Source organism: Desulfurivibrio nitratireducens, from assembly GCF_044068515.1.
Lineage (GTDB): Bacteria > Desulfobacterota > Desulfobulbia > Desulfobulbales > Desulfurivibrionaceae > Desulfurivibrio.
This window is the reverse complement of sequence record NZ_JBIPKI010000003.1, coordinates 1-54,038: the sequence shown is the minus strand read 5'-3', so window position 1 is coordinate 54,038 and position 54,038 is coordinate 1. Positions and strand designations below refer to the sequence as shown.

Genomic DNA, 54,038 nt, shown 5'->3' with positions numbered 1-54,038 from the left:
TGCTGCAGGATGAATGGCTCAACGCCCGGGGAGCCATCGCCCGATTCGACCGCAACGCCATTGAAATCAGGATTATCGACGTCCAGGAATGCCCGGCGGCGGACCTGGCCATCGCCGCCCTGCTGGTGGCAACCCTGCGGGAGTTGGTGGAGGGAAGCTGGTCGACCAGCCAGGTCCAGCGGCAATGGGCCACCGCCGATCTGGCCGCCATTCTCAACCGGGTTATCCGCACGGCCAATACGGCCCTGATCGAGGAGGGTGATTATCTCGCCCTTTTCGGCCTGGCAAAATCGGGACCCATGAGCGCCGGCCAATGCTGGCGCGAAATCCTGGCCCACCACCGGCGCCGCCGGGCCATCGCCCCCGAATACCTGCCCATCCTGGAAACCATAACCCGGCAGGGCTGTCTGGCCCGGCGCATGCTGGCCTTTCTCGGCGGCGACACCGGCCGACAGCGGCTCGCCGCCATGGCCCGGCGCTTGTGCCATTGCCTGGAACAGGGTATATTGTTCCGCTAGACCTTCAGCAGAATCGCAACTGCACGAAAGCGGCCGGGGCGCATAACTGGTGTATTGCTCCCCGGCCGCTTTCGTGCAGCTGCAATCCTGCTGAGCCTTACCGGTTCAGGTTTGGAGAGATAAATTTCCGTAGCATCATTTTTGTTTGACCACTGCCACAATGTGCACTTTCCAGGGAACATTTTCTGTTTTGATCCTGTCGTAAACCTGTCGCCTCATTTGGTTAGCATTTTGACGAATTAAAGGCGAAAGCCGCATTCGCACGCCGGCCCAACCGGCAGGGGAACAAACCATCAAACTTCAAGATCGGAGACCAAACGCATGAAATCACTGCCGAAGCCGGCCAAACTGCTGCTGCCCCTGGCCCTGCTGTTCAGCGTCCTGCTGCTCAGTGCCTGCGGCAAGGAAAAATATGGAACCGGTATCGATCCCACCGCCCCCCAAGTGGCCGTGCAGGATATTTTCCTCCAACCCCAGCTGATGGGCCAGAAAGTCACGGTTCAGGGCACGGTTTTCACCCAGTGCGAGTCCAACGGCTGCTGGTTCGTCCTCCAGGATGACACCGCCCAGATCTATATCGATCTTTCCACCAACAACTTCGAACTGCCGCCGATGCCGGGCCGCAAAGTCAAGGCCACCGGCACCGTGACCGCCTTCCAGAGCAACCTCCTCCTGATTGCCCAGGGGGTTGAAACCATATGAGCGGCATGTTCAAACTTTCGGTCCAGAACCTGCTGCGCCACCGGACCCGGAGCTTTCTCACCATGCTCGGGATTGCCGCCGCCGTCGGGGTTCTTTTTTCGGTCTTCTCCTTCAACCGCGGTTTTGAGCACGGCTTGGCCCGGGAAATGCAAGCCACCGGCCTCCATTTCATGGTGGTCCCCTCGGGCTGCGCCCATGAAGTGGCGGCCCTGGTCCTGCACGGGGCGGTGATTCCCAAATATCTCGATACCGGAGTCATGGAAGCCATCCGGGCAGCCGACGGCATCAGCCTGGCCACTCCCATTCTGGTAGCTCAGCTGCCCAACCCGGACCGCCAGCGGATCGACCTGATCTACGGGGTGGAGACCGACCTGCTGCCGGAAATCAAGCCGGAGTGGCAAATCACCGGGACAATTCCCGGCGACCCCCACGAAATCCTGCTGGGCTACAACGTGGCCGAACATGCCGGCATCCAACCGGGGGCCCAGTTCCGCTATCCCAACGTGGATACCGTTTTTACCGTCAGCGGGATCGTCGGCCAGACCAACAGCCAGGATGACGCCTTTGTCTACATGCCCATCGCCACCGCCCAGCGCCTGCTGGACAACCCCACCGGGGCCACGGCCATCGGGGCCAAGGTGGACAGCCCGGAACGGATGGGAACCATCATCAACGAATTGGAGGCCGTCATTCCCGGCATCCAGATCGTCACCATGGGCCAGGTGATGAACTCGGTGGCCAACGTGGCCGCCTCGGCCAAATCCCTGAGCCTGGCCATCGCCCTGGTGGCGGTGGTGATCGGGGCGGTGGGGGTGATGAACTCCATCCTGATGGCGGTCTTCGAGCGCTCCCAGGAAATCGGGATGATGCGGGCCATCGGGGCCTCGCGCTGGAACGTATTCCAGATTATCCTTAAAGAGACCACCATTCTGACCATCGTCGGCGGGGTGACCGGGATTGGCGTCGCCATGCTCGGGGCCCGCCTGATCGAAACTTTCGTTCGCCGAATCATGCCCTATGTCCCCAGCGGCGACATGCTGCGCTTCGACCCCGGCCTGGCCCTGGCCTGCGTGGCCTTTGCCATGGCGGTGGGCCTCATGGCCGGCCTCTACCCGGCCTGGAAAGCCTCCCGGATCAACCCCATCGAAGCGATCAGGGGCTGAGCGGCGGGAATCGTGCCGGCCCTGGGCCGGCGCCGATCACTTTCCAAATGCCCACTCCCCGACCAAACCCCAACCATGCAGGCATCTTCAAGATGATTCGATTACGACAAGTGGAAAAAAATTATCGCCGGGGGGCCGAGGAAGTCCGAGCCCTGCGCGGCATCGACCTCGATATCAAGGCCGGCGAATTCGCCGCGGTGGTCGGCCCTTCCGGGGCCGGCAAGACCACCCTGCTGCATATTCTCGGCTGCCTGGATCTGCCCAGCCGGGGGGAATTGCATTTCGACGGCATCCGGGTCGACAAAATGCGGGAATCGGAGCTGGTTGCCTTGCGCCGCAAGAAAATCGGTTTTATATTTCAACAGTTCTACCTGATTCCGGGCCTGAGCGTGCTTGACAATATCGCTCTGCCCCTGCTATTCAGTAAAACCCCGACCGACCAAGGCCGGATCGAGGAGTTGGCTCGGATGGTGGGGCTGGGAGAGCGGTTGCATCACGTCCCGGCTCAACTGAGCGGTGGTGAAATGCAGCGCACCGCCATCGCCCGGGCCCTGGTCAACAACCCGGAGGTCATTCTGGCCGACGAACCCACCGGCAACCTGGACTCGGCCAACAGTGAAAAAATCTTTGCCATTTTGGACAAACTGCACCAAAAGGGACTGACGGTGATCATGATCACCCACAACCCCGAACTGGCCGGCCGCGCCGGCCGGACCATTCAGATCAAGGACGGGATGGTCAGCGAACTGAACGACAAGAAAGTTAAACCACTGGCTTAACAAAAGTTTGACGAGATCCAAGCTGGAGGAGCAACCATGTTAAAAAGAGTAGGCCTGTTCATCATCACCAACCTGGCGATTGTGCTGGTGCTCAGCATTGTCCTCAGCCTGTTGGGAGTAGGCCGGATCCTGGACGAGTCCGGGGTCGGGCTCGACATGCGCAACCTGATTATTTTCGCGGCCGTCTTCGGTTTCGGCGGTTCGTTCATTTCCCTGGCCATTTCCAAGTGGACGGCCAAGCGACTCACCGGCGCCAAGGTGATCACTTCGCCCCGCAATGAGGCCGAGGCCTGGCTGATCGAAACCGTCAAAAATCAGGCCAGGGTCGCCGGGATCGGCATGCCGGAAGTGGCGATCTACGATGCCCCCGATGTCAACGCCTTTGCCACCGGGGCCCGCCGCAACCGTGCCCTGGTGGCGGTAAGCACCGGGCTGCTGCGATCGATGAGTCGTGATGAGGCCGAAGCCGTACTGGCCCATGAGGTCAGCCACGTGGCCAACGGCGACATGATCACCCTGGCCCTGATCCAGGGGGTGGTCAACACCTTTGTCATCGTGCTTTCCCGGGTGGTGGGCCATTTCGTCGACCGGGTGATCTTCAAGACCGAGCAGGGTCACGGTCCGGGCTTTTACATCGTTTCAATCCTGGCCCAAATCGTTTTCGGGATCCTGGCCAGCACCATTGTCTTCTGGTTCAGCCGCCAGCGCGAGTTCCGGGCCGATGCCGGCGGGGCCCGGCTGGCCGGACGGGAAAAGATGGTGGCGGCCCTGGAAAAACTGCAGCGCAGCGTGAACCAGCCCCATCTGCCCGATCAGATGGCAGCCTTCGGGATTTCCGGCGGGATCGGGCACGGCATCAAGCGTTTGTTCATGACCCATCCCCCTTTGGAGGAGCGGATTGCGGCCCTGAAAAGGGCTTAGCTCTCACCGGGACGGCGGTTCTTGGTTGCCGGGCCGCCGTCCTCCTCCGGGCAATTTTCCCCATCATCCCGGCCCGGGCCGCCGCAAGCGGCGGCCTTGTCGGCCGGACAGGAACTAGCGCACGAGCATCCCCCCTGGCGCCGGCCCCAACGGCGCCCCAGGTAGTAAACCGCCCAGCCCAGAATCAGAATCAGAACCAGATATTCCCACCACATTTCTTGATTCTCCATCCAAGTTTTACGATCAGCGGCAAGGAGGCCGGGCAACGATCCGGTTTTCCTGACCCCGGCCATCAACACATTTCTAAATTAGAATAACCTAATCTTATTTCAATATCATTAAAAATTGTTGACTATGAAACTGCTCTCCGTTATAGAGCAGATCATGATCAACCGGCACAACCCGGGGATCCCAGCTTAACCCTCTTAATGCGCCAGCCCGACCTGGCGGTCTGAAGTACGGAGAACGAGCATGACGAGAATCAACCTGCGCCGGATGGCTAGAAATCAGAGCGGAGTCATTGTCGCAATCAAGGTGGCGGGAGAACTGGGCCAGCGGATCCGGGAAATGGGTCTGGTGCCCGGCACCCGGATAACCGTCCAGGGACGGGCCCCGCTCAATGATCCCGTGGCGCTGCGGGTCATGGGCGGTGTTCTGACTCTGCGCAACAACGAAGCGGATTATATCGACGTGGAACTGGAAAGCGCCGATGGCGCAGCAAGGGAGCGGATGTAGCATGCAAGCCCCCCGCCTCACCATCGCCCTGGCCGGCAACCCCAATGCCGGCAAGACCACCCTCTTCAACGCCCTGACCGGAGCCCGCCAGCATGTGGGCAACTATCCCGGGGTCACGGTGGAAAAAAAGGAGGGCTTTTACAGCCTGGCCGACGGCACCGCCAGCAAGATTGTCGACCTGCCCGGAACCTATTCACTCACCGCTTACTCCATCGAGGAGGTGGTGGCCCGCGATTTTCTGGTCCAGGATCGGCCGAACGTGGTGATCAACATCGTCGATGCCTCCAACCTGGAACGCAACCTGTACCTGACCATTCAGTTGCTGGAACTGGGAGTGCCCCTGGTCATCGCCCTCAACATGATGGACGTGGCCCGGGATCGCGGCATCGAGGTCGACAGCGACCGGCTGGCCGCTCTGCTCGGGGTGCCGGTGGTCCCCATCGTAGCCCGCGGCGGCCAGGGGCTGGCCGCCCTGATGGAGGAGACCCGTCGTCTGGGGCAGCGGACCAAGGAGTGGCGACCCCTGCGGGTTTCCTACGGCGAAGACCTTGACAGCATGCTGCTGCAGATGGAAGCGGTGATCGAGGAGCATGGACCTTTGCTGGAGGCCGTTTACCCGCCCCGCTGGCTGGCCATGAAGTACCTGGAAAGCGACCGTCAGATCCGGGAAAAAGTTGAGCGGCGCCACCGGCAGGCCGCCGAAGCCCTGGACCGGATGGCCGCCGAAGCCAGCCGGCATGCCCAGACCACCCTCGATACCCTGCCGGAAGCTCTGATCGCCGACCAGCGCTACGGCTTCATCAAGTCGGTCCTGCGCCAGGGCGTGCTCAGCCTGCGGCATGATCCCGACCGGCTTTACACCTCGGACCGGATCGACCAGGTCGTGACCAACCGCCTGCTGGGGCCGGTAATTATGTTGGCGGTCCTGTTCGGCCTCTACACCTTCACCTTCACCTACAGTGAACTGCCGGTGGCCTGGCTGGGGAGCCTGTTCGGCTGGCTGGGCGATACGGCGGAGGTCATGCTGCCGGACGGCCTGCTCAAGTCCCTGATCATCTCGGGCATCATTGACGGAGTCGGGGGGGTGCTGGGTTTCGTGCCGTTGATCATGTTCATGTTCTTCGGCATCGCGGTCCTGGAGGATTCGGGCTATCTGGCCCGGGTGGCCTTCATGATGGACCGGGTCTTTTACACCTTCGGCCTGCACGGCAGTTCGGTGATGGCCTATATCGTCTCCGGCGGCATTGCCGGCGGATGCGCGGTGCCGGGGGTCATGGCCACCCGGACCCTCAAATCGCGCCGGGAGCGGTTGGCCACCCTGCTCACCGTTTCCTTCATGAACTGCGGCGCCAAGCTGCCGGTGCTGGCCCTGCTCACCGCGGTCTTTTTTGCCGGCCGCCAGGCCATGGTGATGTTTCTGCTGACCCTGCTGGCCTGGGCGGTGGCCATGCTGGTGGCCAAGTTTTACCGGCTTACGGTGCTGCGGGGACCATCAACCCCCTTTGTCATGGAACTGCCGCCCTACCGCCTTCCCACCTTGCGCGGCCTGCTGATCCATACCTGGGAACGCACCTGGCACTATATCAAAAAAGCGGGCACCGTTATTCTGGCCATCTCCATCCTGCTCTGGGCGATGATGACCTTCCCCGGCCTGCCGGCCGAGGAGGAAGCCCGTTTCGCGGCCCAAAGGACCGCGGTGCTGGCTCAGTTCGCCGACTTCCCGGCGGCCGTTGAACTGGAGGACCGCTTGGCGCTCATCGATCACCAGGAAGCCCAGCAACGCCTGCAGTTGTCGCTGGCCGGCCGGATCGGCCGCAGCCTGGAAGGAATCAGCCAGCTGGCCGGTTTTGACTGGCGGACCAATATTGCCCTGGTCGGCGGCTTTGCCGCCAAGGAGGTGGTGATTTCAACCCTGGGCACCGCTTATTCCCTGGGCACGGTGGACCCGGAAGCGAGCGGTTCGCTGGCCGACACCCTGGCTAAGGATCCGGCCTGGAATCCGGTCAAGGCCCTGGCGATGATGGTCTTCGTGATGTTTTATGCCCCCTGTTTCGTAACGGTGGTATGTATCGCCAGGGAAGCGGGCTCCTGGAAATGGGGGGCTTTAGCCATGGGCTGCAACACCGTCTTCGCCTTTGCCATGGCGGTGCTGATCTACCAGGTCGGAATGGCTCTGGGGCTGGGTTAGCCGCCACATTACCACTTCTCCGCTTTGGGCGGGCCGGCGGGCTTAAGGTCCACCGGAACCATGCCCGGCCGGCCGGTCGCCGCCCTAATCGTTGGCGGCATAACCCCACCAGTTGAGGGGCCCAGACCCGGGGTTGACCCGGGTTGTCTGCTTATCCCCGGGCGGCCAGAATTTGCTTGAGCTCCCGGATTTCGTTCCGCAGTTTGTCGATATCCCGGTGCAGTTCCGATTCCTTTTCCGTGGCGATGGCTTCGATTTCCTCCAACTGGTGGGCCTGGGCGTCCCGGGCCTGACTCTGCATGGCCTCGACGATCACCGCGATGAAGAGATTGAGCATGGTAAAGGTGGCCACCATAATGAAGGGTACGAAAAAGAGCCAGGCATAGGGAAATTCCTCCAGCACCGGCCGGACAATGCCCATGGACCAGCTTTCCAGGGTCATGATCTGAAAGAGGGTATACATTGAAGCGCCGATGGAGCCGAACCAGTCGGGGAAGTGGGCTCCGAAGAGCTTGGTACTCATCACCGCCGCCACGTAGAAGAGCAACAGCAAAAGGGCGGCGATCGAACTCAGGCCCGGCAGGGCGGCCAGCAGGGCCGAAACCACCTTCCGCATCCGGGGCGAAGCCGAGGCCAGCCGCAGAACCCGGAGGACCCGCAGGCTGCGCAGGACCGAAAAGGCCCCGGTGGCCGGCACCAGGGCTATGCCAACCACGATGAAATCAAAAACCCGCCAGGGGTCACGAAAAAAACGGGCGGGCCCCATGGCGATTATGGCCAGGCTCAACTCGATGACGAAAATCGTCAAACAGATGCGGTCCAGCTGATAGAGCAGGCCGCCGTATGGGTCGTTGATCCGGGGCACCGTTTCCAGCCCCAGGATCACGGCGTTGAGCACGATGACCGCAATCACCGCCCGCTGTATCGAACGCTTCTCAATCCAATGATAAAGCTGGTCTCGCCAGCCCCGGCCAAATTCCTGCGTCATCTCGCCACCTCTTGCCAGCCATATCGGGAAAAAACTGAGGGCCCATATTCAATAAGCGCTGCACTTTAAGTCAATTGGCGCAAGCTAGCAAGAAACACTAGACTTGGTGACGGTAAAACAAAACTACAAACCAAACACCTTGAACCGTCGGCGACAGCCGACCATTGGCGCAAGCTAGCAATATGCACCTGAGCTTGGCGACGGTTTAAAATAGCAACGAACTATTATCTCGAACCGTCGGCGTTAGCCGACCATTGGCGCAAGCTAGCAAGAAGCACTAGACTTGGTGACGGTAAAACAAAACTACAAACCAAACACCTCGAACCGTCGGCGTTAGCCGACCCATTGGCGCAAGCTAGCAAGAAGCACTAGACTCGGTGACGGTAAAACAAAACAACAATCCAGACATCTTGAACCCTCGGCGACAGCCGACCATTTTGCCTTGCATGGCGGCGAGAATTGATGATATGCCAAAAGAAACAGTTGGTTCACCCCGCCCACCAAACCAAAGACCGGAATCACCAGGCCGATGATCAAGCTCAGCAAACTGGACCTTCCCGGTATTTCCCGGGCCGCCGGCACCATCTCCCGCATTCTTGGCGACACCTCGATCAAGGCCGGACTGCCCCCGGGCACGCCGGTCCATGTCGGAGAACGCAAGACCGAAAAGGTCACGATCAGCATCGTCAATTACGACCGGGACGGCTGCAAATTCCACCAGACCGCCGCCCCGGAGGATTGCCTGGCCTATCGTGACCAGCCCGGGGTCACCTGGGTCAGCATCGACGGCCTCCACCAGGTGGATCTCATCGAAAAAATCGGAGCCTGCTTCAACATCCACCCCCTCACCATTGAAGATATCTGCAACACCACCCAGCGGCCCAAGCTGGACCTGTTCGAGGACTATCTCTTCCTGGTGGTCAAAATGCAGACCTACAACCGGGAAAGCCGCAGCATCGAGACGGACCAGGTCAGTCTGGTACTCGGGCGTAAATTCCTCCTCAGTTTCCAGGAAAGACCTTCCGCAATCTTCGCCGGGGTCCGGACCCGGATTGAAAACGGCAAGGGCCGGCTACGTTCCCTGGGTCCGGATTATCTGGCCTATGCCCTGATCGACGCGGTGGTCGATCACTATTTCAGCGTCCTGGAAGATCTCGGCGAGGATATCGAAAACCTGGAAGAGGAGGTGATCGGTCGCCCGCGCCGCGAGAGCATCGAAAAAATCCATTTGCTCAAGCGGGAGTTGATTCTGCTGCGCAAGTCGATCTGGCCCCTGCGCGAAGTCCTCAACACTCTGCTGCGCCATGACGAAAGCGATCTGATCGGCTCCGCCATGGCCATTTACCTGAAGGATCTTTACGACCACACCATCCAGGTCATCGACATCATCGAGGCCTACCGCGACGTGACCGCCGGCCTGATGGATATCTATCTGAGCAGCCTCAGCAACCGGATGAACGAGATTATGAAGGTGTTGACCATGTTCGCCACGATCTTCATTCCCCTGACCTTCATCGCCGGCGTCTACGGGATGAATTTCAATCCGGATCTGAGTCCCTGGAACATGCCCGAACTCAACTGGCGCTGGGGCTATCCCTTCGCCCTGGCTTTGATGGGCGCGGTGGTGGTGGGGATGCTGATCTATTTCAAGCGGAAAAGCTGGTTGTAGATCTGCTCCGCCCCAGTACTTTTGCCGCCAAGCCCCAGGCAAACCGGACCTGGCGGCAATCTCCGGATTTGCTTGCCTAATTCTGCGGCACTGAACAGCATTTTCCGTTAAAATCGGTGGTGCTTTAATAACCCGGGCCAAAACGGAAAACCAAGGAGTGACCCCATGACCTCAAGCCATCTTTACGATCTGATTATTGTCGGAGCCGGCCCCAGCGGCCTGACCGCCGGCATCTATGCCATGCGGGCGGCCCTCGATACCCTGCTCATCGACAAGGGTTTGCCCGGCGGCCAGATGAACAACACCGACACCGTCGAAAACTGGCCCGGCAGCGAGACCATCAGCGGCAGTGAGCTGGGTGCCGCCATGGCCTCCCACGCCAAGGCTTACGGCCTGGAAATCCGCCAGCAGGAAGTGCGGGAGATCGAGCCGGGCATCGATTGTCACCTGGTCCGCCTGGATGAGGGCGAGGAACTGCGGACCCTGAGCCTGATCATCGCCGCCGGCGGCAGCCCCCGCAAACTGGAGGTGCCGGGCGAAGCGGAAAACTACGGCAAGGGAGTTTCCTACTGCGCGGTCTGTGACGGTTTTTTCTTCCGCAACAAGACCGTGGTGGTGGTGGGGGGCGGCGATTCCGCCCTGGAAGAATCGCTCTACCTGGCAAAAATCGCCACCAAGGTTTACCTGGTGCACCGGCGCGACGCCTTCCGAGGCGGCATGATCCTGCAGAAACGGGTCCTGGCCGAGAAAAAGATCGAAATACGCTGGAATACGGTGATAAGCGCCATCAACTCCGATCAGGGGGGGATAACCGGAGTCAGCACCGAAGACACCCAAAGCGGGGCAAAGGGTCAACTGGCCTGTGACGGGGTTTTCATCTTCATCGGCTTTGATCCGGACAATTCCCTGATTCCGGCCGGCACCAGGATGAACGCCGATGGCTATGTGGTCACCGACAGCAAGTGCGAGACCAACCATCCCGGCATCTTCGTGGCCGGGGATTTGCGGGAAAAATACGTCAAGCAGATCATCACCGCCGCCGCCGACGGCTGCGTGGCCGCCCAGGCCGCCGCCCGCTATGTCGAGAACCGCAAGGACAACCAGCCGTGATGAGCCCCGAAAACCGCCTCCCCCGAGCCGACCCCAGCCGGCTGATCAGCGCCATCGAGGTGGAGGAACCCTGCCTGGAGTTGCCGTTGACCCGGCGGATCATAGAGCGGTCCGGGAATCTACCAATCACCGTGGTGGCCGAAGGGGCCGCACCGGGAGCCGAACTGCCCCCCTATCCCAGGGGCTTGAGCCAGGGCAAGCGCTTGCTCCACCTGGGCCGCAACCGGGGCCGTTTCCTCAAGCCCTGCCCCGCCACCCGCAATTATCGCTGCTGTGATTACCAGGTACTCAATATCGGGGCCAACTGCCCGATGGATTGCGTCTACTGCATTCTCCAAGCCTACCTGAACAATCCCTGGCTCTCCTTTTACGTCAATGTGGACGATCTCTTCCGGGAACTCGACCAGGCCCTGGACACCACGGCCGGCGGGGACGCGTCAGCCGAACCGGCCGGGCCCTCCAGCCAGGGTGAGTACGAAAACGGCGAGGAACAGGAGGCGGTCTCGGGGGGACGCAAATTCTGGCGTATCGGCACCGGCGAGTTCACCGACAGCATGGCCCTGGACCGCCTCACCGGCCTGAGCGCCCAGCTCATCGAATACATGGCCGGCCGAAAAAACGCGGTGCTGGAATTGAAATCCAAGGCGGTGGTGCTGGATCATCTGCCGGAGCTCAAGCATAACGGGCGAACCATCATGGCCTGGTCGCTCAACAGCGCCGAAGTGATGGGCAAACTGGAATTGCACTGCGCCGATCTTGAAACCCGCCTGGAGGCCGCCGCCCTCTGCGCCTCCTGGGGTTATCCCCTGGCCTTCCATTTTGACCCGATCATCCATCATCCCGGCTGGGAGCAGAGCTACGCCGCCACCATCCGCCGCCTGTTCAGCGTGGTTCCGGCCCGGAGCATCGCCTGGATCAGTCTCGGAGCCTTCCGTTTTCTGCCGGCCCTGCGCGGGGTGATCAACAGCCGGTTTCCCAACGCCAATTTCATCCACGAGGAATTCGTGCCCGGCCTGGACAACAAGTTTCGCTATTTTCGGACCCTACGGGTCGGCATGTATCAGGTTCTGGTCGATGAGCTGGCCCGCCATGCCGCTCCCAATACCTGCCTTTATCTCTGCATGGAAAACGACCCGGTCTGGCGCGAGGTGTTCGGCTACACCCCGGCAGAAAAAGGGGGGTTGCCGGCCATGCTCGATGCCGCGACGCAGCGCAGCTAAGCCTCGGCTGCCGGCGCGGGCAGGCGATTGACCGGGGCTTCCCGGAGATCGTCGAACCAGGAGAAATAATTTGCCGCCCCCTGGATGCCCTGCTCGATCAATTCCCCTTTACGCTGGTCGGAAAGGGCAAAGTCGGTGGTTTTGACGTCCAGGGTATCGATATAGACCGTGCGCTGCCAGTCATCGCTATGGAGGTGCTGGTTCTCCTGAACCTGCATGATCGCGGTAAGCAGGGCCCGGGCGTAATCGCTGAAGCGGTCGATGGCCTGGCCCCGGGGAGGTTCATTGTAGCGAAAGCGGGCGATTTCCTCCCGGGTGTCGAGCCGCAGGCCCAGGGTCTGGCGGTTGTAAACGTAGGGGCTGTGGCCGGGCCGGGCCAGGGCGAAGCGAGCGTTCTCCCGGTCGTAATAACTGGTGGCCCGGGCCGCCTGCGGCTCGGCGGCCAGATCGATATAGCGCTGGCGATCGAAGAGCTTGACCGGGTAGTTGAGCTGAACGCCCCCGTCCACGTAAACCTCCCGGTTCTCCCCCCGGCGCACCGCGGCAAAAAACAGGGGAATCGACATGCTGATCCGCAAGGCCTCGGCCAGGGGCATGGCCGGGTGGCGCTCGGCGGAAAAAACCTCGGCAAAGCCGGTGGAAAGGTTGGTCCCGATTACGTAAAGCTCTGGCCGGCCGGCCTTTTGCAGGTCAGCGAAGGTGGCCCGCGCGTCGCCGAGCCGGGCCTTGATCAGCTCCCCGATCCAGCCTCCGAAAAAATCCCCCTTGTACCAGCCAAAATCGCGGGCCAGCCGGCGGATATCGCGGATGATCCCAAAGGAATCATCCATGAACCTGGCAAAATCGGTTGACTCGAGGATCTGCTTCTGTTCCTGCAGATCGTAGCCCAGGGCCACGATCAGGGCGTTGATCGCCCCGGCGCTGGTCCCCCCCACCCGCCGGATCTCCGCCAGTATTTCCCGTTGCGCGAGGATCTGCATCGCCCCCACATAGGCGATGCCCTTGACCCCGCCGCCCTCGAAAATAAGGTTGCGAAATTGCGCCGTCATCTTGCCTCCTCCCCGGTGCTGATTGATTCCTGCCTATCACACTATAGTGGCAGAAAAGATCAAAAAGTCAAGCAGCCGCTCCGCTGAACCCCGCTGCTCGGGACGGCTGGCGGATCAGGTTGATGGACCAGGTTCAGTGGGGGCGGAGGCGGCGAGTTCCCGGGCCCGGGCCAGGATGCTGCGGGCAAGATCGCCGAACACCAGGGCATGCAAGGGCAGAACCGTATACCAGTAGAGGCGGCCCCAGACGCCGTTGGGGTAAAAGTGGGCGGTCTGGATCAGTTGCCCTTTCTGGATGTCGAATTCCAGCCAGGCCTTGCCCGGCACCTTCATCTGGGCCGCCAGCAGCAGGCGTTTGCCGGGCTTGAGGTCCGCTACCTTCCAGAAATCTAAAGCGTCACCGATCCGCAGTTCAGTGGGATGGCGGCGGCCGCGGTTAAGGCCGTAGCCCCCCGCCGCCTTGTCGATAAAACCCCGCATGCGCCAGAGAAAATTGTAGGTGAACCAGCCCCGCTCGCCGCCGATGGAACTGGCGGCGGCAAAAACCGCCGCCGGCGGCAGATCGCCGCAGTCCACCACCCGGCGATCGCGCAGAAAAGCGGAGCTCATCTCTTCCTCACCCCCGATATCACAGATCACCCCGGCGCTGCTGTCGCACCAGCGGCTCAAGACCTGCTGCCGTTCGATCTCCGCCAGGGCTTGCTTGACCGCCTCCTCGTAAGAGATCGGCTGGATCTGGGGGAAAAATCGGCGGGCGTGATCATTCTGAACCAGGGTTTCCGAGCGCAGCCCTTCGACCAGGGCGGCGGCGATGGCATAAGGGACCGGGGTAAAGAGCACCAGCCAGTAAGAGGAAAGCCGCGGCGAGAGTACCGGCACCGGAATGATAAAACGCCTGAGCCCCATGATTTCGGCCGCTTTGAGCAGCATGGCCCGGAAATCACTGGACTCACTGCCGATGTCCACCACCAGGTTGCCGGGATAATCAAGGTTGAGCGCCGCCACCAGGTAGGCCAACACGTCATCCACCGCGATGGGCTGGGTCCGGGTCTTGATCCAGCGGGGGGTCACCATCAGCGGCAGCTTCTGGGCCAGGTGGCGAATGATCTCAAAGCTGGCGCTGCCCGAACCGATAATAACCCCGGCCCGGAACCAGATGGTCTGGATTTCCCCGGGCCGGGCCGAGAGAATCTCCCCGGTCTCGATGCGGCTCAACAGATGTTTGCTGGCCGACTCCTTAACCCCCAGGCCCCCGAGATAGATGATCCGCTTAACTCCCTGGCGAATGGCGGCATCCCGAAAATTGACCGCGCTTTGCCGGTCCAGCCGATCGTAATCCGCCCCGGCTCCCATGGAATGAATCAGGTAATAGGCCGTTTCGACCCCGGCCAGAGCCCGGTCGAGCCCGGCCGGATCGAAGGTATCGCCCTCGACTATCTCCACCTGATTTCTGACCCCGCCCCCCACCTTGTGACGATTGCGCACCAGCAGGCGAACGGCGCAGTCGCCCCGGGCCAGCAATCTTTCCTGCAGGCGGCGGCCGATATAGCCGGTGGCGCCGGTTATCATCACCAGGGGTTGGGGGTTCATCGAGGATCCTTTGGGTTGGCGTTGCGAGGCATTTACCCATCCCCATCAGGGAGGGGACCGTTCAAGCGCCAGTCTAAGCGATCGGGCGGCGCGAAAGAAGCAAAAAACGGCGCCGCGATCCCATGGCGGTCACTTACGGCCAGGAAGGGCCGACGGCGCTGGGCCAAGAGTTAATCCCAGTTGAAAATGATCAGCTTTTCCGTCGCGAACCCCTGTTCCCGGGCCTGGGCCAGCAGGGCGGCGAAGGTTGGGTCATCCACGGTCGGGGTTCGGGCCATAAGCCAGAGAAACTTGCGATCCGGGGTTCCGACCACCACGGTCTGATAGGCGGGATCCAGGACCAGAATCCAATAGTCCCCGCTGGTCAACCGGGGAAACCGCCGGGAGAACCAGTTATCGAAAGTGACGCTGAGTTTGGCGTTGGATTGGGGGTCGACAACCGAGGCAATCCCCGTAGCTTGCTTGAAGCCCCCGCTCTTGGTGGGACAGGAGTTGACCACCGCCAGCCGGTTATCCGGCAGCAGCTGGTAATCGGCCCGGGACTGCAGGCAGTCACGCTGGAACCACATGGGCAGCCGGGCCAGCTCATACCAGGTCCCACTGTAGCGCTCGAGTTCGACCGAGGAGACCGGGACCGGCGGGCTGACGGCCGGTCCCCGGCAACCCCCGTTAAAAAGCAGCAGGGCAAGCAGCAGGGCAAGATAAATGGGGCGATGGACCATGGCTTCCGGCCTTCTTTTCAAGGATTTGTCGGTCGCAGTCGGCAGAGGCAGGCAACAAAAAAGGCGACCCGCAGGCCGCCTCGTGGATGGTTTATTCTTTTAACGGATCAACCCCCGAAGTCATACGCGAAAGCCTCTTTCTCAATGGACTCCACCTTGCTGCCCAGATCTTCGATTTTGGCCCGCATGGGCTCATTATCCGGCTTCCAGTCGGTGGGGCAAGAGGTCCGCAACTGATCAATCCGATCCTCAAGCTCGGTAACCAGCATGTTGAGATCACCGACGCTGCCCAGCATTTTTTCTTTGTCTCCGGTGGGCAACTTGTCGATTTTACGGATCACATCATACAGTTTGGCTTTCCAGGTAGTCAGTTCAATTTCGGCGCTGCGGCAAAAATCTTTAGCTTTCATGACAACCTCCCTAATTCCTGTTTTGGAATTAAAATAATTTTTGCCAGTTTCGATTAACCTGGCTCCATTATTACCTTAATAAAAATTATCATCATATTACGCCCCATTGTCAAGTATTCCCTCTGCAATTAATATTCACCCAAATTCGACAATATAAAAACATGCGGCACTTCTGTCGATCTGTTATGCGAAAAAACCGGGCGGCCGGGGTCTCCCCCGGTTTACCGCAGTCCCGCGAAGCTGCGAGTTTCATCCACCAAAGAGCATTGCGGGCCGGCGGCCGCCAATCAGCGGCCTGCTCGGCGGGTCAGGCTTCATGACGCAACAATCGATTGGAGTTGACATCCCCGCCACACCTTTCTAGAATGGCACAAATTTTCGCCAATCGGACCAATAACCGTTCATCCCGTCAGCCAGCGAGGTCCTTTATGATCAACAAAGTAATTCTTATCGGCAACCTGGGCGCGGACCCGGAGGTGCGTTACTCCCAGAGCGGTGACGCCATCACCACCTTCCGCCTCGCCACCACCGAAGTCTGGAAAAAACAGGACGGCGGCAAGGAAGAGCAGACCGAGTGGCACCGGATCGTCGCCTTCAAGCGACTGGGGGAAATCTGCGGGGAATACCTGTCCAAGGGCTCCAAGGTCTACATCGAGGGCCGGATCCAGACCAGAAAGTGGCAGGATAAGGACGGCAATGACCGGTTCATTACCGAGATTGTCGCCCGCGAGATGAAGATGCTCTCGCCCCGGGGCGGCGGCGGCTCCGCCGGCGGCCAAAGCAAGGATGATGAGCCCTACCCCGACGTTCCCATCGGCGATGACGTTCCTTTCTAACCACCATTCCTGAACTTGCCAGGCGGGCAACCAACCGGCCGCTCCGAGCCGGATCCCCGGCCTCAGCCGGCTCCGGCCTCAGCCCTCCCGGAACCCACTGCGGCTCCCTGGGGGCTGAGGCCTCCGGCTTTTTTGCTGTCCTTAATGCTCTGCTTGGGGTGCCGAACCCAAGCGAGCAGACTTGCGGAATCCTGTTGGGTGTCTGCCTCCCGGCCTCTTTCCGTTCAACGCCGCTCCCGGTCAGCCGGGTTGGTTGTCATTGTTGTAAGCAGGGGTAGGAGCAAGGTTTGAGGCTTGAGGCTCGAACCATGGCTTTTGGCAGCTTGCAATTTGATCCTGGCCGGAACCGCCTTTGCAAAGAGAGTCTCCCATGCCCCGTCATCCCGCCCAAGCTCCCTGCCTGGTCTATGCCAATGCCCGCGGGGAAATCAAGGACCTGCCCGATCTCCTGATGGCGGGGCGCAGTGGCCAGGACTTCAAGCCCCCGCCCTTGAAGGCCCTGATTCCCCTGCCGCCGGGCAGCGAGCTTTTTGTCCTGCCCGGACGCCAGCCGGTGGGAATTGACCCGACCAGCGGGGAGGCTTTGCTCCTGGCGGAAGATCCCGAGGAGCCGGGAACCCCGGCTCAGGCGGTGGCCGCCTTTATGGCCCCGGCCCATACCGCCATTCTCTGGGCCGCATTCCAGAACAAGGATCCCCAGGCCCCGCCGCTGCCTCTTTTCGCCTACACCGCGGTGGGCTGGTACCAGGACGACTTCTGGGTCTGCGGCTTTCGCAGTGATGACGACCGCCGCCAGGAATTCGGGCGCTATCGCCCCGCGGCCATTCAACGGCGTACCAAAGAGCGCCTGGCCGCCCTGCCCGCCAACCGGCTGGTCCAGCACCTGGGCAAATGTTGCCTGACCTACGGTTGTCCGGCGGCGGTCAACTATTTCATGGACAAATTTGAAGCGCCCCTGCCCAGTTCCCCCCATTGCAACGCGCGCTGCCTGGGTTGCATTTCCCTGCAGCCCGCGGGCTGCTGCCCCGCCACCCAGGAAAGAATCAAGTTCGTCCCCTCCCCGGCGGAGATCGCCGAAATAGCCGCCGGGCACCTGGAAAAAACCGGCCATGTGGTCAGCTTCGGCCAGGGCTGCGAAGGGGAACCCCTGCTCCAGGACACAACCTTGGCCGCCGCCGTCAAACTTATTCGCCAGCGCACCAGCCGGGGCCGGATCAACTGCAACACCAACGCCGGCCGGCCGGAAGCGGTGGCAACCCTGAGTGCCGCCGGTCTGGATGCCCTCCGGGTCAGCCTCAACAGCGCCCAGGCCAGCTATCATCGGCGCTATTACCGTCCCCTGGATTTCAGCCTGGAAGAAGTCCGGGAGTCGATCCGGATCATGAAGAACGCCGGCAAATTCGTATCCCTCAACTATTTCATCCTGCCGGGCTTCACCGACGATCCGGCCGAATTCACCGCCCTGGGCCGCCTGATCGCCGATTGCCGGCCGGATTTTATCCAGTTGCGCAACCTCAATATGGATCCGGACTGGTACCTGCGGGGAATTGATTTCAAGCCGACGGGGCCGGCAATGGGGATCCCGGCCTGGCGCGCCGCTTTAGCCCGGGAATTTCCCCACCTGGGTTTTGGTTATTTCAATCCGCCGGCGGGACCCGAAAGCGGGCGGGCGGTCAAACCGGCCGGCGCCGGCAACACCACGCCCCGAGGCACCGGCAGCCCCGGCAACCAGCGGAGCAAAACCCGCGGCCCTGCATCAGGACGGCACCGCAAATGAACTCGCCAGTTACCGCCGCCAACGCCCGCCTGCTGCGCCTGGCCGCCCTGGCCTCGGTGAGCGTGGCCACGACCCTGATCGCCATCAAGCTGTTTGCCTGGCACCTCACCGGTTCAGCCTCGCTGCTGGCCTCATTGGTGGATTCGCTGATGGACCTGGCCGCTTCGGCGATCAACTTCATGGCGATCCGCTATTCCCTCAAAAGCGCCGACCACGAGCACCGTTTCGGCCACGGCAAGGCCGAGTCCCTGGCCGGCCTGGCCCAGGCCTCGTTCATCGCCGGCAGTGCCGTTTTTCTGATAGTGTACACCAGCAGCCGCCTGCTGGCTCCCCGGCCCCTGGAAAATATCGATATCGGCCTGGCGGTGATGCTTTTTTCCCTGGTGCTCACCGTGGGCCTGGTCGGCTTTCAACGCCATGTCATTCGCAAGACCGGCTCCGTGGCCATCCGGGCCGATTCCCTCCACTATCTCACCGATATCCTCACGATCCTGGTAACCATCGCCGCCCTGGTCCTGGTCCGCCTGGACCTGCTCTGGGCCGATCCCCTGCTGGCCCTGGCCATCGCCCTTTACATCCTCTATTCCGCCGGCCTGATTATCCGTGAAGCCCTCCGCCACCTGATGGACCAGGAGTTGCCCGCCAAAATCAAAGGGCGGATCCGGGAGATCGCTTTGGCCGATGAGCGGGTGCTGGGGATTCACGATCTGCGCACCCGCCAGTCCGGCCAGACCAAATTCATTCAGTTCCATCTTGATCTGACGGCCGATCTTACCCTCAACGAGGCCCACGCCATCGGCAAGGAAATAGAAAGAAGCCTGCAGCAGGCCTTTCCCGGGGCCGATATCACCATCCACCAGGATCCGATCACCGATCATTCGCCGCTGGGGTAATCCGAGGCAGGATTATAACCGGCCCCAAGCACCAAGCAACCGCCGGGGACCGCCAGGAAAACCGGCCGCCGCCCCGACCTGACCGGGCCCCTAATCCTCCCGGTTGACTGCGAAAAAGGCCAGGGCCCGTTGCCGGGCCTGGCCAAGATCGCAACTGGACTGTACCGCCGCAGCCAGATGGTGGCCGAAAGGGTAATTGCGAGCATAGTAGTGGGTAAACTCCTTGAGCCGGCCCAGGCGGCGCTCCGGAGCAAAGCTCTCCTCCAAAAAGGCGATAAAGCGTAGATAGATCTCGACTTTGTCAGGAGTTCCATCCTCTCGCCAAAGGATTCCACCCATCGGCCGGCCAGTGGCTTGGCCGGGATTATCCTGCCTGGCGCTCCAGCCGATTTCCGCGGCGATTTCCTGGAAAAGCCACGGGGTGGCGGCGGCGGCCCGGCCGATCATCAGGCCGTCGGCCCCCGTTTGGGCCAGGCACCTGACCGCATCGGCCGGGGCAAAGATGCCGCCGTTGGCCACCACCGGAATTTGCAGCCAGGACTTTACCCGGCCCACCCAGTCCCAGCGCGGCTTGCGACCGAAAGGTTCCCCCCTTAGGCGGGCATGCACGGTGAGCAGGTCGAGGCCGGCGTCCTCGAGCATCCGGCAGAAATCCCGCAAGCGGTCGGCATCCAGGGTTTCTCCCAGGCGGATCTTGGCGCTCAGGGGCAAAGTGGTGCGCCGGCGCACCTCCGTCACCAGAAGCCGAACCAGGGCCGGATCTTCCATCAGGCGGCTGCCCCCGCCCAGGCGGCGAATATCCGGGGCCGGACAACCCAGGTTGAGATCAAGGGCCTCGGCACCCAGGGTTTCCACCGCCGCCACCGCCGCGGCCGCATCTTCCAACCGGGTTAAAAGCAATTGGTAGGAAAGCGGACGCTCCATGCCATGCCGGACCAAACAGGGCGAAACGGTGGGATTTTCATGGGGCAGGCGGCGGGCCGCCAGCATTTCGGTGGCCAGCAGCCCCACTCCGCCCAACTCCACCAACAACCGGCGTAAAGCCGAATGAGTCACTCCCGCCATCGGCGCCAGCAAGAGGGGAGGGCTGATCCGCAATCCCCCAAACGCCAAGCTGTTTTGCGACCCGACCAAGTTAGACATGTCCATCTCCATCCATTGCCTTGCCCTTAATTCCCGCCGGTACATGCCCCGGGGGCTTGATGAGGGCGCCGCGACAAGGGCAAACAGCCTCGTCAGCCCCGAGTTGTGATCCTTTATAACGGGCTGGAGTTGACTTTGCCACTCCGGCGGTGATATACCATTAACTAGATGACGTTTTCTGAATTACTCCTCATTTCTGTCAATTTAGCTTTATCGGCGAGTTTGCGACTTAAACGCTGATTCACGACCAAAAAAATTTACCGCATGTTAACCACATTTTTACAGTAAACCCGCTAAGATGTGGAAAACGGGAATGGTATTGCGCCGCGGCCATTCTTTTCAACGGAAACGGTAATCGACTTTTTCTGGTCCAAGGAGGTGATGATTGACAGGCAACGCAGCGATCCGGTTTTTTGACAGAGCTTTTTGAGAAGCAAAAAATGAAGGAGGAGGAAAAAGATGGGCAAAAGTCATAAATCAATTTTAGCGGCGCTGGTAGCCTTCGCCGTGGTCGGCGGACTCAGCCTCTTCGGCGCCGCCGGCGCCCAGGCGGCGCTGAAGACGGTGGACATCAACACCTGTTACCAGTGCCATGACAACATCAAGCAGTTTCACACCGGCGGCAAGCATGCCGGCATCAACTGCGGATATTGCCACAGCGAAACCGATCAGCATCTCCGCAGCCCGATGAACAAGCCGGTCACTTCGGTGGACCAGCGGACTTGCGGCCAGTGCCACGCCGAGCAGTTCAACTCCATGCTCCAGGTCAACTGGGATCGCGAGGCCAAGCACGAAAAGGCCTCCCCCACCGGGCGCACTTCCCGTTACGACTACCTGATGAAGCCCCACGGCTTCACCAAGGAGCATGCCGAACCCCGCAGCCACGTTTTCATGCTGGTTGACCATCTCTTGGTCGATCGGGGCTATGGCGGCCGCTTCCAGCTCAAGAGCTGGGAATTGATCGGCGACGCCGCCGCCGCCCAGCGCAGCGCCTGGGAAGTACTCTACGATGTCGAACCCCAGACCAACAACCAGAAGGCCTTCCAGCAGCAAACCGCCACCGCGGCCAACCCGGTCTGCATGTTCTGCAAATCCCAGGATAACATCCTCAACTGGGCCTACATGGGTGATCCCCATCCCAAGGCCAAGTGGGACCGGACCTCCAACGTGGTGGACTTTGCCCGCAGCCTGACCCATGCCCTCAACTGCTTCACCTGCCACGATCCCCACTCGACCCAGCCGCGGATCACCCGCGACGCCCAGATCCAGGCTATCGTTGACCGCGGTGAAGGGACCTATCCTTACGATCCGGAAAAAAGCAAGCGGATCACGGTGGAAAAGGTCGAGTTCCGCGACGGCTACCGGGCCATCGGGCTGCTCAGCCAGCCGGATTCCACCATGATGTGCGCCCAGTGCCACGTCGAGTACAACTGCAACCCGGGCATCGATGCCGCCACCGGGGAACGGGTAACCATGGCCGACCAGCGCACCAACCTGATGCAGTGGTCCAACGTTTTTGACTACAACCGCCGGATGTACGAAGACTTCAAGTTCATCGACTTCCGCAACGCCGTCACCGGGGCCGATCAGATGAAGCTGCAGCATCCGGAAGCGGAAACGTTCTGGGGCTCCAAGCATGAAAGGGCCGGAGTCGAGTGCAAGGACTGCCATATGCCGCAAATGGTTTCCAAGGCCGGCGTCAAATACACCTCGCACCTCCAGACCAGTCCTCGCTACCATGGTATGGAGAATACCTGTCTGCGCTGCCATACCGACTGGAGCGCCGACCGCGCCCTTTACACCATCGGCTCAGTCAAGGCTTACATCCGGGGCAAGATCAACAAGACCGAGTTCTGGCTCGCCGAACTGATCGACACCTTTGTCCGGGCCAAGGACATGGGCGTTCCGGAGAGCGTGCTGGCCGAGGCCCGCAAGCACCACACCGAAGCCAATACCCATTGGGAATGGTGGGTGGCCGAGAACTCCGATGGCTTCCATAACCCGGAGGCGGCTCGCAAGTCGCTGACCCACTCGATGACCGAATCCCAGAAGGGGATTAAGTTGCTCAACGACGCCATCGAGGAACGGAGAAAAGCTGTTGCCAAGCTGCGCTAAGGACTTGTGCTGATAGCCGGCTAGTTGTATAGACAGGCAAAAGGCGGGATAGAATTATTCCCGCCTTTTGCCTGTTCATTTTGCGCTGGTCGCTTGCCGACCCGACGACACGATGCCGGCGCGGCAAGAATTCCCCCGCCCTCAGCCGGCAGATCCCGGACAACAACTACCACCGACCCAGCCAAGATCCTTTCAATCACAACCACTCAACAAGGCTGCTTCCCAAGGCGGCCAGCAAGGAACGGATATAAGATGAAGAGATTTATCGCGATTTTATTGGTCATGATCCTGGCCGCCGCCTGTGGGCGAGAGCAGCAGGAAATAATCGGTGCCGAGGCCGGGCCGGCCCCCGCCGAGGGCTACATCGTTCAGGTGGGCGAAAGCTATATCACCGCCCGGCACTTGGAACAGGAAATGGCAAGCATGCCGGAAAGCCGCAGAATGGCCTATAGCATGGCCGGCGGCCAGGAGCGCCTGCTCGACGAGATGATCAAGCGGGAGATGTTCCGCCAGGAAGCGGTCCGGGCCGGCCTGGACCAAAGCGATGAGTACCGCCAGCGGGTTGAATACTTGAGCCGGCTGGCCCTGGTGGAGATGTTCCTGGAAGACAAAATCCAGGCCGAAGTGACGGTCAGCGACCGGGAAGTCAGCGATTATTACGAGCAGCACAAGGAAAACGAGTTTACCAATCCCCTCAGTGGCGAGACTCAACCCTTTCTCAGTGTGCGGGATAATATTCGCCGCTACCTGCTGATGGAAAAACAGCGCCAGGTTTTTGACGATTACATGGCAGAAATGCTGGAAAGATATGTGGTGAGAATGGCCCAGGATCCGGCCTTTGAGATTCCGCCGACCCCGGCCGCCCAGGAGTAGAGCTCGGCCGCCGTCTTCCAGCGCCCCGCCCTGAAATCCCAGTTAAAAAAAAGCCGCCGTCTTCCCTGCTGGAAAACGGCGGCTTTTTTTAGCGGCCGGTTTTAACCTTACGGCTAATCTCCTTGCCGGGCGGCTTTGGTAAAGGTCAACCCGGCGGCGCCCTCGGGCCGGTCGACCAGAATGGTGTCCCCCTCGGCGAAGGCCCCTTCAAGGATCTTCATGGCCAGGGCATCCTGGATGTGCCGCTGGATCGCCCTTTTAAGGGGACGGGCGCCAAAGTTGGGATCGTAGCCGACCTCGATGAGAAATTCCTTGGCGGCTCCGCTGAGTTCAATCCGGTAATGTTGATCACTCAACCGCCGGGTCAGCAACTCGATCTGGATCTCGACAATTCGCCCAAGATCTTCCCGACTCAAGGCGTGGAAGATGATGATCTCATCGATCCGGTTGAGAAATTCCGGCCGGAACTGGGCGTGGAGAATTTCGTCGACCCGGGCTTTCATCTCCTCGCGGCGTTCCTCACCCAGGTCCATAATCAACTGGCTGCCCAGGTTGGAGGTCATGATCAGGATGGTATTCTTGAAATCCACCGTCCGGCCCTGGCCGTCGGTCATCCGGCCATCGTCGAGGATCTGGAGCAGGACGTTGAAGACATCGGGGTGGGCCTTTTCGATTTCATCGAACAAAATCACCGAATAGGGCCGGCGCCGCACCGCCTCGGTGAGATAGCCGCCTTCCTCGTAGCCCACGTAGCCGGGAGGAGCCCCGATCAGCCGGGCCACCGAGTGCTTTTCCATGAACTCGGACATATCCAGGCGGATCATGGCCTTCTCGGTGTCGAAGAGAAAGCTGGCTAAAGCCCGGGCCAACTCGGTTTTGCCCACCCCGGTGGGGCCCAGAAAGATGAAGGAGCCCAAGGGCCGGTTGGGGTCCTGGAGACCCGCCCGGGCCCGGCGCACCGCATTGGCGATGGCCGCGATGGCCTCTTGCTGGCCCACCACCCGCCGGCTCAGCACCCGGTCGGCGGCCACCAGCTTTTCCTTTTCTCCTTCCAGCAGCCGGTCGGTGGGAATGCCGGTCCACTTGGCGACCACGGCGGCGACATCCTCTTCGTCCACCTCTTCCTTGAGCATCTTGCGGTCTTGCTGGATTTCCGCCAGGCGCTGGTTTTTGGCGGTCAGTTCCTTTTCCAGGGCCACAATCCGGCCATAGCGGATTTCCGCGACTTTGCTCAGATCGCCCTGGCGCTCGGCCTGCTGCTCCTCGATCCGGGCCTCATCGATCCGGGCCTTGACGGCCCTGATTTCCTGAATGACCTCCTTTTCCAGGTTCCAGTGGCCCTTCATGGCGTTGAGACTTTCGTGGCAGTCGGCCAGTTCGGCTTCAACCTTGGCCAGCCGTTCCCGCGATGATTTGTCGCTTTCCTGCTTCAGGGCCTCCCGCTCGATTTCGAGCATGATCTTCTTGCGTTCGATCTCGTCGATCTCGGTGGGCATCGAATCGATTTCGATCCGCAGCCTCGAGGCCGCCTCGTCAATGAGGTCTATGGCCTTGTCGGGCAGGAAACGGTCGGTGATATAGCGGTTGGAAAGGACGGCGGCGGCCACGGTGGCCGAATCCTTGATCCGGACCCCGTGATGGACCTCGTATTTCTCCTTGATCCCCCGCAGGATGGCAATGGTGTCCTCGATGCTCGGCTCCTGGACCAGAACCTGCTGGAAGCGCCGTTCCAGGGCCGCGTCCTTCTCGATATACTTGCGGTATTCCTTGAGGGTGGTGGCCCCGACGCAGTGCAACTCGCCCCGGGCCAGGGCGGGCTTGAGCATGTTGGAGGCATCCATGGAGCCCTCGGCGGCCCCGGCGCCCACCAGGGTATGGATTTCATCAATGAAAAGAATGGTCTCTCCCTGGCGCTTCTGCAACTCCTTGAGCACCGCCTTGAGCCGGTCCTCGAACTCGCCCCGATACTTGGCCCCAGCCACCAGGGCCCCCAGGTCAAGAGCAATCACCTGCTTGTTGCGCAGCGTGTCCGGCACGTCCCCGTTGACGATGCGCTGGGCCAGCCCTTCGACGATGGCGGTCTTGCCCACCCCCGGCTCCCCGATGAGCACCGGGTTGTTCTTGGTTCGCCGCGACAGGACCTGAATCACCCGCCGCACCTCGTCATCCCGGCCGATCACCGGATCGAGCTTGCCCTGGCGGGCCACATCGGTGAGGTTGCGGGCGTATTTTTCCAGGGCCTGGTATTTGCCCTCGGGATTGGGATCGGTGACCCGCTGGCTGCCGCGCACTGCCACCAGGGCCTGGAGAAAGGACTCGCGATTGACCCCGTGCTTGATCAAAACCTTGGCGGCGGCGGTATCCTTGTCGTCGAGCAGGGCCAGGACCAGGTGTTCCTGGCTGACATACTCGTCCTGCATTTCGGCGGCCACCTTGAAGGCCCGGTCCAGCAGGCGCTGGAAAGACGGCGAGGCGTAAAGCTGGCCGGAGCCGCCCCCGCTGACCTTGGGCAGCCGCTCGAGCAGGGTATCCATCTCGGCGGCCAGTTTTTCCCGGCCGACCCCTAGCTTCTGCAATACCGGGGCAATGACCCCTTCGGCCTGCTCCAGCATCCCCTTGAGCAGATGTTCCGGCTGCAACTCCTGGTGGTGCAGGTTCATGGCCAGGCTCTGGGCCTCCTGCACCGCTTCCTGTGACTTCATCGTAAACTTGTCGAATTTCATAACTTTCCGTCTCCCGACTAAAAAACGCCAGCGGCAATCCGCCGCCGTTTGAAGCAAATAAAAAGTTGCCTTACAGTTGCTGACAATGGTCAAAACGGTAAGAACGCCGACCGGCGCTGTCAAGGGAGGCTTAACGAAGAGAGGGGGCGATCAGGACCAGGAAGATGCTGGGAAAGAGTTTGCCCAGGCAAAACAGGGCGGCACAGAGAGGACGCGGCCGTAAAAGCAGGTCGCCAGGCGGTGGCCGGCTCAAGATCGGGCCGGGCAGGGTAAATCGGGTGGTGGGCGGAAAACGACCGGTTATTCCGGTCCGCTCAACTCCAGGGGCTGGCTCCCCCCGGAGCCGCGGCGGCCGCTGAGGCTTAGGGATATGAGAATCCCGATGGCAATTCCCACCAGCAGGGTGATCGCCAGCAGGGCGGCACGGGGCATGGTGACGGTGATGAAGAGCAACCGCACCGCAACCGGTTCGACATTCTGGGCGATCACGATGATCGCCAGCAGGGCCAGCGACAGGGCCAGCACCAGTTTAAACTTAAGCCTGGAAACAGGTTTCATCCCTGGACCTCCCCTGGCGAGTTCGTAAACGGAAAAGGCTCCCGGAACCTTGGGACTCCGCGGCCAGGCAGATGCCGACCAAGGCCCCCGCCACGATCAATATCGCAACCCGACTCGCTGGCGCGCCAGCTCCAGGGTGGGGGTCGCCTTGGCCCGGGCCTTGACAGCCCCCTGGCGGAGAATCTCCCGGACCTGGCCGGGGTCGGACCGCAACTGTTCCCGGCGTTCCCGCGCCTGTCGAAAATATTCCCACAAAATTTCCAACAGTTCCAGTTTTATTTTACCGTACATGGCCCCGCCGTTGACATAGAGTTCGTGGACGGCGGCCAGGCGCTCGGCTGGAGCAAACAGCTTGAAGATATTATAGAGATTGCACTGATCCGGGTCCTTGGGCTGATCAACCGGGGTGGAATCGGTGACAATGGCCATGACCTGTTTTTTCAGCTCCTTTTCCCCGGCGAAGATCGGGATGGTATTGCCGTAAGATTTGGACATCTTCTGGCCATCAATCCCCGGCACGGTGGCTAGATCGGCATCGATCACCGGTTCGGGCAGGACAAAGGTCTCGCCAAAGGTGTGATTGAACTTGATGGCGATATCCCGGGCCACCTCCAGGTGCTGTTTCTGGTCCTTGCCCACCGGCACCCGCTCGGCCTGGTAGAGGAGGATGTCGGCCGCCATCAGCACCGGATAAGCGAAAAGCCCGTGGCTGGGTGCAATGCCCTTGGCGGTTTTATCCTTGTAGGAATGGCAGCGCTCCAACAGCCCCATGGGGGTGACGGTGGAAAGAATCCAGGTCAGCTCGGTCACTTCCGGCACATCGGACTGCACCCAGAAGATGCAGCGTTCGGGATCCAGCCCCAGGGCAAGAAAGTCGATGGCCGCCTCCATGGTTCCCGCCGCCAGCCGTTCCCGGTCATGGACCGAGGTCAGGGCGTGAAAATCAACGATGAAGGCGTAGAGTTCATTGGTCGCCATGCTGGCGATCATCGGCCGCATCATGCCGAAATAATTGCCGATATGCAACTGGCCGGAAGGCTGAATGCCGGAAAGAATACGCATCTTTTAAACCATCAAGGTTAGCCCCGCCCCAAGACGGGAACATTAGACCAAAATTCAAAAATGATCCGCTCGGATCAGTGGGGGCAAAGGTAAAAAAAAATGGAGACACAGGCAATGGTTTTCTGTGTCTCCATTATAAACAACCAGCCGGGCCCCAACTTGCGCCCGGCTGGTTGTTTAACGCTAATCCAGGCCTGTTGCAGACGTATTAGCTATTTTACTTCTTCGTAGTCGGCATCGACCACATCATCGTCGTCCTTCTTGGCACCGCCGGAGGAGGCTTGCTCGCCGCCGCCGGCGCCGCCGGTGGTCCCGGGGCCGCCGGGGCCACCCTGCTGACCGGCCTGGGAGTACATCATCTCGGCCAGCTTGTGCGAGGCCTGGGTCAGGGATTCGGTGCCCTTCTTGATCGCCTCGCTGTCATCGCCTTCCATCAGTTTGCGGAGGCTGGTGATCTCGCTCTCCACCTTACCCTTGGTTTCGGCGTCAACCTTGTCGCCCAGATCCTTGAGGCTCTTTTCGGTGGCATAGATCAGCGAATCGGCCTGGTTGCGCGCTTCCACCAAGGCTTTGCGCTTGCGGTCCTCATCGGCGTGGGCATCGGCGTCCTTCTTCATCCGCTCGATTTCTTCCTGCGAAAGTCCGCTGGAGGCCTGAATCTTTATGGACTGCTCCTTGCCGGTCCCCAGATCCTTGGCCGAAACATGGAGAATGCCGTTGGCGTCGAGATCGAAGGTAACCTCGACCTGGGGTACTCCCCGGGGAGCCGGCGGAATATCAGCCAGATCGAAACGACCAATGGTTTTGTTGTCGGAGGCCATCTCCCGTTCGCCCTGGAGCACGTGAATGGAGACCGCCGGCTGGTTGTCCGCCGCCGTCGAAAAGACCTGGCTTTTCTTGGTGGGGATGGTGGTGTTCTTTTCAATCAGCTTGGTCATCACCCCGCCCAGAGTTTCAATGCCCAGGGAAAGGGGGGTCACATCCAGCAGCAGGACGTCCTTGACGTCACCCTTGAGCACCCCGCCCTGGATGGCGGCGCCGATGGCCACCACCTCGTCGGGATTCACCCCCTTGTGGGGATCCTTGCCGAAGATCTCCTTGACCTTCTGCTGGACCCTGGGCATCCGGGTCATCCCGCCCACCAGAATAACCTCGTCGATATCGCCGGGATTCAAGCCGGCGTCCTTAAGAGCGGTGCGACAGGGCCCCACGGTGCGCTCGATCAGGTCTTCCACCAGGGATTCCAGCTTGGAGCGGCTCAGCTTGATGTTGAGATGCTTGGGGCCCGAAGCATCGGCGGTAATGAAGGGCAGGTTGATGGCGGTTTCCATGGTGGTGGAAAGCTCCATCTTGGCTTTTTCCGCCTCTTCCTTGAGGCGCTGGAGGGCCATCTTGTCCTGGCGGATATCAATGCCCTGGTCGCGCTTGAATTCGTCGGCCAGCCAGTTGACGATCCGCATATCGAAATCCTCACCGCCGAGGAAGGTGTCCCCGTTGGTGGACTTAACCTCAAAAACCCCGTCGCCGATCTCAAGAATCGAGACATCGAAGGTGCCGCCGCCGAGGTCGAAGACGGCGATTTTTTCTTCGGTCTTCTTATCCAGCCCGTAGGCCAGGGAAGCGGCGGTGGGCTCGTTGATGATTCGCTGGACGTTGAGGCCCGCGATTTTGCCGGCGTCCTTGGTGGCCTGGCGCTGGGAGTCGTTGAAGTAGGCCGGTACGGTGATCACCGCGTCGGTGACCTTTTCGCCCAGGTACTCCTCGGCGGTCTGCTTCATTTTGGTCAGCACCATGGCGGCGATTTCCGCCGGGGCGTATTTCTTGCCGTCCACCTCGACGGCGGCATCGCCACCCGTCCCTTCCACGATTTTGAAAGGGCTGATTTCGATGCTCTTGCGCACTTCTGCATCGGTGAATTTGCGCCCGATCAGGCGCTTGATGGCGTAAAGGGTCCGGGTCGGATTGGTTACCGCCTGGCGCTTGGCCACCTGTCCCACCAGGCGCTCCCCGGCATCATTGAAGGCCACCACCGACGGGGTGGTCCGGTTTCCTTCCACGTTGGTGAGTACTTTGGGTTCGCCGCCCTCCATAATCGCCACGCAGGAATTGGTTGTTCCCAAATCAATACCGATGATCTTTCCCATGATCAGTTCTCCTTGTCAAAAAATATCCAGGCCGTTAAAGCCGTTCATTATTCACGGTGTTCCGTGTAATTAAACTTGTAAATCAAGTGCAGGGGCCGCGCGAAACCACGACCTTGGCGGCCCGCAACAAGCGGTCCTTGTATAGATAACCCCGCTGAAACTCGCTGATGATGGTGTTGGCGGGAATCTCTTCGCTGCTCTCCATGGCCAGGGCCTCGTGGTAATTGGGGTCAAAAACCTTGCCCAGGCCATCCAGGGCTTGGAGGCCGAACTTTTCCAGGGTGCCCATCAGGCCCTGGTAGGTCATCTCCACCCCCTGCAGGAGGGCCGAGGCGCTGTCGCTATTACGGCCCTGCTCCATGGCCCGCTCCAGGTTGTCCAGGGTGGGCAGCAGTTCCTTGAGCAGATTTTCCTCGGCGTATTTAAGGGATATTTCCCGCTCCCGCTGCATCCGCTTCTTATAGTTTTCAAACTCGGCGGCCAGCCGCAACATCCGGTCTTCCAGATCATGGGCCTCGCGGAGGGCCGTACTCAACTGGGTCAGCAGGTCATCGCCTTCCGCGCCGCCGGCCTGCTCCGCGGGCTGTAACGGGCGGTCGCCGTCTTTATCCAAAGGGGTTTCCTGGCCGGCACCCTTTTGCTTTTCCTCCATGTTCACAACAACCTCCTCGGACCTGAAATACGGGTCAGCGCCGGCAAAGGCGCAAATCGCGATTTTTCCTTTAATATTATTGCGTATTCCACAATCAGGCTGAACATTAAGTACGTACCCAGGCCTTGTCAAGGCGGCGACCAGCTTATTTAGCCGGAAAAACCTCGACCATTGCCCAGGGGCTCCGAGGCCTTGGCCAAGCTCACCCGCTTTGAGATTATAATCAGGAGGGGACCATCTAAGCCTTTGGCCGCCCGGCGGGCACCCTACTCGCTCCAATAAGGAGTTCAACCTAAAGATGAAATCAGGAGCGGCCAAGGGGCGCTGCCGGGCACCCCTTGTTGTCTGAAGGGAAAATGGTTATTTTCGGTCCACCATGATTAATAAACCAAGGATGATCAGTGAACAGCGACGGGGAGAGTTTTATCTGCTGGCCGAAGAGTTTCTCTGGGGCTGGTTTCCCATCGTTACCCTGCTGAGCTACCAGTTTCTCGAGCCCCTCTGGACCATGGCCCTGACCCTGGCCGTGGCCAGTCTGTTTTTCGGGCTGTTGATGACGGGTTGGCGGCGGAACAGGAGCTTGTGGCGGGAATTGGGGCGGCGGCGGGCCTGGTGGGACCTGGCCTGGGCCTCTTTCTACATCATGCTGCTTTTTGTCCTGCTTTTTGTCGGGCTTTCCTTCACCACGGCCGGCAATGCGGCCCTGATTCTCTTCCTGCAGGTTTTTTTCGCCTTTCTCTATTTCAACCTGCTGAAGGGGGAAGTTCTCAGCCCGGCACACCTGGCCGGGGCGGCCCTGATGACCATCGGCGCCTTTCTGGTCCTGTTCCCCGACGACATGGTACTCAACAAGGGCGATCTGCTGGTCTTGCTGGCGGCGATGATCGCTCCGGTGGGCAACCGCTACCAGCAGCGGGCCCGGCGCCATGTCCACGCCACCACCCTGCTCTTTGTCCGCACCGTTGCCAGTCTGCCCGTGGTTCTAGCGCTGGCTTGGCTTTACCAACCGCTGCCGACGGCGGGGAACCTGGCCGGCGCCTGGTGGCTGCTGCTGATCAACGGGATTTTCCTGATGGGACTGTCGAAAATCTACTGGATTGAGGGCCTGCACCGCCTTAATATCACCAAGGTCAGCGCCATGACCGCCCTCTCCCCTCTTTTCACCATGCTTTTTGCCTTCTTCATCCTTAACGAAATCCCGGGCAACTGGCAGTTGGTCGGGATTTTACCGATCCTGGCCGGCGGGATCCTGATCACCCGGCCGGCCATAGAACGCGGCACCGTCAGTAGTTGCCGCCCTGGCCGTTAAGCGGTTTTTTTAAATCCTCAATCAGCAGTTTGCCTCTGGACCTGGCGCAGGATCGCCAGCAGCTCCTCGCTGCTGATGCCGCCTTCCTCCATGATAGTGCGCATCGTCTGGGTTTCTTTGGCGGCAACCCCCCGGGCGGCCAGGGCAGCAAGCACGGTATCCAACGGCAGGCCGTATTCCGCGCAGATGTCGCTAAGTGAGCGACGACCAAAACCACTGGGAGGAGTGGCCGGCACCTCCGGGCCGGCCTCCGGGCTCACCCGCTGGCCGTGGTCACCTTCCGTCTGCTTAATAACCAGATAAACCTGCTGGGGAGGAACGCGGTTGGCCTGGGCAATGGCGAGCAGGGTTTGTTCCTCGCCGACTATTTCAAATCCGGCCGCCCGCAAAGCCGTCATGGCCGGCTCAAGCTCCAACCCCAGGCGGCGACTGAACTCCCGCAGCGAGGACAATTCGGCATGGCCATAAGGCGGCTCGCCGTATTTGACCGCCGCCCGCTCCTTGATCGCCTCGCTGAATTGGATGATGTTGATAAAAGGCGGGATTTTGAAATAGGTACCCAGACCGCAAACCGCAACCAGCAGCAGGGCCAGGCTGAAATTGGCGGTAACTATCCGCAGCCGGCCGGCCCGGTCCTTGAGGTAAGTGGTAATCGCTTTCCAGTTATAATAGATATGCAAAATAATACTGAGCAGAAACAGAATGCCCAGATTTATGTGCAGACTCCCCCACTCCTCCTTGCTCAAACCCATAAGCTGCCAGTCGGCCCAATAAGCCACCCGGCCGGCGGGAACAATATAAAGGATCGTGCTGGTCAACAGCATCAGGACAAAACTGAGCAGGGCAACCAGGGAGGTGACTCTGCGGACGTTCATGAGGGTTGCTCCTGGGGGAAAAGAAGAGCTTGCGATGCAATATAAGAAAAGAGTCTGTCGGAGCCAGGGGAGATGATTTTAGGCACTCCGGATTCTCCCTGCGGAATGGGGTCAGCAGCAGGAACCGGCCCCGTTGAAAATCGCCTGGGCGCATCCCACCCCGATCTCCACCCTGATTGCGGCCACCGGACAGTTATGGCGGCAGGCGCCGCACTCCATGCAGGCGTCACGGTCCCGGACCCGGACTTTTTTACCCTCCGCAGCCGGCACAAAAACCTCGTGGGGACAGACCTCCAGGCAGGTCCCGCAGCCCACGCAGAGATCCGGGTCAAGCTCCAGGGTGCTGACCCCGGCCAGATAGCGTATTTCATTCATCGGAGTTTGATGGCCTCGGGTACTTGCCGCCGGCCGTCAAGCTGACCAGCGGCAGGCTTTGACTGCCCTGCGGGAGGAAAATCGCCTCTCAAATCCCCCCCCAACGACCGGCGAGCAGCAGCAACAGGCCGGCGACTCCCCCGCCGATCTGCCAGGGCAGAGCCAGCCTGATTTCTTTTTTGACCCCCGAAAGGGAGGTATAAGTTGAAGAGCCGGTGAATTCCATGGCCAGGAAAGAGGCCAGAGCGCCGATTACCGCCAGCCAGGCCAAGTAATCTAAGCCGCTCAGAGCCGGGCTTCCCAAGCCGGAGGCCACCCCAAGGAAAAGAGCCGCTCCAGCCAGGCCGGCCACCAGCCCCTTGCCGGCAAAAGCCCGGCCCGGCAGCCAGGGCAACAACAGGGGGGTCAGGGCCTGGCCGGCCAGGACCGCCACCATGATTCCCCCGGCGGCCAGGGCGGCGAAGGCGGACCACCCTTCACCTCCCAGGAAAAACAGGGCTGCCAACAGCAGCAAAAGCGGCAGCAGCCATTTCAGGCTCAAGACCAGTTCCACCGGGATCAGGACCGCCCGCTCCCTCAAGGGGAAATGCTTGCGACGCATGGCCGGAGTGGCCTGCAGGCCGGCGGCCAGGTAGACCGGCAGGTCAGCCGCCTCCACCGGGCCGAAGAGCACCTTGAAACCGCTTTCTTTTTCCACCAGGCGGGCGTTGATCCCCGGCCCCCCCAACTGGGGCACAATCAGACGCCGGTGCCTGACCACCTGGGCCACCCGGCTGGCGGCCAGTTGGCTAATAAGGTTGGCGCTGCCGAAACTGCCCTTGCCCGCCGCGCACCAGACATTGATCCCGTCGGTATCGAGCACCAGGATCCAGGCGCCGACCCCGGCCAGCCGGCAGCGCAGGTGATCAAAGCTGAGCTTGTAATTGGCGCTTACCAGCACCGGAGAGTCGGGACCGGGATTGTGGAGGGCATAAAGTCCCGGTTCCACCAGGTAGCGCATCCGGCCGACGCCACAGCGCACCAGCAGGTTGTCCAAGCGGTCCCGGCGCGACAGGGTGGCGCTGATCCGGGGCAGGGTTCCCGCCGGGGTCTCCAGCGGCCCCAGGACAAAAGGTTGATCCAGGGGAGAACGGCCCACCCGGGGCCGGGTTCGGGGCCCTCAACAAACCTGCTGGCCCGGATTCTGGGCCGGCGGCACCGGCGGCAAAGCCTTGGGCAGAGAAATCTCTTTCATTGGCCACCCCCACTAATGCAAAGTAAAAACCTGCACTTAAAGCCCGCTTAAAACACACCAGGACCGCAGATTTTTACCGATCAACCAGGCGCCGCCCTGCCCCGCCTGCACCGCAAGCAGGTCTGGGCTGATCGCGTCCCGCGGCGGATCTAACGCACCCTCATCAATGTTTGAAGGAGCGTTGACCGGTGTACTTCATCGCCACCTGGGGCCGGGCCTCGTTGCAAGCCATGATGGTTTCAAAATCCCGGGCCGAACCGCCGGCCTGGAGAATGGCGGTGACGCCCTGGCGGATGCCGACATCGGCCCCGTCGCGGAAGGGGAAAAAGGCATCGGAAATCATTACCGAACCGGGCAGGCCGGCCTTGTCGGCCCGAGTCTGGGCGTCGATGGCCTCCCGGTCGGTCCGATTCCGCTTGCCCTGCTCGATCTCCAGCACCAGGTCGGCATAGGGAATGCCGTGGGTGTCAAAACAGAGGATATCGGCATACTTGATGTAGGCCTTGTGGACCGCGATTTCCGCCACCCCGACCCGGTCCTGCTCGCCGGTGCCGATCCCCACGGTACAGCCATCCTTGACGTAAATGACCGAGTTGGAAGTCACGCCGTGCTCCACCGCCCAGCCGAAGATCATGTCGTCGAGTTCGCGGGCGTCGGGTTCCCGCTCCACCTTATATTCCTGCCCCTTGAAGGTGGCCACGGCCGGTTTAAGGTCAGCGGGGCTGCGGATCGAGTTGACCGCCGACTGCTGGACGATCAAACCGCCATCGATCAGGCTCTTGAAATCGACGAAACGATAAGCGGCGTAATCGGCCAGGCGGTCGATCCGACCGATCCGGACCACCCGCAGATTTTTGCGGCGGCCGAGAATCTCCAGGGTGCCGGCCTCAAATTCGGGCGCGCAAACCACTTCCAGGTAATTCTGGCTGAGCAATTCGGCGGTGGCCAGGTCGCAGGCCCGGTTGAGGACCACGGCCCCGCCGAAGGCGGCGATCCGGTCGGCCCGGTTGGCCCGGTTGAAGGCGTCGGCCTGGTCCCGGCCGTAGGCGGCCCCGCAGGGATTGTTGTGCTTGAGAATAACGGCGGCGGGACGATCCATCAGGTACTTGATGATATTGAGGCCGTTATCGATATCGGTCAGGTTGATCTTGCCGGGATGCTTGCCCACCTGAAGCATGTCGCCGGCTTCAATTCCGCTGACCAGCCCCTGGCCGGGCTCGATGAAGCGGCAGTCGCCCAAGACCAGGTTGCCGTTGACCAGTTCATAAAGGGCCGCCTCCTGGTCGGGGTTTTCCCCATAACGGATCCCCCGCTCCTCGACCGTGCCGTCATCCTGGGCCAGTTTCCAGGTCCGCTTACGGTAGACCAGGGTCTGATCGCCGAAGGTAATGGTCATATCCAAGGGGAAATGATCCCCCAAAATGGTGGAATACATCTTTTTGAGATCAGCCATTAATCGAGCCCTCCTTGCCATTAATGTATATTGGTATTTTAAAAGCGCTGGCAACCCGCCACGATGACCAAAGGCCGCAAACCGGGGCGGCCGGTGATGGCAGAACAGCAATTTACAAGTTAAAGGCGCAAGGTACAAGCTGCAAGTAAAGGTAAAAGCAGCCCTGGCCCTTGGGCCACCTTCCCGGCAAACTCAGTGGCCGGGTTCGGCCGGCAGCGCAAGCTCATTATCCTGAAAAACCGCGTCCCAGTCCTTGCGGACCGGATCGTAGCCTTTGCTCCGGATTGAGCTGGCCACTTCTTCGATGCTCCGCTCGTCGCCGATGGAAAACTGCTCCCCGGCGGCGGCGGCGTCGCCGTAACCACCGGGGATGGTACAGGACCCGGCGGAATAACGGGTGGGGGCCAGGCCGATCATGCCATTGCGGAAACGGGCTTCCTCGCGGGTAGAAAGGACCAGCCCGACATCGGGATCAAAGAGGCGCAGGGCGAAAAGCAACTGGCTGAGATTTTTTTCCGTCACTCGTACCCGGGGAGCAAAGCTGCCGGGAGCGGGCCGCAAGCGGGGGAAGGAAATGGTATAGGCCGTCCGCCAGGACAACTTGCGCAACCAGGCCAGGTGCAGACCCAGGGCCAGCCCCTCGGCCCGCCAATCGGCAAGCCCCAGCAGGGCGCCGATCCCCACCTCGCGCATCCCGGCCCGAGCCGCCCGGGCCGGGATCTCCAGGCGCCGATCGAAATCGGCCTTGATCCCGCCCAAATGGACCGCACCATAGGTCAGGCGATCGTAGGTTTCCTGATACACCGCCACCCCGGTAATTCCTGCGGCGAAAAGGCGAGCATATTCAACCGTCTGCAACGGTTGCACCTCGATGGCGACCGAGGCGAAGCTGGCCCGCAGGCGGACGGCCAGTTCCGCCAGGTAGTCGACGCCCAGCCGGGCCGGAGCCTCGCCGGAAACCAGCAGAATATGGCTGAATCCGCGCCCGGCCAGGATCAGGGCTTCCTTTTCCGCCTCGGCCAGGGAAAGAACCCGGCGCGGAATTTCGTTGTCGATGGAGAAGCCGCAGTAAAGGCAGCGATTGGCGCAGTAGCTGGAGAGATAAAGGGGGGCGTAAAGTTGAATCACCCGGCCGAAGCGCTGTTGGGTCAGACGGGCCGACTCGGCGGCCATGGCGCCCAGCAGGGGTTCCGCCGCCGGGGAAAGCAGGGCGGCGAGATCAGCGCTGGTGCGATGCGGACGTTCCAGGGCCCGCAGTACGTCATCCCGGCTGTACTCGGCAATCCGAGCCTGCAGCCGGTTAAAGTCAGGTAGGGGAAAAGTAACGTTATTCACGGTAACCGCTTGGCAAAGGACTCTGTCGGGTTAAGCTGCCGCCCTGACCCGTCGAACCAGGACGGCTCTACCTTAGGTCGGCCGTCAAGGTGCCGGAACTGGCTGGGCCGGGCTCCTAGACTGGGGGGAGCCGGGCTATTCATCACGCAGGAAATCGAGCCCGCCATGGGGGGAGGAGGCCTCCGCCCGGGAGCGCTTCTCGCCCGGTCCGGACTCGTAGGCCAGCCGGCCGGCCTCCACGGCGGCGGCAAAGGCCCGGGCCATTTTAATCGGATCAGCAGCCACGGCGATGGCGGTGTTGACCAGCACCGCATCGGCCCCCAGCTCCATGGCTTCGGCGGCGTGGGAAGGCAGGCCGAGACCGGCATCAACCACCACCGGAACCCGGGCCTGCTCAATGATGATCCCCACCTGGAATCGGGTCAGCAAACCCTGGTTGGTGCCGATGGGTGAACCCAGGGGCATCACCGCCGCCGCTCCGGCATCCTGCAGGCGCAAGGCCAGAATCGGGTCGGCATTGATATAAGGCAGAACCACGAAACCTTCGGCCACCAATTGTTCCGTGGCCCTCAGGGTCTCCACCGGGTCCGGCAGCAAAGTCCGGGGATCAGGGGTTACTTCCAGCTTAAGCCAGTTGGTCCCCCCGGCGGCCCGGGCCAGATGAGCCAGGCGGACGGCCTCGGCCGCATCGCGGGCCCCGGAAGTGTTCGGCAGGAAAAAAAAGTGCTCCCGGTCAAGCGCGGCCATGATATCGTCGGCAGGATCATGCAAATCCACCCGCCGCAGGGCTACCGTGACCATCTCACTGCCCGACGCTTCCAGGGCCGCCTTCATCACCGGAGCCGAGGCAAACTTGCCGGTGCCGGTAAAAAGCCGGGAGCGAAAGGTCCGGCCGGCAATGCTCAACATCTCAGCCTCCTCCTACAAAGCGGATCAATTCCAGGCGGGAATCAGCCGCCAGAGTAATATGGCCCAGTTCTCGGCGCGCCAGGATCCGGCCGTCGAGTTCAACGGCCACCTGGGCCGGGTCCAGCCTTAATTCACGGATCAAGGCATCCACCGTGGTCCCCGGGGCGACCCGACGAATTTCGCCGTTACAGATGATTTGCAGGGTTTCCATCGGGTTCACTGAATAAAGGGGGGTTTGCCCGCCGCCAGCAGCCCTTGCAGCGGGGCCAAAGTCCACACCAGGAAGGACTGCTTGTTGGCAGGAAAAACCAGACAACCGGCGTGTAATCAGGCGGGGACTGATCAAAGAAAATATATTACCCTAACCATCAAAAATTGGGTAGCAGTTTTCAACTGCCAGGCGGCCAACGGCTCCGAGTGGCTCCAACCCTGGCAAGAATTGGACGAAAACGACAAAAGCCGGCAATTTATGCCGGCTTTTGTCGGAAAAATCAGAAAATTTACAGGCGCTGCTACTCTTGTTTTGCCGCCGCCGCTGGCGGTGCCGCCACGGCTTCCGCTTCTTTCTCGCGATAATTTACCAGTTCAAGAATCGCCATGGAGGCGGCATCGCCCAAACGATTACCGGTGCGGATAATCCTGGTGTAGCCGCCCTGCCGCTCAAGGTATTCCGCGCCCAGGGTATCGAAAAGCTTGGCCACCACCTGTTTGTCGCGCACCACGGCCAGCGCCTGCCGGCGGGCATGAAGATCGCCGCGTTTGGCCAGGGTGATCATTTTATCAGCCACCTTGCGGACCTCCTTGGCCTTGGCGGTGGTGGTGACAATCCGCTCGTGCTCGAGCAGAGAAGTGACCATGTTGCGAATCATCGCCTGGCGATGGGAGGTGGTGCGTGACAAGCGATTGCCACTTTTGTTGTGTCGCATGACTATATCCTCGCAGGGATTACATTCCCGTATTCAAATTTATTCTTCGCCTTCCGGCCCGGCGGTGGGCTGAACCCAACCATCGATCTTCATTCCCAGATAGAGATCCATCTCGGCAAGCAGCTGCTTGATTTCATTCAATGACTTGCGGCCAAAGTTTTTCGTCTTGAGCATTTCCGCTTCACTTTTCTGGACCAGTTCGCCGATATAGCGGATTTCGGCATTACGCAAGCAATTGGCGGAACGCACTGAAAGCTCGAGATCTTCAACACTGCGATAGAGATTGTCGTTGAGCTTGGGTTTTTCCCCGCTCTCGGCATCTTTATGGGCGGGAATCACTGCGTCTTCGTCAAAATTGATGAAAACCTGCATTTGCTCCTTGAGGATCTTGGCGGCATAGGCCAAGGAGTCTTCGGGGCGCACACTGCCATCTGTGGTGATTTCCAGGGTCAGTTTGTCAAAGTCGGTCTGCTGACCGACCCGGGCCTGGCTGGTAATGACCTTGACGTTGCGGATCGGCGTAAAAATGGCATCAATGGGGATCACCCCGATGGATTGCTCTTCTTTTTTGTTCTTCTCCGCCGGCACGTAACCTTTGCCCCAGCAAACCTCGAGCTCGGCGTTAAAGCTGCCGTCGCCGGTAATCGTGCAGATATGCTGATCGGGGTTCATCACCTCCACCTGCAAATCACCGGTAATATCAGCTGCGGTGACGATCCCCTTTTTGCTCTTGGCAATCCGCACCATCCGCGGCTTGGAGGAATGAAGCCTGAGACGCACCTCCTTAAGGTTCAAAATAATCTCGGTGGCATCTTCTTTGATTCCGGGAATGGTGGAAAGCTCGTGGAGCACTCCTTCGATCTTGACCGCGACGATGGCCGCGCCCTGGATCGAGGAAAGCAGAATGCGCCGCAGGGAGTTGCCAATGGTGGTGGCAAAGCCGCGCTCCAGGGGCTGGCAGGTAAATTTGCCGAAACTCGCACTATGGGTATCCTGGTCGACCTCAAGGCGTTCGGGAACAATCAAGTTATGCCAGTTGCGGTAAAATTTATCAGTCTCTTTCGTCATTTTGTCCTGATTTTCCTTGGGCTGAGGTTTGGGGCCGGCTTGAATGAAGCGACTCAAACCCTGAAGAGGGCCCGCAAAAGCGAAGCCGTTACGCCAATGGCCTACTTGGAGTAAAGCTCGACGATCAACTGCTCCTGAATCGGGAGGGTCAATTCCTCGCGATTGGGGGCGGTCTTGACGGAGCCGGCAAAGGCTTCCTGGTTCAATTCCAGCCAGGAAGGCACTCCACGGCGGGCCATGGCGGACAAGCTTTCCTTGATGGCTACGACTTCGCGGGATTTCTCGCGAAGCGTAATCACGTCGCCAACGCTGACCTGCAGGGAAGGAATATTAACCTTGTGGCCGTTTAGGAGAAAATGGTTGTGACGCACCAAGTGACGGGCCTGATTACGGGAACCGGCAAATCCCAGCCGGTAAATCACGTTGTCCAGGCGGGACTCCAGCAGTTGCAGGAGGTTTTCGCCGGTTACCCCGCGGCGCCGCTCGGCTTCAACGAAATAGCGTCGAAACTGGCCTTCGAGCATCCCGTAGATACGTTTAACTTTTTGCTTTTCCCGCAGCTGCAGGGCGTAGTCGGAAACCTTGCGCAGCCTGGCCTGGCCATGCTGACCGGGAGCATAGGAACGCCGCTCAAACGAACATTTATCAGAATAGCAGCGGTCTCCCTTCAAAAAAAGCTTGAGTTTTTCACGCCGACACTGCCGGCAAACCGCACCTGTATATCTGGCCACTTGGTCTCTCCTTGTTCACTGAACTGAAGTGCTTAAAATCGCTGTCGCTCAGACTCGCCGCCGCTTGGGAGGCTTGCATCCGTTATGAGGCAGCGGAGTGATATCGCGAATAACGTTGACCTCGATTCCCGCCACCTGCAAGGCTCTGATCGCTGATTCCCTGCCCGGTCCCGGCCCGTTGACCCGCACCTCAACTTTGCGCAGGCCATGATCCTGAGCTTTCTTTACCGCGGTCTCGACGGCATTCTGGGCGGCAAAGGGGGTACTTTTACGGGAGCCCTTGAAGCCGAGACAACCGGAACTGCACCAGGAAATTACGTTCCCGCGGGGGTCGGCGAAGGTAACAATGGTATTGTTGAAGGTGGATTTAATAAAGCAAATCCCCTCGGGGACATTTTTTTTGTCCTTCTTGCGAGGACGAACGGTCTTAGCCTTAGCCATTGCTTCTCCTGAATTGATTCCTGGTTATTTAATTAAGGCTTTTATTTCTTGGATTTAACCGCGGCCCGCCGGGGACCTTTACGGGTCCTTGCGTTGGTGTGGGTACGCTGCCCCCGGCAAGGTAAACCCTTACGGTGACGCAGGCCGCGATAGCAGCCCAGGTCCATCAGGCGCTTAATATCCATGCCGACTTCCCGGCGCCGGTCACCTTCAACCACAAATTCTTCTTCAATGACCTTGCGGATATCAGCTACTTCGACCTCGGTAAGTTCGTCACTATTACGGTTGTGGGGCAGCTTTACCTTGTCGAGGATCTTACGGGCAGAAGGTCGCCCGATCCCGTGGATATAGGTCAGAGCCACTTCCATATGCTTATTTTTAGGGATATCAACACCAGCTATACGGGCCAAGGTTTACCTCCATTGACAAAAAAAATTATCCCTGACGCTGTTTGTGCTTCTTGTTTTTGCAAGAAACCCGCACCACGCCATTGCGTTTAAAGACTCGACATTCGCTGCAGATCTTTTTTACGGAAGCCTGTACTTTCATCACCGCACCTCGCTATCGCTAATTGACCTAACGCTTGTTCTTGGAGCGAAAGGTCACCCGCCCTCGGGTCAGGTCATAGGGGGAAAGCTCCACCGTAACCCGGTCCCCGGGCAGAATCTTAATGAAATGCATCCTCATCTTGCCGGAAATATGGGCCAACACCCGGTGGCCGTTATCCAACTCAACGCGAAACATCGCATTGGGCAACGGCTCGATGATGGTACCCTCAACCGTAATCGGTTCTTCCTTAGCCATATCCTTCCAGTTCTGATTGGGCCCGCTTTCTTTATAGCGGCAAATGGAAAATTGGTGATTATAACCTAAAAAAAAAATCCTGCCGCTTATTTTTTGTCCGCGAGCCCTGGGTCGGTCTATCGTAACTCCCAGGCACTGAGTACCAGAGGGCCGTTCTCGGTGACGGCCACCGAATGCTCAAAGTGGGCGGAGTATTTTTTGTCCCTGGTCACCACCGTCCAGCCGTCGGCCAGAATTTTCACTTCGGCGGTCCCGATATTGACCATGGGCTCGATGGCCAGAACCATCCCGGCCATCAGGCGGGGCGAGCCGTTGCTGCGCACATAGTTGGGGATTTCCGGGGGCTCATGCAGTTGACTGCCTATGCCATGGCCAACAAACTGCCGCACCACCGAAAAGCCGTGCTTTTCAACATATTCCTGGACCGCCCGGGAAATATCATTGATCCGATTGCCAACCTGCACCTGAGCAATGGCCCGGTTCAGCGATTCACGGGTAACGCGGAGCAATTCCCTGACCTGGGCGCCGACTTCGCCCACCGGCACCGTAATGGCGGCATCACCGTAATATCCCCGCCACTTGACGCCAAAATCAATGCTGACGATATCTCCGGAACGGATCACCACCTTATTGGAGGGAATGCCGTGCACCACCTGCTCGTTCAAGGAAACACAAAGACTGCCCGGGAAACCACGATATCCCTTGAAGGCCGGAATCCCACCGCGATCCCGGGCATATTCTTCGGCCCAGGCATCAAGTTGAGTGGTTGTGACTCCCGGCTTGATCCGCTCGCCAAGCATGGCCAGAGCCCCGGCCACAATCCGGTTGGCCCCGCGCATGATTTCGATTTCCGCCGCCGATTTCAAGACAACCGCATTAGTCATGAAATCGACCTGTTATCTCCGCCCCTTGAAACGCCCTTGCTTCAAGAAGCCGTCATAATTACGCATCATGGTGTGGGACTCAATCTGGCCGATGGTGTCGATGGACACCCCGACCACAATAAGCAGCGCCGTGCCGCCAAAATAAAAGGGAACGTTAAATTCTGAAATCAGCACCGTGGGCAACACGCAAATTGCACTGATATAAATGGCTCCCACCACCGTAAGCCGGGTAATTACCTTATCGAGAAAATCGGCGGTCTTCTTGCCCGGCCGCACGCCGGGGATAAAACCGCCGTTGCGCTTGAGGTTTTCCGAAACATCGACCGGGTTAAAGGTCACCGCCACATAAAAAAAGCAGAAGAAAATCAAAAAGGCGACAAAAATGACGGTATGGGGCAAACTGCCCCAAGCCATGGCCGCACTCATCCGCTGGACCCAGTCGATCTGGATGAAGTTGCCCACGGTTTCGGGAAACATCATAATGGAGGAGGCGAAAATCGCCGGAATAACCCCGGCCATATTAACCTTAAGGGGCAAATGGGATTGCTGGCCGCCGTACATCTTCCGCCCCACCATCCGCTTGGCGTACTGGACCGGAACCCGGCGCTGGGCGGTTTCGACAAAGACGATAAAGCCGGTAACGCCAAGGACCAGGATCAGCAGCAGAGGGATAAAGATCAACGCCAGTTCACCGGTGCCCACCATCCGGAAGGTATTGGCCAAAGCCGCCGGCATGCTGGCGACAATGCCGGCAAAGATGATCAGGGAAATTCCGTTGCCGATCCCCCGTTCGGTCATCTGCTCGCCCAGCCACATGATAAAGGCGGTACCACAGGTCAGGGTCAGCATGGTCATCAAGCGAAAGCCCCAGCCCGGGTCAATAACGATGGGGGCGCCGCCGGGAGCGCTCATTCCTTCCAGGCCGATGCTGATGAACATGCCCTGCACCATGGCCAGGCCAATGGTGGCATAGCGGGTATACTGGGTAATTTTCTGCCGGCCGGATTCGCCTTCTTTCTTCAGAGCCTCGAGATGGGGCACCACCACGGTCAACAGCTGAAAGATAATGGACGCACTGATGTAGGGCATGATCCCCAGGGCAAAGATGGAAAAATTTTCCAGCGCTCCGCCGGAGAACATGTTGAACATGTCAAAGAGGCCGCCGACCTGGGCAAAAAAATCGGTTATGGCCTCACCGTTGATGCCCGGGGTCGGAACCTGGACCCCGGCCCGGTATACCGCCAGCATGGCCAGGGTAAAAAATATCCGGCGACGCAACTCCGGTATGTTGGCAGCACTTCGAACCCCTGCCTGCATGAAATATCCTCTCAGGCGGCGCCGACATTGCCGCCGGCGGCTTCGATCTTGCGGCGAGCGGAATCGCTGACCTTGTCCACCATCACGGTCAAGGAAACGGTCAGTTCACCATCGCCCAATACCTTGATAAGCTCATCCTTTGCGGAAATCAGGCCGGCAGCCTCGAGCCCGGCCCGATCCACCATGGTTCCGGCATCAAAGCGATTTAGATCCTGGACGTTGACCACGGCGTATTGCTTGCGGAAGGGATTGCGAAAGCCCCTTTTGGGCAAACGCCGCTGCAGAGGCATCTGGCCGCCCTCGAAGCCGGGTTTGATCCCACTGCCGGAACGGGCCTTGAAACCTTTATGGCCCCGACCGGAGGTCTTGCCATGGCCGGTACCGGGCCCGCGACCGAGTCTTTTCCTGGGCTTGCGGGATCCGGGATGCGGTGAAAGGTTGCTCAGAGTCAGCATGAAATTTCCTCCACGTCCACCAAGTGACGGACCTTTGCGACCATACCACGAATTTCCGGGGTGTCCTTGCGCACAATGGTCTTGTTGGTTCTGGTCAGCCCCAAACCGGTCAGGGTCTGACGAATTTTAGTCGTACTGCCGATGGCGCTTTTGCGCAGGGTCAGCCTGAGATCATTTGTAGCCATGATATTCCTCAAATAGCAGCGTGCTAAGCCGTGATTTCTTCAACATTCTTGCCGCGCATCGCCGCGATGCGGCGGGGGCTCCGCAAACGGCGCAATCCATCCAGTGTTGCCTTAACCATGTTGTGGGGATTGTGCGAGCCGATGCATTTGGTCAGGACGTTGTGGATTCCGGCCGCCTCCAGCACCGCCCGCACCGGACCGCCGGCGATAACGCCAGTGCCCTCAACGGCGGGCTTGAGCAGAACCTGGCCGGCTCCGAACTTGCCCATGATTTCATGGGGAATGCTTACCTCGCTGACGGAGACCAGCTTCATGTCCTTGCGGGCTTTCTCCACGCCCTTGCGGATAGCCTCCGGGACCTGGTTGGCTTTGCCCAGGCCGTAACCAACCCGGCCCTTGCCGTCACCGACCACCACAATGGCGCTGAAGTTGAAACGCCGACCACCCTTGACCACTTTGGCCGTTCTGTTGATGAAGACAATCTTTTCGATCAATTGATCGTCGATATTGCCGCTTTTGTATTCCGCCAAGGTACACCCCCAAGCATGATGGATTAAAAATTGTCGCCGTCGGCTATAGCAGCGACGACGACGGGGTACGCTCCGTAACTTGTTGTCGGGCCATTACCGGCCCTGAGTTCAAGGCATTCCGCAAGGTTGCTAAAAATTCAAGCCACCCTCGCGGGCGCCCTCGGACAGGGCCTTGACCCGGCCATGATAGATATAGCCGCCGCGATCGAAAACCACCTGTTCCACCCCTTTGGCCTTGGCCAGTTCGGCCAGGCGCAGGCCAACCGCTTTGGCCCGGGCGGTTTTGTCCTGACCCTCACCGGTATTGAAACCCTTGCCGCAGGTGGACGTGGCTACGATGGTATGACCGCTGGCATCATCGATCAGTTGGCCGTAAATGTGGCGGGCACTCTTGAAAACCCGCAGACGCGGACGTTCGGTGGTCCCGGATATCTTTTTTCTGATCCGCTTGATACGCTTGTCGCGGGCGCTCGCCCTGCTGATATTCTTCGCCATTTTCTTCGCCTTATAACCAACAACCTGTTAATCACGAACCGGCTCAACCCCGAAGCAACGGGATGTTTGTCGGCATTACTTGGACTTGGTCTTCCCGGCCTTGCGCGCAATGTATTCGTTTTCGTAGCGAATACCCTTGCCCTTATAGGGTTCGGGCTTACGCACCGCCCGGATCATGGCCGCCGTCTGGCCAAGGAGCTCCTTATCGATGGATTCGAGGGTGACGGCGTTCTTTTCAACCCCGGCGCTGACCCCGGCGGGCAAAGGGAAAGCCACCACATTGGAATAGCCGACACTTAGGTTCAGGGTATCGCCCTTGGCTTCAACCCGGTAACCAACCCCTTCAACCAGAAGTTTTTTCTGGAATCCCTTTTCCACCCCGATCACCATGTTGTTGATCAGGGTGCGGGTGAGGCCGGTAAAAGCCCGAGTGCGCTGACTGTCGTCCTTGGCCTTGACCAGGATCTGACCATCCTTCTGCTCCAAGGCAATCTCCGGGCGTACCTCCCGGTCCAGCTTGCCTTTGGGGCCACTAACCGTTACCTTGCTGCCCTTGATATCGACCTTGACCTGGCCGGGCACATCAATGGGCTGCTTACCAATTCTGGACATTTTGTCGCTCCTTATCAGAAAAAACAGGATGATCGATCACCTTCAGCCATCCTGTTTTTAACAAGCACCAGATCAACTGGGCCGTCATTGCCCGAGACCGAACCAGCCGCCTCTCCAGTATGCAAAGCCAGCCGCTGACTCAGGCACAATGGCGTTGCTGAAAATTGAAGACCATCACCAAACTTCGCAGAGGATCTCGCCACCGACTTGCTGACTCCGGGCCTGCTTGTCGGTCATAACCCCCTTGGAGGTGGACAGGATGGCCACGCCGAGCCCGCTCATCACCTTGGGAATCTGATCATGCTTGACATAAAGCCGCCGCCCGGGCTTGCTCTTACGCCGGATGCCGCTGATAACCCGCGCATTGTTCTCGTCATAACGCAGGGTTATCCTGATCATGCCCTGCTTGTTGTCCTCAACGATCTCGTATGCGCCGATAAAGCCTTCCTGCTTAAGAATCTCGGCCATCCCTTGCTTGATCTTGGAAAGCGGCACCATTACGCTTTCATGGCCCACCATGCCGGCATTACGTATCCTGGTCAGCATGTCGGCCAGGGGATCACTCATCGCCATTGCTTCAGACTCCTGTACCCTTATTGATATTTGTCGGCTCCGCAAAAAAGCCGCTCCACCGACTGAGCACGTCCGGCATCCTGTCGGTTTGCTGCAAGCGCCGCCGCTTAAGGCGGGCGGACAAAAGCCGATTTACCAGCTTGACTTGGTCACCCCGGCAATTTCACCCTTGGAGGCCAGGGAACGCAGGCAGATTCGACATACGCCAAACTTGCGGTAATAGGCCCGAGGCCGGCCGCAAAGGCCGCAGCGATTATAATCACGAACCTTGAACTTCGGCTTCCGGTTACACTTTGCAATCATCGATTTCTTAGCCAACTCGAGCCTCCCGCCCTTGCTTTATTTTCTAAAGGGCATGCCCATTGCCCGCAGCAGAAAACGGCCTTCCTCGTCACTCTTGGCCGTGGTCGTAATGGCAATGTTCAAACCTTTAATCTTATCGATTTTATCGTAGTCAATTTCGGGGAAAATGATGTGTTCCTTGATGCCCAGGGCAAAATTGCCGCGGCCGTCGAAGGCCTTGGGCGAAACCCCGCGGAAGTCGCGCACCCGGGGCAAGGCGATATTGATCAGTTTGGCCATGAAATCATACATCCGGTCACCGCGCAGAGTAACCCGGCAGCCGATGGGCATGCCCTCCCGCAGCTTGAAGGTGGCGATGGACTTCTTGGCCCTGGTCACCACCGCTTTCTGGCCCCCGATCAGGGTCAGCTCCTGGCTGGCGCTCTCAACGATCTTGGGATTCTGGACCGCTTCACCAAGCCCCATATTCAGGGTGATCTTTTCCAGCTTGGGCACCTCCATGATATTGCGATACCCGAACTCCTTCATGAGTTGAGGCACACCCTCATCGAGATATAACTGCTTCATTCCTGCCATGCTCAAACGCCTCCAGCGCGTAATCTTCCTTGCCAATATTCAGCTGCATTTTCAAGAACGGGATCAGGCCTTGCCTTCCACGGACTCACCGCACTTTTTGCAGATCCTGACCCGGGTGCCGTCTTCGAGGGCCTTGCGTGCTACCCGCGAAGTCTTGGCGCATTTGGGACAGATCAGCATCAGGTTGGAAATCGCCACCGGGGCTTCCTTGTCGATGATCCCGCCCTGTTGATTAAGGGCGTTGGGCTTGGTGTGGCGTTTGATCATATTGATCTTTTCCACCACTGCCCGGCCACGGTTCCGGTCGATCCGGATAACCTTGCCGACCCGGCCCTTGTCGCCGCCGGCGATCACTTCAACCCGGTCGTTAACCTTGATATGTGTCTTGGCATTCTGCATTGTCTTAATCCTTAAAGGGGCTAAAGAACTTCGGGGGCCAGGGAAACGATCTTCATGAATCCCTTGGGACGCAGCTCGCGGGCCACGGGTCCGAAAATCCGGGTCCCGATGGGATCGCCGGCATTATTAACCAGGACGGCTGAATTTTCATCGAACCGAACGGTGGTATCCTCAAGCCGACGAATCTCCTTCTTGGTCCTGACCACCACGGCCTTAACCACATCGCCCTTTTTCACTTTGGCATTGGGAATCGCTTCCTTGACCGAAACCACCACCACGTCGCCGATGCTGGCATAGCGGCGGCCAGTTCCCCCCAGGACCTTGATGCACATCACTTTTTTGGCCCCTGAGTTGTCGGCCACATTTAATATCGTCTGCGTTTGAATCATGATTTCACCTGCTTATCCGGCAGTCATTCGATCCAATCCCCTCTGCCGCCAGGGATTGGTTAATTCGCCACTGGCCCACAACCCGATCATACTGCCTTTTCCAGAATGGCCCGCAAGCGCCAGCGCTTTTTACTGCTTAAGGGTCTGCATTCCTCGATAAGCACCCGGTCGCCGATATTGCAACTGTTTTCCGGATCATGGGCCATATACTTGGCGTGGCTCCGGATGTACTTGCCGTAAAGCTTATGGGGTGCGAAGCTGGTGGTCTGGATAACGATGCTTTTATCCATTTTGTTGCTCACCACCACGCCGACCTGGGTTTTTCTGGTTCCTTGTCCTGCGCTCATTTATCCAATCCCGGTAAAAATTTTGTTAGCAGAGTTTTCCCGACACCGTTAGGCCGCGTTTTCTTCCCGGAGAATGGTTTTAATCCGGCTGATGGTTTGACGGGTCTGACGGATCTTGGCCGTGTTCTCAAGGGGGCGGATGCCATGATTGAACTTCAGCCGGCAAAGCTCTTCCGAAAGTTCGCGGACCTTGTTCAGCTGTTCCTCGCGGCTCAAGTCGCGGATATCTTTGATTTTCATAACGTTGTATCCAACTCGATAATCTTAGTGGGGAAGGGAAGCTTGTTGGCCGCCAGCCGCAGAGCCTCCCGGGCCAGCTCACCTTCAACTCCCGCCAGCTCATAAAGAATCCGGCCCGGCTTGATCACCGCCACCCAACCCTCGGGGCTGCCCTTACCTTTACCCATCCGAGTTTCCGCCGGCTTTTTGGTAAAAGGTTTATCGGGAAAAATCCGGATCCACATCTTGCCGCCCCGTTTTACTTTGCGGTTGATGGCAATACGGGCGGCCTCAATCTGCTGGGCGGTCATCCAGCCACAACCCACAGCTTTCAGGGCGAATTCGCCATAGGCGATGGAGGAGCCGCGCTGGGCCGCTCCGGTCATCCGGCCTTTGAAAACTTTTCTATGTTTGACTTTTTTCGGACTAAGCATGGTCTAAACCTACCGTCGTTAGCAGTAAAATAATGCTGCGACCGGAGCACTGATAACTCGCCGCAGCACGATGGGGGAAGCTCAAGCCTGGGCCTGATCCTCGAGCCCGCGCTGGTCCTCGTTGCTGAGAACCTCTCCCTTGAAAATCCAAACCTTGACTCCGATCACCCCGTAAGTGGTATGCGCTTCGGCCAGGCCGTAATCGATGTCGGCCCGCAGGGTATGCAGAGGAACTCGGCCTTCCCGGTACCATTCGCGCCGGGACATTTCCGCCCCCCCGAGACGACCGGAACACGCAATCCTAATCCCTTTCGCTCCGAACTTCAAGGCCATATTGACCGCTTTCTTCATGGCCCGGCGAAAAGCTACCCGGCGTTCAAGCTGCTGGGCGACGTTTTCCGCCACCAGCTGGGCGTCGGCCTCGGGCCGGCGGACTTCCTGGATATCCAGGGCGCAGGAGCGGCCGGTACGACGCTCAAGGTCAGCCTTGAGAGTGTCGATTTCCGAGCCCTTTTTGCCGATAACGATGCCGGGGCGGGCGGTATGGAGCTTGACCCTGATTTTCTCGCCGGTGCGAGCTATCTGGATCCGGGAAATGCCAGCATGATAAAGACGCTTCTTGAGGTATTTTCTCAAGTCCTGATCTTCAAGAAAATTCCTGGCGTAATCCCGGTCGGCGTACCAAATGGAATCCCAGGTCCGGACGATGTTCAGCCGTAAACCGATTGGATTGACTTTCTGGCCCAAAATTTTCCTCCGTTTACAAGGTTGGCTTTTTTGCCACCGACGATCAGCGTCGATGCTTATTGTTCATCAAGGACTACGGTAATATGACTGCTCCGCTTGAGGATCCGACCGGCCCGACCCATGGGCATCGGCCTGATCCGCTTCAGGGTCGGTCCGCCATCGACATGGATGGTTTTGACATAAAGGTTATCCACGTCAATCGCCTCGTTCTGGCTGGCGTTGGCCACCGCCGACTCGATGACCTTGCGCAGAATCCGGGCCCCTTTCTTGGGCATGAAACGCAAAGTGTTCAACGCGGTCTCAACCTTGCTGCCGCGAACCAGATCGGCTACCAGGCGGGCCTTCTGGGGAGAAATACGAATATTACGGGCCAGCGCTTTAGCTTCCATCGCCATTCCACTCCTTGGATATCATTCGTTATGCTTTACTTCTTCTTTTTATCGGCGGCGTGACCATAGTAGGTCCGGGTCGGTGAAAATTCACCGAGCTTATGACCGACCATGTTTTCGGTCACGAAAACCGGAATGAACTTCTTACCGTTATGCACGGCAAAGGTCAGGCCGACCATTTCCGGAATAATATCGGAACGGCGGGACCAGGTCTGAATAACCTTGCGGGATCCATCTTCCCGGGCCCTGACCACCTTATTCAAAAGGTGCTCATCAATAAACGGTCCTTTTTTAATTGAGCGTGCCACTTCTGCTCCCCCTTAGATTAGGATCTTTTCTTGACAATGTACTTGTCACTGCTCTTGTTCCGGCGGGTCTTGTAACCCTTGGTCGGGATGCCCCACGGGGTACAAGGATGACGACCGCCCGAACTCTTGCCTTCACCACCACCCATGGGGTGATCGATGGGGTTCATGGCCACGCCCCGAACCTTGGGCCGGCGGCCCAGCCAACGGTTACGACCGGCCTTGCCCAGTTTCTGGCTCTCATGCTCGATATTGCCGACCTGGCCGATGCTGGCCCGGCAGTAACGGTGAAAACGCCGCACCTCGCCGGAAGGGAGCTTGACCAGCACATGGTCGCCTTCCTTGGCCATCAGCTGGGCCGCTACGCCGGCGCTGCGCACCAATTGACCGCCCTTGCCGATTTTCATCTCGATATTATGGATAACGCTGCCTAAAGGCATATTGCCCATGGGCATGCAGTTGCCCGGCTTAATATCGACTTGGTCGCCCGCTTCGACGATGTCGCCGACCTTCACTCCATTGGGAGAGAGGATATAACGCTTTTCTCCGTCCACATACTGCAGCAGGGCGATGTTGGCGGTCCGGTTGGGATCGTACTCGATGCCAGCCACCTTGGCCGGAATATTGACCTTATCGCGCTTGAAGTCGATAACCCGGTACTTGCGCTTATGGCCCCCGCCCTGGTGACGGGCGGTGATTCGACCGTAGTTGTTACGGCCGCCGGCCTTGTTCAGGGTCCGAACCAGTCCCTTGACCGGTCTTTCCTTGGAAAGGTCATCGTTGATCACGGTTACCAGGGTGCGACGTCCCGGTGATGTCGGTTTATATGTCTTCAGTGCCATGTGCAACTCCAGTAATTAGTTTCCGGCCGGCCTGGGCCAGGAAGCCGAGCCTCTAAAGCTCTTCAAGGAAATCCAGCTTGCTCTCGGCGCTCAGGGTAACGAAGGCTTTCTTGTAATCGGAGGTGGTGCCAACATAACGACCCATGCGCTTTTTGCGGCCGGGCAGATTGGCGGTCCGAACCTTCTCGACCTTGACGCTGAAAATATTCTCCACCGCCTGCTTGATTTCATTCTTGTTGGCGCGGCGATCAACCTGGAGCACAATCTGGTTGTGACTCTCCTGCAACCCCATGCTCTTTTCGGTCAAGCGCGGACGCTTGAGGACTTCGTAAATATTTTTCATGACAGCAACCTCTCCTGCAATTGCTCGATGCACGGCTGCAGCAAAATAACATGCTTGTGCAGCAGAATATCGTAAACATTGAGCCCCTCTGTGGGCATCACCTTGAAACCGGGCACGTTGCGCGATGAACGCTCGAGGCTGTCTATGCTCCCGGGCACCACGATCAGGGCGCTGTCGATGGCAAAATTGTTCATTACCTCGACAAAATTACGGGTCTTGGCTTCATCCAGGCGAAAATCATCAAGAACCAGCACCAGATCATCGCTGAAACGAGAGCTCAATGCCATCCGCAGGCCAAGCTTTCTCGCCTTGCGCGGCATGGTGAAAGCATAGCTGCGGGGACGAGGGCCAAAGACAGTGCCGCCGCCCCGCCACAGGGGTGATTTGCGGCTGCCGGAACGGGCCCGACCAGTCCCCTTCTGCTTCCAGGGCTTTTTGCCGCTGGCGCTGACGTCACTGCGGGTCTTGGTGCAGGCGGTCCCGGCCCGCCGGTTGGCGCGCTGCATCCGCACGATATCATGCAGCAGGTGAGGATTGACCTCAAGCTTGAAAAGCGCGTCATCAAGCTCGATGTCAGCCACTTTTTCCTTTTTGATATTATATACTTCCGTTACCGCCATTATCGGTACCCCCTGACAAGGATAAGCAACTGCCGGCTACACCCGCATTAATCTGCGACCGGCAATCAAAATCATGACTTTTTATAGATCTGAACCAGGGCCTGCTTGGCACCGGGAACCCCGCCCTTGAGAACGATGACGTTCTGTTCGGGGCGAATATCGATCACCGTGCAGTTCTTCTTGGTGATCATCCGATCACCCATCTGCCCCGGCATTTTTTTGCCCTTGATGACCCGGCTCGGCCAGGCACTGCAGCCGATGGAGCCCGGAGCCCGATGAAACATCGAACCATGGGTGGCCCGGCCGCCCTTGAAGCCATAACGCTTGACCACTCCCTGGAAGCCGCGCCCCTTGGTGCGGGCCCGAACGTCAACGATATCGCCGACGTTGAGGAGATCGGTAAGGTTGATTTCCTGGCCGACTTCATAGGCCCCGGGATCGGTTACCCGGAATTCCTTGATATGATGGAAGCCACCCTTGCCGGCTGTCTTGACATGGCCGCTTTCAGCCTTGTTGAGACGTGATTCCTTCTTGGGGCCAAAACCGATTTGAATGGCGTCATAGCCTTCCTTAGCCGCGGTTTTCTTCTGCAGAACCACGCAAGGACCGGCCTCGATAACCGTAACGGCAATGGAAGTACCGGTTTCGGAAAAGATCCGGGTCATTCCCATTTTTCTGCCGAGCATACCCATCTTCTTAGACATCATTGCACCTGTCGTTACTTAACATAAGCCGCTACGGGCCTAGAGCTTGATCTCAACATCGACCCCGGCGGAAAGTTCCAGCTTCATCAAAGCGTCGATGGTCTGCTGAGTCGGCTCGAGAATGTCCAGCAAGCGGCGATGAGTCCTCATTTCAAATTGTTCCCGGGACTTTTTATCGACATGGGGTCCCCGCAGAACACAGAATTTGTTGATCGTGGTCGGCAAAGGGATTGGGCCGGCCACCGCCGCCCCGGTCCGCTTGGCGGTTTCAACGATCTCGCCGGTGGACTGATCAATCAGCTTATGATCGTAGCCCTTGAGGCGAATGCGAATTTTCTGAGTATTAATCATGATTTTATCCTGATCACTA

General features: G+C 59.4%; 65 protein-coding genes (1 of these 65 running past the window's edge). 16 read left to right on the top strand and 49 right to left on the bottom strand.

Annotated features, from left to right (window positions below; translation table 11 throughout):
- From ACHHTY_RS02445 to htpX, 5 genes are all read left to right on the top strand, one after another.
- A protein-coding gene (locus ACHHTY_RS02445; protein WP_395492464.1) for a carboxylate-amine ligase crosses the window boundary here: on the top strand, positions 1-518 show its 3' end. 739 nt of this gene lie to the left of the window's left edge; the window shows 518 of its 1,257 coding nt (coding positions 740-1,257); its start codon lies off the left edge, out of view; its stop codon occupies positions 516-518.
- A 321-nt stretch (positions 519-839) separates the two neighbouring features.
- On the top strand, positions 840-1,220 hold the full coding sequence (locus ACHHTY_RS02440) for a DNA-binding protein (protein WP_395492463.1): 381 nt from the start codon (positions 840-842) through the stop codon (positions 1,218-1,220).
- Positions 1,217-2,383 carry an ABC transporter permease gene (locus ACHHTY_RS02435; RefSeq protein ID WP_395492462.1) on the top strand — a complete coding sequence of 389 codons (1,167 nt, stop codon included), beginning with the start codon at positions 1,217-1,219 and terminating at the stop codon, positions 2,381-2,383. Before ACHHTY_RS02440 ends, ACHHTY_RS02435 begins: the two co-directional genes overlap by 4 nt.
- Positions 2,384-2,475: 92 nt before the next feature.
- A complete protein-coding gene (locus ACHHTY_RS02430; protein ID WP_395492461.1) occupies positions 2,476-3,162 on the top strand; it encodes an ABC transporter ATP-binding protein in 687 nt (228 codons plus the stop codon).
- 36 nt (positions 3,163-3,198) lie between these two features.
- Entirely contained in the window at positions 3,199-4,083 is an 885-nt protein-coding gene (gene htpX, locus ACHHTY_RS02425; protein WP_395492460.1) for a protease HtpX, read from the top strand.
- Here htpX and ACHHTY_RS02420 read toward each other — a convergent pair.
- Positions 4,080-4,298: a hypothetical protein gene (locus tag ACHHTY_RS02420; RefSeq protein WP_395492459.1), complete on the bottom strand. Its 219-nt coding sequence runs from the start codon at positions 4,296-4,298 to the stop codon at positions 4,080-4,082. The genes htpX and ACHHTY_RS02420 overlap by 4 nt on opposite strands.
- Before the next feature lie 256 nt (positions 4,299-4,554).
- Between ACHHTY_RS02420 and ACHHTY_RS02415 the strand changes: the two genes are divergently transcribed.
- Both ACHHTY_RS02415 and feoB read left to right on the top strand, forming a co-directional pair.
- A complete protein-coding gene (locus tag ACHHTY_RS02415) occupies positions 4,555-4,818 on the top strand; it encodes a FeoA family protein (protein ID WP_395492458.1) in 264 nt (87 codons plus the stop codon).
- A 1-nt stretch (position 4,819) separates the two neighbouring features.
- A complete protein-coding gene (gene feoB / locus ACHHTY_RS02410; protein WP_395492457.1) occupies positions 4,820-7,006 on the top strand; it encodes a ferrous iron transport protein B in 2,187 nt (728 codons plus the stop codon).
- Between the two features lie 151 nt (positions 7,007-7,157).
- Here the strand turns inward: feoB and ACHHTY_RS02405 are convergent, their stop codons facing one another.
- Entirely contained in the window at positions 7,158-7,994 is an 837-nt protein-coding gene (locus tag ACHHTY_RS02405) for an ion transporter (protein WP_395492456.1), read from the bottom strand.
- Between the two features lie 529 nt (positions 7,995-8,523).
- On the opposite strand from ACHHTY_RS02405, the gene corA reads away from it, so the two are divergent.
- The 3 genes from corA (at position 8,524) to ACHHTY_RS02390 (ending at position 11,993) form a co-directional block, all read left to right on the top strand.
- Positions 8,524-9,663 (top strand): magnesium/cobalt transporter CorA, encoded by a 1,140-nt coding sequence (corA, locus tag ACHHTY_RS02400; RefSeq protein WP_395492455.1) that lies wholly within the window; start codon positions 8,524-8,526, stop codon positions 9,661-9,663.
- A gap of 165 nt (positions 9,664-9,828) precedes the next feature.
- Positions 9,829-10,773, top strand: a complete 945-nt coding sequence (gene trxB / locus ACHHTY_RS02395; protein ID WP_395492454.1) for a thioredoxin-disulfide reductase — start codon at positions 9,829-9,831, stop codon at positions 10,771-10,773.
- Positions 10,773-11,993: an SPL family radical SAM protein gene (locus ACHHTY_RS02390; protein ID WP_395492453.1), complete on the top strand. Its 1,221-nt coding sequence runs from the start codon at positions 10,773-10,775 to the stop codon at positions 11,991-11,993. The genes trxB and ACHHTY_RS02390 overlap by 1 nt, the downstream gene beginning before the upstream one ends.
- Here the strand turns inward: ACHHTY_RS02390 and ACHHTY_RS02385 are convergent.
- From ACHHTY_RS02385 to ACHHTY_RS02370, 4 genes are all read right to left on the bottom strand, one after another.
- Positions 11,990-13,042, bottom strand: coding sequence for a patatin-like phospholipase family protein (locus tag ACHHTY_RS02385; RefSeq protein WP_395492452.1), 1,053 nt, complete (start codon positions 13,040-13,042; stop codon positions 11,990-11,992). The two genes, ACHHTY_RS02390 and ACHHTY_RS02385, sit on opposite strands and share 4 nt — an antisense overlap.
- A 114-nt stretch (positions 13,043-13,156) precedes the next feature.
- Complete coding sequence (locus ACHHTY_RS02380) at positions 13,157-14,632, bottom strand: SDR family oxidoreductase (protein WP_395492451.1); 1,476 nt, start codon at positions 14,630-14,632, stop codon at positions 13,157-13,159.
- A gap of 170 nt (positions 14,633-14,802) precedes the next feature.
- Positions 14,803-15,354, bottom strand: coding sequence for a lipocalin family protein (locus ACHHTY_RS02375; protein ID WP_395492450.1), 552 nt, complete (start codon positions 15,352-15,354; stop codon positions 14,803-14,805).
- A 107-nt stretch (positions 15,355-15,461) separates the two neighbouring features.
- Entirely contained in the window at positions 15,462-15,764 is a 303-nt protein-coding gene (locus tag ACHHTY_RS02370; protein ID WP_395492449.1) for a hypothetical protein, read from the bottom strand.
- A gap of 428 nt (positions 15,765-16,192) precedes the next feature.
- Between ACHHTY_RS02370 and ACHHTY_RS02365 the strand changes: the two genes are divergently transcribed.
- The 3 genes from ACHHTY_RS02365 to ACHHTY_RS02355 all read left to right on the top strand — a co-directional run bounded on the left by ACHHTY_RS02365 (position 16,193) and on the right by ACHHTY_RS02355 (position 19,270).
- A complete protein-coding gene (locus tag ACHHTY_RS02365) occupies positions 16,193-16,600 on the top strand; it encodes a single-stranded DNA-binding protein (protein WP_395492448.1) in 408 nt (135 codons plus the stop codon).
- 370 nt (positions 16,601-16,970) lie between these two features.
- The gene (locus tag ACHHTY_RS02360) at positions 16,971-18,377 is read left to right on the top strand and encodes a radical SAM protein (RefSeq protein WP_395492447.1); all 1,407 of its coding nucleotides are present in this window, start codon (positions 16,971-16,973) and stop codon (positions 18,375-18,377) included.
- Entirely contained in the window at positions 18,374-19,270 is an 897-nt protein-coding gene (locus ACHHTY_RS02355; protein ID WP_395492446.1) for a cation diffusion facilitator family transporter, read from the top strand. The genes ACHHTY_RS02360 and ACHHTY_RS02355 overlap by 4 nt, the downstream gene beginning before the upstream one ends.
- A gap of 90 nt (positions 19,271-19,360) precedes the next feature.
- On the opposite strand, the gene ACHHTY_RS02350 is transcribed toward ACHHTY_RS02355, so the two are convergent.
- The gene (locus ACHHTY_RS02350; RefSeq protein ID WP_395492445.1) at positions 19,361-20,413 is read right to left on the bottom strand and encodes a tRNA dihydrouridine synthase; all 1,053 of its coding nucleotides are present in this window, start codon (positions 20,411-20,413) and stop codon (positions 19,361-19,363) included.
- A 459-nt stretch (positions 20,414-20,872) separates the two neighbouring features.
- On the opposite strand from ACHHTY_RS02350, the gene ACHHTY_RS02345 reads away from it, so the two are divergent.
- Both ACHHTY_RS02345 and ACHHTY_RS02340 read left to right on the top strand, forming a co-directional pair.
- Positions 20,873-22,528, top strand: coding sequence for an ammonia-forming cytochrome c nitrite reductase subunit c552 (locus ACHHTY_RS02345; protein ID WP_395492444.1), 1,656 nt, complete (start codon positions 20,873-20,875; stop codon positions 22,526-22,528).
- A gap of 252 nt (positions 22,529-22,780) precedes the next feature.
- Positions 22,781-23,401, top strand: coding sequence for a hypothetical protein (locus ACHHTY_RS02340; RefSeq protein ID WP_395492443.1), 621 nt, complete (start codon positions 22,781-22,783; stop codon positions 23,399-23,401).
- A gap of 113 nt (positions 23,402-23,514) precedes the next feature.
- Here ACHHTY_RS02340 and clpB read toward each other — a convergent pair whose 3' ends face one another.
- The 5 genes from clpB to grpE form a co-directional block, all read right to left on the bottom strand.
- Positions 23,515-26,124, bottom strand: a complete 2,610-nt coding sequence (gene clpB, locus ACHHTY_RS02335; protein ID WP_395492442.1) for an ATP-dependent chaperone ClpB — start codon at positions 26,122-26,124, stop codon at positions 23,515-23,517.
- Between the two features lie 300 nt (positions 26,125-26,424).
- Positions 26,425-26,682, bottom strand: coding sequence for a LapA family protein (locus tag ACHHTY_RS02330; protein WP_395492441.1), 258 nt, complete (start codon positions 26,680-26,682; stop codon positions 26,425-26,427).
- Between the two features lie 96 nt (positions 26,683-26,778).
- A complete protein-coding gene (trpS, locus tag ACHHTY_RS02325) occupies positions 26,779-27,744 on the bottom strand; it encodes a tryptophan--tRNA ligase (protein ID WP_395492440.1) in 966 nt (321 codons plus the stop codon).
- A gap of 212 nt (positions 27,745-27,956) precedes the next feature.
- Entirely contained in the window at positions 27,957-29,888 is a 1,932-nt protein-coding gene (gene dnaK / locus ACHHTY_RS02320; RefSeq protein ID WP_395492439.1) for a molecular chaperone DnaK, read from the bottom strand.
- Positions 29,889-29,970: 82 nt separating this feature from the next.
- Positions 29,971-30,540, bottom strand: a complete 570-nt coding sequence (grpE, locus tag ACHHTY_RS02315; protein WP_395492507.1) for a nucleotide exchange factor GrpE — start codon at positions 30,538-30,540, stop codon at positions 29,971-29,973.
- A gap of 376 nt (positions 30,541-30,916) precedes the next feature.
- On the opposite strand from grpE, the gene ACHHTY_RS02310 reads away from it, so the two are divergent.
- Positions 30,917-31,849: a DMT family transporter gene (locus ACHHTY_RS02310; protein ID WP_395492438.1), complete on the top strand. Its 933-nt coding sequence runs from the start codon at positions 30,917-30,919 to the stop codon at positions 31,847-31,849.
- A 17-nt stretch (positions 31,850-31,866) separates the two neighbouring features.
- Here ACHHTY_RS02310 and ACHHTY_RS02305 read toward each other — a convergent pair whose 3' ends face one another.
- The 37 genes from ACHHTY_RS02305 to rpsJ all read right to left on the bottom strand — a co-directional run bounded on the left by ACHHTY_RS02305 (position 31,867) and on the right by rpsJ (position 54,016).
- Complete coding sequence (locus tag ACHHTY_RS02305) at positions 31,867-32,724, bottom strand: DUF4405 domain-containing protein (protein ID WP_395492437.1); 858 nt, start codon at positions 32,722-32,724, stop codon at positions 31,867-31,869.
- A gap of 111 nt (positions 32,725-32,835) precedes the next feature.
- Positions 32,836-33,099: a mercury methylation ferredoxin HgcB gene (hgcB, locus tag ACHHTY_RS02300; RefSeq protein WP_395492436.1), complete on the bottom strand. Its 264-nt coding sequence runs from the start codon at positions 33,097-33,099 to the stop codon at positions 32,836-32,838.
- A gap of 88 nt (positions 33,100-33,187) precedes the next feature.
- Positions 33,188-34,324 (bottom strand): mercury methylation corrinoid protein HgcA, encoded by a 1,137-nt coding sequence (gene hgcA, locus ACHHTY_RS02295; RefSeq protein ID WP_395492506.1) that lies wholly within the window; start codon positions 34,322-34,324, stop codon positions 33,188-33,190.
- A gap of 172 nt (positions 34,325-34,496) precedes the next feature.
- Positions 34,497-35,786: an IMP cyclohydrolase gene (locus ACHHTY_RS02290; RefSeq protein ID WP_395492435.1), complete on the bottom strand. Its 1,290-nt coding sequence runs from the start codon at positions 35,784-35,786 to the stop codon at positions 34,497-34,499.
- A 192-nt stretch (positions 35,787-35,978) separates the two neighbouring features.
- The gene (thiH, locus tag ACHHTY_RS02285; protein WP_395492434.1) at positions 35,979-37,121 is read right to left on the bottom strand and encodes a 2-iminoacetate synthase ThiH; all 1,143 of its coding nucleotides are present in this window, start codon (positions 37,119-37,121) and stop codon (positions 35,979-35,981) included.
- Between the two features lie 135 nt (positions 37,122-37,256).
- On the bottom strand, positions 37,257-38,030 hold the full coding sequence (locus ACHHTY_RS02280) for a thiazole synthase (protein ID WP_395492433.1): 774 nt from the start codon (positions 38,028-38,030) through the stop codon (positions 37,257-37,259).
- A gap of 1 nt (position 38,031) precedes the next feature.
- Positions 38,032-38,241, bottom strand: coding sequence for a sulfur carrier protein ThiS (thiS, locus tag ACHHTY_RS02275; RefSeq protein ID WP_395492432.1), 210 nt, complete (start codon positions 38,239-38,241; stop codon positions 38,032-38,034).
- A 301-nt stretch (positions 38,242-38,542) separates the two neighbouring features.
- The gene (gene rplQ, locus ACHHTY_RS02270) at positions 38,543-38,956 is read right to left on the bottom strand and encodes a 50S ribosomal protein L17 (RefSeq protein ID WP_395492431.1); all 414 of its coding nucleotides are present in this window, start codon (positions 38,954-38,956) and stop codon (positions 38,543-38,545) included.
- Positions 38,957-38,995: 39 nt separating this feature from the next.
- Positions 38,996-40,024, bottom strand: coding sequence for a DNA-directed RNA polymerase subunit alpha (locus tag ACHHTY_RS02265; protein ID WP_395492430.1), 1,029 nt, complete (start codon positions 40,022-40,024; stop codon positions 38,996-38,998).
- A 101-nt stretch (positions 40,025-40,125) separates the two neighbouring features.
- A complete protein-coding gene (gene rpsD / locus ACHHTY_RS02260) occupies positions 40,126-40,755 on the bottom strand; it encodes a 30S ribosomal protein S4 (RefSeq protein WP_395492429.1) in 630 nt (209 codons plus the stop codon).
- Between the two features lie 48 nt (positions 40,756-40,803).
- Positions 40,804-41,196, bottom strand: a complete 393-nt coding sequence (gene rpsK, locus ACHHTY_RS02255) for a 30S ribosomal protein S11 (protein WP_395492428.1) — start codon at positions 41,194-41,196, stop codon at positions 40,804-40,806.
- A gap of 41 nt (positions 41,197-41,237) precedes the next feature.
- Positions 41,238-41,606 carry a 30S ribosomal protein S13 gene (gene rpsM, locus ACHHTY_RS02250; protein ID WP_395492427.1) on the bottom strand — a complete coding sequence of 123 codons (369 nt, stop codon included), beginning with the start codon at positions 41,604-41,606 and terminating at the stop codon, positions 41,238-41,240.
- A 25-nt stretch (positions 41,607-41,631) separates the two neighbouring features.
- Positions 41,632-41,745 (bottom strand): 50S ribosomal protein L36, encoded by a 114-nt coding sequence (gene rpmJ, locus ACHHTY_RS02245; RefSeq protein WP_395492426.1) that lies wholly within the window; start codon positions 41,743-41,745, stop codon positions 41,632-41,634.
- Positions 41,746-41,772: 27 nt separating this feature from the next.
- Positions 41,773-42,000 carry a translation initiation factor IF-1 gene (gene infA / locus ACHHTY_RS02240; RefSeq protein ID WP_395492424.1) on the bottom strand — a complete coding sequence of 76 codons (228 nt, stop codon included), beginning with the start codon at positions 41,998-42,000 and terminating at the stop codon, positions 41,773-41,775.
- Positions 42,001-42,116: 116 nt separating this feature from the next.
- Positions 42,117-42,884: a type I methionyl aminopeptidase gene (gene map, locus ACHHTY_RS02235; RefSeq protein WP_395492423.1), complete on the bottom strand. Its 768-nt coding sequence runs from the start codon at positions 42,882-42,884 to the stop codon at positions 42,117-42,119.
- A 12-nt stretch (positions 42,885-42,896) separates the two neighbouring features.
- Entirely contained in the window at positions 42,897-44,201 is a 1,305-nt protein-coding gene (secY, locus tag ACHHTY_RS02230; RefSeq protein ID WP_395492422.1) for a preprotein translocase subunit SecY, read from the bottom strand.
- A gap of 11 nt (positions 44,202-44,212) precedes the next feature.
- Positions 44,213-44,653, bottom strand: a complete 441-nt coding sequence (rplO, locus tag ACHHTY_RS02225; protein ID WP_395492505.1) for a 50S ribosomal protein L15 — start codon at positions 44,651-44,653, stop codon at positions 44,213-44,215.
- Positions 44,650-44,841: a 50S ribosomal protein L30 gene (gene rpmD, locus ACHHTY_RS02220; protein WP_395492421.1), complete on the bottom strand. Its 192-nt coding sequence runs from the start codon at positions 44,839-44,841 to the stop codon at positions 44,650-44,652. The genes rplO and rpmD overlap by 4 nt, the downstream gene beginning before the upstream one ends.
- Positions 44,842-44,864: 23 nt before the next feature.
- The gene (gene rpsE / locus ACHHTY_RS02215; RefSeq protein ID WP_395492420.1) at positions 44,865-45,371 is read right to left on the bottom strand and encodes a 30S ribosomal protein S5; all 507 of its coding nucleotides are present in this window, start codon (positions 45,369-45,371) and stop codon (positions 44,865-44,867) included.
- Positions 45,372-45,500: 129 nt separating this feature from the next.
- The gene (gene rplR / locus ACHHTY_RS02210; protein WP_395492419.1) at positions 45,501-45,866 is read right to left on the bottom strand and encodes a 50S ribosomal protein L18; all 366 of its coding nucleotides are present in this window, start codon (positions 45,864-45,866) and stop codon (positions 45,501-45,503) included.
- Between the two features lie 75 nt (positions 45,867-45,941).
- Positions 45,942-46,478: a 50S ribosomal protein L6 gene (rplF, locus tag ACHHTY_RS02205; RefSeq protein ID WP_395492418.1), complete on the bottom strand. Its 537-nt coding sequence runs from the start codon at positions 46,476-46,478 to the stop codon at positions 45,942-45,944.
- A 174-nt stretch (positions 46,479-46,652) separates the two neighbouring features.
- Positions 46,653-47,051, bottom strand: coding sequence for a 30S ribosomal protein S8 (rpsH, locus tag ACHHTY_RS02200; protein WP_395492417.1), 399 nt, complete (start codon positions 47,049-47,051; stop codon positions 46,653-46,655).
- Between the two features lie 132 nt (positions 47,052-47,183).
- On the bottom strand, positions 47,184-47,369 hold the full coding sequence (locus tag ACHHTY_RS02195) for a type Z 30S ribosomal protein S14 (RefSeq protein ID WP_395492416.1): 186 nt from the start codon (positions 47,367-47,369) through the stop codon (positions 47,184-47,186).
- Positions 47,370-47,390: 21 nt separating this feature from the next.
- Entirely contained in the window at positions 47,391-47,930 is a 540-nt protein-coding gene (gene rplE / locus ACHHTY_RS02190; protein ID WP_395492415.1) for a 50S ribosomal protein L5, read from the bottom strand.
- Between the two features lie 63 nt (positions 47,931-47,993).
- Positions 47,994-48,329: a 50S ribosomal protein L24 gene (gene rplX, locus ACHHTY_RS02185; RefSeq protein ID WP_395492414.1), complete on the bottom strand. Its 336-nt coding sequence runs from the start codon at positions 48,327-48,329 to the stop codon at positions 47,994-47,996.
- Positions 48,330-48,349: 20 nt separating this feature from the next.
- A complete protein-coding gene (gene rplN, locus ACHHTY_RS02180; RefSeq protein ID WP_395492413.1) occupies positions 48,350-48,718 on the bottom strand; it encodes a 50S ribosomal protein L14 in 369 nt (122 codons plus the stop codon).
- 86 nt (positions 48,719-48,804) lie between these two features.
- On the bottom strand, positions 48,805-49,065 hold the full coding sequence (gene rpsQ, locus ACHHTY_RS02175; protein ID WP_395492412.1) for a 30S ribosomal protein S17: 261 nt from the start codon (positions 49,063-49,065) through the stop codon (positions 48,805-48,807).
- Positions 49,066-49,113: 48 nt separating this feature from the next.
- Positions 49,114-49,305 (bottom strand): 50S ribosomal protein L29, encoded by a 192-nt coding sequence (gene rpmC, locus ACHHTY_RS02170; RefSeq protein ID WP_395492411.1) that lies wholly within the window; start codon positions 49,303-49,305, stop codon positions 49,114-49,116.
- Positions 49,302-49,718, bottom strand: a complete 417-nt coding sequence (rplP, locus tag ACHHTY_RS02165; protein WP_395492410.1) for a 50S ribosomal protein L16 — start codon at positions 49,716-49,718, stop codon at positions 49,302-49,304. Before rplP ends, rpmC begins: the two co-directional genes overlap by 4 nt.
- 81 nt (positions 49,719-49,799) lie before the next feature.
- On the bottom strand, positions 49,800-50,465 hold the full coding sequence (gene rpsC / locus ACHHTY_RS02160) for a 30S ribosomal protein S3 (RefSeq protein ID WP_395492409.1): 666 nt from the start codon (positions 50,463-50,465) through the stop codon (positions 49,800-49,802).
- A 56-nt stretch (positions 50,466-50,521) separates the two neighbouring features.
- A complete protein-coding gene (rplV, locus tag ACHHTY_RS02155; protein ID WP_395492408.1) occupies positions 50,522-50,854 on the bottom strand; it encodes a 50S ribosomal protein L22 in 333 nt (110 codons plus the stop codon).
- Positions 50,855-50,889: 35 nt separating this feature from the next.
- On the bottom strand, positions 50,890-51,162 hold the full coding sequence (rpsS, locus tag ACHHTY_RS02150) for a 30S ribosomal protein S19 (protein WP_395492407.1): 273 nt from the start codon (positions 51,160-51,162) through the stop codon (positions 50,890-50,892).
- Positions 51,163-51,179: 17 nt separating this feature from the next.
- Positions 51,180-52,001, bottom strand: a complete 822-nt coding sequence (gene rplB, locus ACHHTY_RS02145; protein WP_395492406.1) for a 50S ribosomal protein L2 — start codon at positions 51,999-52,001, stop codon at positions 51,180-51,182.
- A 52-nt stretch (positions 52,002-52,053) separates the two neighbouring features.
- Positions 52,054-52,344: a 50S ribosomal protein L23 gene (gene rplW, locus ACHHTY_RS02140; RefSeq protein ID WP_395492405.1), complete on the bottom strand. Its 291-nt coding sequence runs from the start codon at positions 52,342-52,344 to the stop codon at positions 52,054-52,056.
- Entirely contained in the window at positions 52,341-52,964 is a 624-nt protein-coding gene (gene rplD / locus ACHHTY_RS02135; RefSeq protein WP_395492404.1) for a 50S ribosomal protein L4, read from the bottom strand. The genes rplW and rplD overlap by 4 nt, the downstream gene beginning before the upstream one ends.
- A 71-nt stretch (positions 52,965-53,035) precedes the next feature.
- Positions 53,036-53,668, bottom strand: a complete 633-nt coding sequence (rplC, locus tag ACHHTY_RS02130) for a 50S ribosomal protein L3 (RefSeq protein WP_395492504.1) — start codon at positions 53,666-53,668, stop codon at positions 53,036-53,038.
- A gap of 39 nt (positions 53,669-53,707) precedes the next feature.
- Complete coding sequence (gene rpsJ / locus ACHHTY_RS02125) at positions 53,708-54,016, bottom strand: 30S ribosomal protein S10 (RefSeq protein WP_395492503.1); 309 nt, start codon at positions 54,014-54,016, stop codon at positions 53,708-53,710.
- Positions 54,017-54,038: the final 22 nt, after the last annotated feature.

Coding starts and splice junctions, on each gene's coding strand:
- ACHHTY_RS02440 (WP_395492463.1), top strand. CDS start 840: ATGAAATCACTGCCGAAGCCGGCCAAACTGCTGCTGCCCCTGGCCCTG.
- ACHHTY_RS02435 (WP_395492462.1), top strand. CDS start 1,217: ATGAGCGGCATGTTCAAACTTTCGGTCCAGAACCTGCTGCGCCACCGG.
- ACHHTY_RS02430 (WP_395492461.1), top strand. CDS start 2,476: ATGATTCGATTACGACAAGTGGAAAAAAATTATCGCCGGGGGGCCGAG.
- htpX (WP_395492460.1), top strand. CDS start 3,199: ATGTTAAAAAGAGTAGGCCTGTTCATCATCACCAACCTGGCGATTGTG.
- ACHHTY_RS02420 (WP_395492459.1), bottom strand. CDS start 4,298: ATGTGGTGGGAATATCTGGTTCTGATTCTGATTCTGGGCTGGGCGGTT.
- ACHHTY_RS02415 (WP_395492458.1), top strand. CDS start 4,555: ATGACGAGAATCAACCTGCGCCGGATGGCTAGAAATCAGAGCGGAGTC.
- feoB (WP_395492457.1), top strand. CDS start 4,820: ATGCAAGCCCCCCGCCTCACCATCGCCCTGGCCGGCAACCCCAATGCC.
- ACHHTY_RS02405 (WP_395492456.1), bottom strand. CDS start 7,994: ATGACGCAGGAATTTGGCCGGGGCTGGCGAGACCAGCTTTATCATTGG.
- corA (WP_395492455.1), top strand. CDS start 8,524: ATGATCAAGCTCAGCAAACTGGACCTTCCCGGTATTTCCCGGGCCGCC.
- trxB (WP_395492454.1), top strand. CDS start 9,829: ATGACCTCAAGCCATCTTTACGATCTGATTATTGTCGGAGCCGGCCCC.
- ACHHTY_RS02390 (WP_395492453.1), top strand. CDS start 10,773: ATGAGCCCCGAAAACCGCCTCCCCCGAGCCGACCCCAGCCGGCTGATC.
- ACHHTY_RS02385 (WP_395492452.1), bottom strand. CDS start 13,042: ATGACGGCGCAATTTCGCAACCTTATTTTCGAGGGCGGCGGGGTCAAG.
- ACHHTY_RS02380 (WP_395492451.1), bottom strand. CDS start 14,632: ATGAACCCCCAACCCCTGGTGATGATAACCGGCGCCACCGGCTATATC.
- ACHHTY_RS02375 (WP_395492450.1), bottom strand. CDS start 15,354: ATGGTCCATCGCCCCATTTATCTTGCCCTGCTGCTTGCCCTGCTGCTT.
- ACHHTY_RS02370 (WP_395492449.1), bottom strand. CDS start 15,764: ATGAAAGCTAAAGATTTTTGCCGCAGCGCCGAAATTGAACTGACTACC.
- ACHHTY_RS02365 (WP_395492448.1), top strand. CDS start 16,193: ATGATCAACAAAGTAATTCTTATCGGCAACCTGGGCGCGGACCCGGAG.
- ACHHTY_RS02360 (WP_395492447.1), top strand. CDS start 16,971: ATGCCCCGTCATCCCGCCCAAGCTCCCTGCCTGGTCTATGCCAATGCC.
- ACHHTY_RS02355 (WP_395492446.1), top strand. CDS start 18,374: ATGAACTCGCCAGTTACCGCCGCCAACGCCCGCCTGCTGCGCCTGGCC.
- ACHHTY_RS02350 (WP_395492445.1), bottom strand. CDS start 20,413: ATGTCTAACTTGGTCGGGTCGCAAAACAGCTTGGCGTTTGGGGGATTG.
- ACHHTY_RS02345 (WP_395492444.1), top strand. CDS start 20,873: ATGGGCAAAAGTCATAAATCAATTTTAGCGGCGCTGGTAGCCTTCGCC.
- ACHHTY_RS02340 (WP_395492443.1), top strand. CDS start 22,781: ATGAAGAGATTTATCGCGATTTTATTGGTCATGATCCTGGCCGCCGCC.
- clpB (WP_395492442.1), bottom strand. CDS start 26,124: ATGAAATTCGACAAGTTTACGATGAAGTCACAGGAAGCGGTGCAGGAG.
- ACHHTY_RS02330 (WP_395492441.1), bottom strand. CDS start 26,682: ATGAAACCTGTTTCCAGGCTTAAGTTTAAACTGGTGCTGGCCCTGTCG.
- trpS (WP_395492440.1), bottom strand. CDS start 27,744: ATGCGTATTCTTTCCGGCATTCAGCCTTCCGGCCAGTTGCATATCGGC.
- dnaK (WP_395492439.1), bottom strand. CDS start 29,888: ATGGGAAAGATCATCGGTATTGATTTGGGAACAACCAATTCCTGCGTG.
- grpE (WP_395492507.1), bottom strand. CDS start 30,540: ATGGAGGAAAAGCAAAAGGGTGCCGGCCAGGAAACCCCTTTGGATAAA.
- ACHHTY_RS02310 (WP_395492438.1), top strand. CDS start 30,917: ATGATTAATAAACCAAGGATGATCAGTGAACAGCGACGGGGAGAGTTT.
- ACHHTY_RS02305 (WP_395492437.1), bottom strand. CDS start 32,724: ATGAACGTCCGCAGAGTCACCTCCCTGGTTGCCCTGCTCAGTTTTGTC.
- hgcB (WP_395492436.1), bottom strand. CDS start 33,099: ATGAATGAAATACGCTATCTGGCCGGGGTCAGCACCCTGGAGCTTGAC.
- ACHHTY_RS02290 (WP_395492435.1), bottom strand. CDS start 35,786: ATGGCTGATCTCAAAAAGATGTATTCCACCATTTTGGGGGATCATTTC.
- ACHHTY_RS02280 (WP_395492433.1), bottom strand. CDS start 38,030: ATGTTGAGCATTGCCGGCCGGACCTTTCGCTCCCGGCTTTTTACCGGC.
- thiS (WP_395492432.1), bottom strand. CDS start 38,241: ATGGAAACCCTGCAAATCATCTGTAACGGCGAAATTCGTCGGGTCGCC.
- rplQ (WP_395492431.1), bottom strand. CDS start 38,956: ATGCGACACAACAAAAGTGGCAATCGCTTGTCACGCACCACCTCCCAT.
- ACHHTY_RS02265 (WP_395492430.1), bottom strand. CDS start 40,024: ATGACGAAAGAGACTGATAAATTTTACCGCAACTGGCATAACTTGATT.
- rpsK (WP_395492428.1), bottom strand. CDS start 41,196: ATGGCTAAGGCTAAGACCGTTCGTCCTCGCAAGAAGGACAAAAAAAAT.
- rpmJ (WP_395492426.1), bottom strand. CDS start 41,745: ATGAAAGTACAGGCTTCCGTAAAAAAGATCTGCAGCGAATGTCGAGTC.
- infA (WP_395492424.1), bottom strand. CDS start 42,000: ATGGCTAAGGAAGAACCGATTACGGTTGAGGGTACCATCATCGAGCCG.
- map (WP_395492423.1), bottom strand. CDS start 42,884: ATGACTAATGCGGTTGTCTTGAAATCGGCGGCGGAAATCGAAATCATG.
- secY (WP_395492422.1), bottom strand. CDS start 44,201: ATGCAGGCAGGGGTTCGAAGTGCTGCCAACATACCGGAGTTGCGTCGC.
- rpmD (WP_395492421.1), bottom strand. CDS start 44,841: ATGGCTACAAATGATCTCAGGCTGACCCTGCGCAAAAGCGCCATCGGC.
- rplR (WP_395492419.1), bottom strand. CDS start 45,866: ATGGCGAAGAATATCAGCAGGGCGAGCGCCCGCGACAAGCGTATCAAG.
- rplF (WP_395492418.1), bottom strand. CDS start 46,478: ATGTCCAGAATTGGTAAGCAGCCCATTGATGTGCCCGGCCAGGTCAAG.
- rpsH (WP_395492417.1), bottom strand. CDS start 47,051: ATGGCGATGAGTGATCCCCTGGCCGACATGCTGACCAGGATACGTAAT.
- rplE (WP_395492415.1), bottom strand. CDS start 47,930: ATGGCAGGAATGAAGCAGTTATATCTCGATGAGGGTGTGCCTCAACTC.
- rplX (WP_395492414.1), bottom strand. CDS start 48,329: ATGCAGAATGCCAAGACACATATCAAGGTTAACGACCGGGTTGAAGTG.
- rplN (WP_395492413.1), bottom strand. CDS start 48,718: ATGATTCAAACGCAGACGATATTAAATGTGGCCGACAACTCAGGGGCC.
- rpsQ (WP_395492412.1), bottom strand. CDS start 49,065: ATGAGCGCAGGACAAGGAACCAGAAAAACCCAGGTCGGCGTGGTGGTG.
- rpmC (WP_395492411.1), bottom strand. CDS start 49,305: ATGAAAATCAAAGATATCCGCGACTTGAGCCGCGAGGAACAGCTGAAC.
- rplP (WP_395492410.1), bottom strand. CDS start 49,718: ATGCTTAGTCCGAAAAAAGTCAAACATAGAAAAGTTTTCAAAGGCCGG.
- rplV (WP_395492408.1), bottom strand. CDS start 50,854: ATGGAAGCTAAAGCGCTGGCCCGTAATATTCGTATTTCTCCCCAGAAG.
- rplB (WP_395492406.1), bottom strand. CDS start 52,001: ATGGCACTGAAGACATATAAACCGACATCACCGGGACGTCGCACCCTG.
- rplW (WP_395492405.1), bottom strand. CDS start 52,344: ATGAAAAATATTTACGAAGTCCTCAAGCGTCCGCGCTTGACCGAAAAG.
- rplD (WP_395492404.1), bottom strand. CDS start 52,964: ATGGCGGTAACGGAAGTATATAATATCAAAAAGGAAAAAGTGGCTGAC.
- rplC (WP_395492504.1), bottom strand. CDS start 53,668: ATGTCTAAGAAGATGGGTATGCTCGGCAGAAAAATGGGAATGACCCGG.